The 56,736-nt window shown below is 72.1% G+C and carries 53 protein-coding genes, 1 tRNA gene and 1 pseudogene; 46 read left to right on the forward strand and 9 right to left on the reverse strand.

From position 1 onward, the window contains the following. Positions 1–978, forward strand: a 978-nt coding sequence (locus tag ABZ641_RS00270) for a DUF6745 domain-containing protein (protein WP_359978038.1), incomplete at its 5' end; no start/stop codon positions are given. 195 nt (positions 979–1,173) lie between these two features. Continuing rightward, complete coding sequence (locus tag ABZ641_RS00275) at positions 1,174–2,034, forward strand: fumarylacetoacetate hydrolase family protein (RefSeq protein ID WP_344625883.1); 861 nt, start codon at positions 1,174–1,176, stop codon at positions 2,032–2,034. Between the two features lie 89 nt (positions 2,035–2,123). Here the strand turns inward: ABZ641_RS00275 and ABZ641_RS00280 are convergent, their stop codons facing one another. Beyond that, entirely contained in the window at positions 2,124–2,921 is a 798-nt protein-coding gene (locus tag ABZ641_RS00280) for a TetR/AcrR family transcriptional regulator (protein WP_359978040.1), read from the reverse strand. 267 nt (positions 2,922–3,188) lie between these two features. Here ABZ641_RS00280 and ABZ641_RS00285 point away from each other — a divergent pair, with 267 nt between their 5' ends. From ABZ641_RS00285 to ABZ641_RS00295, 3 genes are all read left to right on the forward strand, one after another. Beyond that, positions 3,189–4,901 carry a DUF885 domain-containing protein gene (locus ABZ641_RS00285; RefSeq protein ID WP_359978042.1) on the forward strand — a complete coding sequence of 571 codons (1,713 nt, stop codon included), beginning with the start codon at positions 3,189–3,191 and terminating at the stop codon, positions 4,899–4,901. Positions 4,902–5,139: 238 nt separating this feature from the next. Further along, complete coding sequence (locus tag ABZ641_RS00290) at positions 5,140–6,654, forward strand: MFS transporter (protein ID WP_344625886.1); 1,515 nt, start codon at positions 5,140–5,142, stop codon at positions 6,652–6,654. 167 nt (positions 6,655–6,821) lie between these two features. Further along, the gene (locus ABZ641_RS00295) at positions 6,822–7,634 is read left to right on the forward strand and encodes a serine protease (RefSeq protein ID WP_359978044.1); all 813 of its coding nucleotides are present in this window, start codon (positions 6,822–6,824) and stop codon (positions 7,632–7,634) included. Here ABZ641_RS00295 and ABZ641_RS00300 read toward each other — a convergent pair. Beyond that, positions 7,604–8,197 carry an ATP-binding protein gene (locus ABZ641_RS00300; protein WP_359978045.1) on the reverse strand — a complete coding sequence of 198 codons (594 nt, stop codon included), beginning with the start codon at positions 8,195–8,197 and terminating at the stop codon, positions 7,604–7,606. The genes ABZ641_RS00295 and ABZ641_RS00300 overlap by 31 nt on opposite strands. 128 nt (positions 8,198–8,325) lie before the next feature. Between ABZ641_RS00300 and ABZ641_RS00305 the strand changes: the two genes are divergently transcribed. Together ABZ641_RS00305 and ABZ641_RS00310 are read left to right on the forward strand one after the other, a co-directional pair. Further along, positions 8,326–9,111 (forward strand): GntR family transcriptional regulator, encoded by a 786-nt coding sequence (locus tag ABZ641_RS00305; protein WP_344625889.1) that lies wholly within the window; start codon positions 8,326–8,328, stop codon positions 9,109–9,111. A gap of 109 nt (positions 9,112–9,220) precedes the next feature. Next, positions 9,221–10,390 carry a low temperature requirement protein A gene (locus ABZ641_RS00310; protein ID WP_359978047.1) on the forward strand — a complete coding sequence of 390 codons (1,170 nt, stop codon included), beginning with the start codon at positions 9,221–9,223 and terminating at the stop codon, positions 10,388–10,390. Between the two features lie 34 nt (positions 10,391–10,424). Here ABZ641_RS00310 and ABZ641_RS00315 read toward each other — a convergent pair whose 3' ends face one another. Then, on the reverse strand, positions 10,425–10,976 hold the full coding sequence (locus ABZ641_RS00315) for an SRPBCC family protein (RefSeq protein WP_344625891.1): 552 nt from the start codon (positions 10,974–10,976) through the stop codon (positions 10,425–10,427). A 591-nt stretch (positions 10,977–11,567) separates the two neighbouring features. Between ABZ641_RS00315 and ABZ641_RS00320 the strand changes: the two genes are divergently transcribed. After that, entirely contained in the window at positions 11,568–13,061 is a 1,494-nt protein-coding gene (locus ABZ641_RS00320) for a hypothetical protein (RefSeq protein ID WP_359978049.1), read from the forward strand. A gap of 606 nt (positions 13,062–13,667) precedes the next feature. On the opposite strand, the gene ABZ641_RS00325 is transcribed toward ABZ641_RS00320, so the two are convergent. Then, complete coding sequence (locus tag ABZ641_RS00325; RefSeq protein ID WP_359978051.1) at positions 13,668–14,426, reverse strand: GntR family transcriptional regulator; 759 nt, start codon at positions 14,424–14,426, stop codon at positions 13,668–13,670. Positions 14,427–14,621: 195 nt separating this feature from the next. Between ABZ641_RS00325 and ABZ641_RS00330 the strand changes: the two genes are divergently transcribed. The 6 genes and pseudogenes from ABZ641_RS00330 to ABZ641_RS00355 all read left to right on the forward strand — a co-directional run bounded on the left by ABZ641_RS00330 (position 14,622) and on the right by ABZ641_RS00355 (position 18,224). Beyond that, positions 14,622–14,831, forward strand: coding sequence for a hypothetical protein (locus ABZ641_RS00330; RefSeq protein WP_359978053.1), 210 nt, complete (start codon positions 14,622–14,624; stop codon positions 14,829–14,831). 80 nt (positions 14,832–14,911) lie between these two features. Next, entirely contained in the window at positions 14,912–15,229 is a 318-nt protein-coding gene (locus ABZ641_RS00335) for a hypothetical protein (RefSeq protein WP_359978055.1), read from the forward strand. Beyond that, positions 15,226–15,411 carry a hypothetical protein gene (locus tag ABZ641_RS00340; protein ID WP_359978057.1) on the forward strand — a complete coding sequence of 62 codons (186 nt, stop codon included), beginning with the start codon at positions 15,226–15,228 and terminating at the stop codon, positions 15,409–15,411. The genes ABZ641_RS00335 and ABZ641_RS00340 overlap by 4 nt, the downstream gene beginning before the upstream one ends. Before the next feature lie 35 nt (positions 15,412–15,446). Beyond that, a pseudogene (locus ABZ641_RS00345) lies at positions 15,447–16,819 on the forward strand (replication initiator). After that, on the forward strand, positions 16,804–17,022 hold the full coding sequence (locus tag ABZ641_RS00350) for an excisionase family DNA-binding protein (protein WP_359978059.1): 219 nt from the start codon (positions 16,804–16,806) through the stop codon (positions 17,020–17,022). Before ABZ641_RS00345 ends, ABZ641_RS00350 begins: the two are co-directional and overlap by 16 nt. After that, on the forward strand, positions 17,022–18,224 hold the full coding sequence (locus ABZ641_RS00355; protein ID WP_359978061.1) for a site-specific integrase: 1,203 nt from the start codon (positions 17,022–17,024) through the stop codon (positions 18,222–18,224). Before ABZ641_RS00350 ends, ABZ641_RS00355 begins: the two co-directional genes overlap by 1 nt. Before the next feature lie 93 nt (positions 18,225–18,317). Here the strand turns inward: ABZ641_RS00355 and ABZ641_RS00360 are convergent. Then, a tRNA-Arg gene (locus ABZ641_RS00360) sits at positions 18,318–18,389 on the reverse strand. A 153-nt stretch (positions 18,390–18,542) separates the two neighbouring features. Between ABZ641_RS00360 and ABZ641_RS00365 the strand changes: the two genes are divergently transcribed. The 26 genes from ABZ641_RS00365 (at position 18,543) to ABZ641_RS00490 (ending at position 46,548) form a co-directional block, all read left to right on the forward strand. After that, on the forward strand, positions 18,543–19,028 hold the full coding sequence (locus tag ABZ641_RS00365; RefSeq protein ID WP_359978063.1) for a response regulator: 486 nt from the start codon (positions 18,543–18,545) through the stop codon (positions 19,026–19,028). 82 nt (positions 19,029–19,110) lie between these two features. After that, on the forward strand, positions 19,111–20,772 hold the full coding sequence (argS, locus tag ABZ641_RS00370; RefSeq protein ID WP_344625893.1) for an arginine--tRNA ligase: 1,662 nt from the start codon (positions 19,111–19,113) through the stop codon (positions 20,770–20,772). Between the two features lie 89 nt (positions 20,773–20,861). Continuing rightward, complete coding sequence (lysA, locus tag ABZ641_RS00375; RefSeq protein ID WP_344625894.1) at positions 20,862–22,256, forward strand: diaminopimelate decarboxylase; 1,395 nt, start codon at positions 20,862–20,864, stop codon at positions 22,254–22,256. Between the two features lie 129 nt (positions 22,257–22,385). Further along, positions 22,386–23,678, forward strand: coding sequence for a homoserine dehydrogenase (locus tag ABZ641_RS00380; RefSeq protein ID WP_344625895.1), 1,293 nt, complete (start codon positions 22,386–22,388; stop codon positions 23,676–23,678). 5 nt (positions 23,679–23,683) lie between these two features. Then, positions 23,684–24,784, forward strand: a complete 1,101-nt coding sequence (gene thrC / locus ABZ641_RS00385; protein ID WP_344625896.1) for a threonine synthase — start codon at positions 23,684–23,686, stop codon at positions 24,782–24,784. A 332-nt stretch (positions 24,785–25,116) separates the two neighbouring features. Then, the gene (gene thrB / locus ABZ641_RS00390) at positions 25,117–26,034 is read left to right on the forward strand and encodes a homoserine kinase (protein WP_344625897.1); all 918 of its coding nucleotides are present in this window, start codon (positions 25,117–25,119) and stop codon (positions 26,032–26,034) included. 560 nt (positions 26,035–26,594) lie between these two features. Then, on the forward strand, positions 26,595–28,682 hold the full coding sequence (gene rho / locus ABZ641_RS00395; protein WP_359978066.1) for a transcription termination factor Rho: 2,088 nt from the start codon (positions 26,595–26,597) through the stop codon (positions 28,680–28,682). 171 nt (positions 28,683–28,853) lie between these two features. Next, positions 28,854–29,987, forward strand: coding sequence for an LCP family protein (locus ABZ641_RS00400; protein ID WP_344625899.1), 1,134 nt, complete (start codon positions 28,854–28,856; stop codon positions 29,985–29,987). Between the two features lie 121 nt (positions 29,988–30,108). Beyond that, positions 30,109–30,333 (forward strand): 50S ribosomal protein L31, encoded by a 225-nt coding sequence (gene rpmE / locus ABZ641_RS00405; protein ID WP_030268015.1) that lies wholly within the window; start codon positions 30,109–30,111, stop codon positions 30,331–30,333. Positions 30,334–30,479: 146 nt separating this feature from the next. After that, entirely contained in the window at positions 30,480–31,556 is a 1,077-nt protein-coding gene (gene prfA, locus ABZ641_RS00410) for a peptide chain release factor 1 (protein ID WP_344625900.1), read from the forward strand. Positions 31,557–31,596: 40 nt separating this feature from the next. Beyond that, positions 31,597–32,463, forward strand: a complete 867-nt coding sequence (gene prmC, locus ABZ641_RS00415; RefSeq protein ID WP_344625901.1) for a peptide chain release factor N(5)-glutamine methyltransferase — start codon at positions 31,597–31,599, stop codon at positions 32,461–32,463. Positions 32,464–32,504: 41 nt separating this feature from the next. Then, on the forward strand, positions 32,505–33,152 hold the full coding sequence (locus ABZ641_RS00420; RefSeq protein WP_344625902.1) for an L-threonylcarbamoyladenylate synthase: 648 nt from the start codon (positions 32,505–32,507) through the stop codon (positions 33,150–33,152). A gap of 95 nt (positions 33,153–33,247) precedes the next feature. Beyond that, positions 33,248–33,838 (forward strand): protein-tyrosine-phosphatase, encoded by a 591-nt coding sequence (locus ABZ641_RS00425; RefSeq protein WP_359978088.1) that lies wholly within the window; start codon positions 33,248–33,250, stop codon positions 33,836–33,838. Between the two features lie 272 nt (positions 33,839–34,110). Beyond that, positions 34,111–35,406 carry a serine hydroxymethyltransferase gene (locus tag ABZ641_RS00430; RefSeq protein ID WP_359978069.1) on the forward strand — a complete coding sequence of 432 codons (1,296 nt, stop codon included), beginning with the start codon at positions 34,111–34,113 and terminating at the stop codon, positions 35,404–35,406. A 205-nt stretch (positions 35,407–35,611) separates the two neighbouring features. Next, positions 35,612–36,964, forward strand: coding sequence for an MraY family glycosyltransferase (locus ABZ641_RS00435; RefSeq protein ID WP_359978070.1), 1,353 nt, complete (start codon positions 35,612–35,614; stop codon positions 36,962–36,964). A 361-nt stretch (positions 36,965–37,325) separates the two neighbouring features. Beyond that, positions 37,326–37,757 carry a hypothetical protein gene (locus ABZ641_RS00440; RefSeq protein ID WP_359978072.1) on the forward strand — a complete coding sequence of 144 codons (432 nt, stop codon included), beginning with the start codon at positions 37,326–37,328 and terminating at the stop codon, positions 37,755–37,757. 264 nt (positions 37,758–38,021) lie between these two features. Then, positions 38,022–38,849 (forward strand): F0F1 ATP synthase subunit A, encoded by an 828-nt coding sequence (gene atpB / locus ABZ641_RS00445; RefSeq protein ID WP_344625906.1) that lies wholly within the window; start codon positions 38,022–38,024, stop codon positions 38,847–38,849. An 84-nt stretch (positions 38,850–38,933) separates the two neighbouring features. After that, a complete protein-coding gene (gene atpE, locus ABZ641_RS00450) occupies positions 38,934–39,167 on the forward strand; it encodes an ATP synthase F0 subunit C (RefSeq protein ID WP_030268024.1) in 234 nt (77 codons plus the stop codon). Between the two features lie 37 nt (positions 39,168–39,204). Continuing rightward, positions 39,205–39,759: a F0F1 ATP synthase subunit B gene (locus ABZ641_RS00455; RefSeq protein WP_344625907.1), complete on the forward strand. Its 555-nt coding sequence runs from the start codon at positions 39,205–39,207 to the stop codon at positions 39,757–39,759. Further along, positions 39,756–40,571 carry a F0F1 ATP synthase subunit delta gene (locus ABZ641_RS00460; protein WP_344625908.1) on the forward strand — a complete coding sequence of 272 codons (816 nt, stop codon included), beginning with the start codon at positions 39,756–39,758 and terminating at the stop codon, positions 40,569–40,571. The genes ABZ641_RS00455 and ABZ641_RS00460 overlap by 4 nt, the downstream gene beginning before the upstream one ends. 159 nt (positions 40,572–40,730) lie before the next feature. Then, positions 40,731–42,305: a F0F1 ATP synthase subunit alpha gene (gene atpA / locus ABZ641_RS00465; RefSeq protein ID WP_344625909.1), complete on the forward strand. Its 1,575-nt coding sequence runs from the start codon at positions 40,731–40,733 to the stop codon at positions 42,303–42,305. 33 nt (positions 42,306–42,338) lie between these two features. Continuing rightward, positions 42,339–43,253: a F0F1 ATP synthase subunit gamma gene (locus tag ABZ641_RS00470; protein WP_344625910.1), complete on the forward strand. Its 915-nt coding sequence runs from the start codon at positions 42,339–42,341 to the stop codon at positions 43,251–43,253. A gap of 2 nt (positions 43,254–43,255) precedes the next feature. Further along, positions 43,256–44,701, forward strand: a complete 1,446-nt coding sequence (gene atpD / locus ABZ641_RS00475) for a F0F1 ATP synthase subunit beta (RefSeq protein ID WP_344625911.1) — start codon at positions 43,256–43,258, stop codon at positions 44,699–44,701. 188 nt (positions 44,702–44,889) lie between these two features. Then, complete coding sequence (locus ABZ641_RS00480) at positions 44,890–45,273, forward strand: F0F1 ATP synthase subunit epsilon (RefSeq protein ID WP_263103635.1); 384 nt, start codon at positions 44,890–44,892, stop codon at positions 45,271–45,273. 142 nt (positions 45,274–45,415) lie between these two features. After that, positions 45,416–45,916, forward strand: a complete 501-nt coding sequence (locus ABZ641_RS00485; protein WP_344625912.1) for a DUF2550 domain-containing protein — start codon at positions 45,416–45,418, stop codon at positions 45,914–45,916. Between the two features lie 59 nt (positions 45,917–45,975). Beyond that, on the forward strand, positions 45,976–46,548 hold the full coding sequence (locus tag ABZ641_RS00490; protein WP_344625913.1) for a cob(I)yrinic acid a,c-diamide adenosyltransferase: 573 nt from the start codon (positions 45,976–45,978) through the stop codon (positions 46,546–46,548). Positions 46,549–46,567: 19 nt separating this feature from the next. Here the strand turns inward: ABZ641_RS00490 and ABZ641_RS00495 are convergent, their stop codons facing one another. After that, complete coding sequence (locus tag ABZ641_RS00495; RefSeq protein WP_359978076.1) at positions 46,568–47,122, reverse strand: hypothetical protein; 555 nt, start codon at positions 47,120–47,122, stop codon at positions 46,568–46,570. A gap of 132 nt (positions 47,123–47,254) precedes the next feature. Here ABZ641_RS00495 and ABZ641_RS00500 point away from each other — a divergent pair, with 132 nt between their 5' ends. Continuing rightward, positions 47,255–48,472 carry a histidine kinase gene (locus tag ABZ641_RS00500; RefSeq protein WP_359978078.1) on the forward strand — a complete coding sequence of 406 codons (1,218 nt, stop codon included), beginning with the start codon at positions 47,255–47,257 and terminating at the stop codon, positions 48,470–48,472. Continuing rightward, positions 48,469–49,170 carry a response regulator transcription factor gene (locus ABZ641_RS00505; RefSeq protein WP_344625916.1) on the forward strand — a complete coding sequence of 234 codons (702 nt, stop codon included), beginning with the start codon at positions 48,469–48,471 and terminating at the stop codon, positions 49,168–49,170. Before ABZ641_RS00500 ends, ABZ641_RS00505 begins: the two co-directional genes overlap by 4 nt. A gap of 7 nt (positions 49,171–49,177) precedes the next feature. Here the strand turns inward: ABZ641_RS00505 and ABZ641_RS00510 are convergent, their stop codons facing one another. Then, positions 49,178–49,492, reverse strand: coding sequence for a hypothetical protein (locus tag ABZ641_RS00510; RefSeq protein WP_344625917.1), 315 nt, complete (start codon positions 49,490–49,492; stop codon positions 49,178–49,180). Positions 49,493–49,684: 192 nt separating this feature from the next. On the opposite strand from ABZ641_RS00510, the gene ABZ641_RS00515 reads away from it, so the two are divergent. From ABZ641_RS00515 to ABZ641_RS00525, 3 genes are all read left to right on the forward strand, one after another. After that, the gene (locus ABZ641_RS00515) at positions 49,685–50,551 is read left to right on the forward strand and encodes a 3-hydroxyacyl-CoA dehydrogenase family protein (protein WP_344625918.1); all 867 of its coding nucleotides are present in this window, start codon (positions 49,685–49,687) and stop codon (positions 50,549–50,551) included. A 328-nt stretch (positions 50,552–50,879) separates the two neighbouring features. Next, positions 50,880–51,251, forward strand: coding sequence for an STAS domain-containing protein (locus tag ABZ641_RS00520; RefSeq protein ID WP_344625919.1), 372 nt, complete (start codon positions 50,880–50,882; stop codon positions 51,249–51,251). A 203-nt stretch (positions 51,252–51,454) separates the two neighbouring features. Continuing rightward, positions 51,455–53,650 carry an ATP-binding protein gene (locus ABZ641_RS00525; RefSeq protein ID WP_359978081.1) on the forward strand — a complete coding sequence of 732 codons (2,196 nt, stop codon included), beginning with the start codon at positions 51,455–51,457 and terminating at the stop codon, positions 53,648–53,650. Between the two features lie 16 nt (positions 53,651–53,666). Here ABZ641_RS00525 and nucS read toward each other — a convergent pair whose 3' ends face one another. Beyond that, entirely contained in the window at positions 53,667–54,326 is a 660-nt protein-coding gene (gene nucS, locus ABZ641_RS00530) for an endonuclease NucS (protein WP_263103625.1), read from the reverse strand. A gap of 565 nt (positions 54,327–54,891) precedes the next feature. Between nucS and ABZ641_RS00535 the strand changes: the two genes are divergently transcribed. Further along, a complete protein-coding gene (locus ABZ641_RS00535) occupies positions 54,892–55,284 on the forward strand; it encodes an SCO5389 family protein (RefSeq protein WP_344625921.1) in 393 nt (130 codons plus the stop codon). Between the two features lie 65 nt (positions 55,285–55,349). Here ABZ641_RS00535 and ABZ641_RS00540 read toward each other — a convergent pair whose 3' ends face one another. After that, on the reverse strand, positions 55,350–56,483 hold the full coding sequence (locus ABZ641_RS00540; RefSeq protein WP_344625930.1) for an LLM class flavin-dependent oxidoreductase: 1,134 nt from the start codon (positions 56,481–56,483) through the stop codon (positions 55,350–55,352). Positions 56,484–56,736 lie beyond the last annotated feature (253 nt).

Raw genomic sequence — 56,736 nt, forward strand, 5'->3', positions numbered from 1 at the left:
CGCGCCGCGTACCGCGCGGCCGGCCTGCCCGAGCCCGCCGAGGTGCGCTGGTACGACTCCCCGCTCGCCGCCGTCCGGGCCGCGCTCGCGCTGCGTGCCGAGGGCGCGGCCAGCGTCCGCGAGGAGGTCCGCACCTATCCCTGGGAGCAGGCCCGCGCCCGGGTGCACACCCGGCTCGGCGCCCCCGGCTGGGCCGAGCTGTGGGCGCTCACCGGCGGCGAACTGTGGACGCAGAACCAGGCCCTGGCCGGTCGGATCCGCGGCGCCGTCCTGGACGGGCTCGCCCCGGAGGCCGGTCCGGACGACGACACCGAGGTCCGCGGCCGGGCGCGGGCCGCCCGCGCGGCCGTCCGGGTCGCGCTGCTCGACGCCGTCCTCGGCCAGCACGACGCGCCCTGGCTGGCCGCCTTCGACGCCGCCGGCGAACTCGACGGGCCGGCGCTCGCCCCGCTCGCCGACGCCGCCCGGCAGACCGGCTGGTGGTGGCCGTACGAGCAGGTCGCGCTGATCGCCGAGCGGCCCACCGAACTGCACCGGGACGAGGCCGGCCGGCTCGACCGCGCCGACGGCCCGGCCCTCGCCTGGGCGGACGGCACCGCCCTGCACGCCTGGCGCGGCATGCCGGTACCGGCGGACTTCCTGGACGGCCTCGGCGGCCTCACCCCGGAGCGGATCCGCGCGGAGGAGAACGCCGAGCTGCGCCGGGTGATGCTGGAGCACTACGGCTACGACCGGTACCTCGCGGAGTCCGGCGCCGAGCCGCTGCACCGCGACGAGACCGGCGTGCTCTGGCGGATCGTCCTGCCGGACGACGAGCCGGTGGTGATGGTCGAGGTGGTCAACTCCACCGCGGAGCCGGACGGCAGCTTCCGCACCTACTGGCTGCGCGTGCCGCCGTCGACCCGCACCGCCCGGGCCGGCGTCGCCTGGACCTTCGGGGTGCCGGAGGAGGAGTACCGGCCGGAGCGCGAGACCTGACCGGTGGGCCGGGCGGTGCTTGTCAACCGTACGGCCGCCCGATTCCGACCCTCCCGCGAATGTGTGAATTGATAGGAATTCGCCGAAGGCCACCCACTGGTTCGCAGGTCAAGGCCCTTGATATACCTCGGATGCATAGGGCGGCGAGGTGTGTGAGCTCCCGTCGACATGCGACGAACCAGGTGGTGACGGCCAGTGAAGCTCCTCCGAGTCGGCCCCGCGGGCGCCGAGCGTCCCGCGGTCCTCGGCCCCGACGGCACCGCGTACGACCTCTCCGGGCGCACCCGCGACATCGACGGCGCCTTCCTCGCCGGCCTCGACCGGGCGGCCACCGCCGCACTGGCCGCTGAGGCGGCCTCCGGCGCGCTGCCCCGGATCGACCTCGACGGCCTGCGGATCGGCGCCCCCGTCGCCCGCCCCGGCAAGGTGGTCGGCATCGGCCTCAACTACCGCGACCACGCGGCCGAGGCCGGCGCCGCGATCCCCGCCGAACCGGTCGTCTTCCTCAAGCCCAGCAACACCGTGGTCGGGCCCAACGACACCGTGCTCATCCCGCGCGGCGCCGAGAAGACCGACTACGAGGCCGAACTCGCCGTGGTGATCGGCCGCACCGCCCGCTACCTGGAGAGCGACGCCGAGGCGGCGGCCGTCGTCGCGGGCTACACCACCGCCAACGACGTCACCGAACGCGCCTTCCAGCACGAGCGCGGCGGCCAGTGGGACAAGGGCAAGTCCGCCGAGACCTTCACCCCGCTCGGGCCCTGGCTGGTCACCGCCGACGAGGTCGGCGACCCGCAGCGGCTCCCGCTCAGGCTCTGGGTCAACGGCGCCCTCCGGCAGGACGGCAGCACCGCCGACATGATCTTCCCGGTGCTGGAGACCGTCCGCTACCTCAGCCGCTTCATGGTGCTGGAGCCCGGCGACGTCGTCGTCACCGGCACCCCGGCCGGCGTCACCCTCGGCCACCCCGGCGCGTCCTTCCTGCGCCCCGGCGACATCGTCGAACTCGAAGTCGGCGACCTCGGCCGCCAACGCCAACTCCTCGGCAGTGCGTAGGAGTTGTTTCCGGGGGCGCTCGGGAGATCGATTCAGGTGCCCCCGCGCGCCCCGGGGCCGGCCGTCCGTACGCCGTTCAAGAGGCGCCCTCAGGCCCTGCCCCGGTCCGGTGCGCCCGGCTGTGCCGGCAGGAGCGCCCGCAGCCGCGCCACCAGCGCGGCCGCGGGCCCGTCCGGAGGCTCCAGCGCCAGCACCCCGGCCAGCATCCGGGCCGCCTGCCGGTCGTGCGCCGCCGCCGCGGCGCTCATCGCGACGAACTCGTCCACCAGCCAGTCCCGCAGCGACTCCTTCGGGATCTGTCGGCCCTCGTCCAGCCAGCTGAGCGCCGACGCCTCCACCACGGAGATCCACGACCGCACCAGCAGGGTCATCCGCGGCCCAGGCGAGCGCACCCCCAGGTGCCGCAGCGTGCGCCTCAGCGCCACCCGCCGCACCTCGTCGACGATCGCCGAGGTCCGCGCCGTCTCCACCACCGAACCGCCGCGCAGCAGCGCGCCGTAGCCCGCCGCGTGCTCGGCCACGAAGTCGAAGTACGCGTCCAGCACGCTCGACAGCTGCTCGGTCGGCGAACCCCCGCCGTGCACCGTGAACCGGCGGCTCAGCTCCTCGGCGGCGCTGCGCAGCGCCGCCTCGTACAACTGCTGCTTGCCGCCGGCGAAGTAGCGGTAGACCAGGGGGCGGGAGGCGCCGGCGGCCTGCGCCACGTCGTCCAGGCCGACCTCCTCGGGCGGCCGCGAGCTGAACAGCTCCAACGCCACCGCGATCAGCTGCTCCCGGCGCTGCTCGACCGACAGCCGGCGGTACGCGGCGCGGCGCGGCCGCTCCTCCGTCGACGCGTCGTCGGGAGCGTCGGGAGCGGCGGGAGAACTCGCTGGTCTGGCTGCCATGGCCGCCAGCCTAGGGCTTCGGCCCGCCGCGGGGGAGCGCCCGCACCGCCCGTTTCCGCACCTCGCCGCACCGGAGCCGCACCGGAGCCGCACCGGGGCCGCGCCGGGGCCGCGGCCGTGCCCCGGCACCCTCGGCGCAGGCCCGCGCACACCCGGTGACCCGTTGCGCCGCGGCGTCCACCCCGGGCGGGCCGGACCCTCCGTCAATCGTGCGAGCCCGTACCGAAAGGGTCTTGAAATCGCCGAATGCTGCGACAGGATGGCCGAATGGTCCAAGAACCGATCACCCCCGCTGTCGACGGCCCCACCCCGCGCCGTATCGCCGACGCCTACGTCCACGCCCTCGCCGACCTCGACCCGCTGACCGCGGTGTACCTCGGCCTCAACCCGGACGACGACCGCATCACCGACCTCTCACCGGCCGGACGCGCGGCGCTCGCCGACCTCGCCCGCTCCACCCTCGCCGAACTCGACGCCGCCGAGGCCGCCGGCACCGCCGACGACGAGGCGGAGCGGCGCTGCGCCCGTCTGCTCCGCGAGCGCCTCACCGCCGAACTCGCCCTGCACGAAGCGGGCGAGGAGTACCGCGCGGTGCGCAACCTCGGCTCGCCGGTGCACGACGTGCGCGAGGTGTTCACCCTCATGCCGACCGGTACCGAGCAGGAGTGGGAGCTGATCGGCCGCCGTCTCGCCCGGGTGCCGGCCGCGCTCGACCAGTACCGCGCCACCCTCGCCGAGGGCGTCGAGCGCGGCCTGCTCTCCGGCCCCCGCCAGGTCACCACGGTGGTCGGCCAGATCGGCGAGTGGCTGGAGGGCGAGGTCCCCGGCGGCTGGTTCGGCGCGTTCGTGCAGGACGCCCCCGAGTCGCTGCGCGAGGGCCTGACCGCCACCGCCGTCGCCGCCTCGGACGCGCTCGCCGCCCTGCGCGACTGGCTGCGCGACGTCTACGGCCCGGCCGCCGCCGACGTCCCGGACACCGTCGGCCGCGAGCGCTACACCCGCTGGGTGCGCTACTGGACGGGCGCCGCCCTCGACCTCGACGAGGCGTACGCCTGGGCCTGGGAGCAGTTCCACGACCTGGACGCGCAGATGCGCGCCGAGGCCGAGAAGGTGCTGCCCGGTGCCACCCCGATGGAGGCGATGCACTGGCTGGAGACCGACGGCCCGGCGATCAAGGGCGAGGAGAACGCCCGCGACTACCTGCAGGGCCTGATGGACGGCGCCATCGCCGACCTCCAGGGCACCCACTTCGACCTCGCCGAGCCGCTGCTGAAGGTCGAGTCACGGCTCGCCCCGGTCGGCAGTGCCGCAGCGCCCTACTACACCCAGCCCTCGCTCGACTTCTCCCGTCCCGGCCGCACCTGGCTGCCCACCCTCGGCCGCGAGTCCTTCCCGGTCTGGGACCTCGTCTCGACCTGGTACCACGAGGGCGTCCCCGGCCACCACCTGCAGCTCGCGCAGTGGACGTACCTCGCCGACCGGCTCTCGACCTACCAGGTCACCCTCGGCAGCGTCAGCGCCAACCTGGAGGGCTGGGCGCTGTACGCGGAGCGCCTGATGGACGAGCTCGGCTACCTCACCGACCCCGGCCACCGGCTCGGCTACCTCAACGCGCAGATGATGCGGGTGCTGCGGGTCATCGTCGACATCGGCATGCACGCCGGCCTGGACTTCCCGGCGGACTCCCCGTTCAAGCCGGGCGAGGCGATGCTGCCCGACGACGCCCGGGAGTTCTTCGGCCGGTACTGCGGCCTGTCCGCCGAGTTCCTGGACAGCGAGCTGGTCCGCTACCTCGGCATGCCCGGCCAGGCCATCGGCTACAAGCTGGGCGAGCGCGCCTGGCTGACCGGTCGCGCCGCCGCCCGGTCCGCCGCCGAGGCCCGCGGCGAGGAGTTCGACCTCAAGGCCTGGCACATGGCCGCGCTGTCGCAGGGCTCGCTCGGCCTCGACGACCTGGTCGCGGAGCTGTCCGCGCTCTGACCGCCGCCGCCGGATCCCCGCGCCCGGGGGTCGCACCGGCCCGGCCCGCCGCCGCGGCGGGCCGGTGCGACCCGTGACCCGGCCGGGGGTCGGCCGGAGGACGGTGAGATGTTTAGGACTTTAGTCCTAATTCAGACATTTACTGACAAAAAACCTTGCCCCTCGCCATCCCGAGAGATTCCCTGGGAGGAGCGCTGCGTGCGCCCTTCCCACCATCCCCTCCGGAAGGCGGCCCACGGTGTCCCTCCAGCACGCACAGGACGAGCAGGCGGTCGACCCCCGTCGCTGGTGGGCCCTGGCAGTCATCGCCATCGCCCAGCTGATGATCGTCCTCGACGCGACGATCGTGAACATCGCCCTGCCCTCCGCCCAGAAGGACCTGGGCATATCCGACGGCAACCGGCAGTGGGTCATCACGGCCTACACCCTGGCCTTCGGCGGCCTGCTGCTCCTCGGCGGCCGGATCGGCGACCTCTTCGGCCGCAAACGCACCTTCCTGATCGGCCTGCTGGGCTTCGCGCTGGCCTCCGCCATCGGCGGATTCGCCACCGAACCCTGGATGCTGTTCGGTGCGCGTGCCCTGCAGGGCGCCTTCGGCGCGCTCCTCGCACCCTCCGCGCTGTCGCTGCTCTCCACGACCTTCACCGACGCGAAGGAACGCGCCACCGCCTTCGGCGTCTTCGGCGCACTCGCCGGCGGCGGCGCCGCGATCGGCCTGATCATGGGCGGCCTGCTCACCGAGTACCTGAACTGGCGCTGGTGCCTGTTCGTCAACATCCCGATCGCCATCGGCGCCGCCCTCGCCGCGTACGCCCTGCTGAAGCGCGACCACGTCGCCAAGGGCCACCGCGTCAGGCTGGACCTGCCCGGCGCCTTCCTCGGCTGCGGCGGCCTGCTGCTGATCGTGTTCGGCACCTCCGAGGCCGTCTCCCGCGGCTGGGTCGACTGGCTGGTGCTGACCTCGCTGTGCGTCGGTGTCGCGCTGCTCTTCGTTTTCGTCCTCTTCGAGCGCCGCACCGACCACCCGCTGCTGCCGCTGCACATCGTCTCCGACCGCAACCGCGGCGGCGGCGCCATCGCCGTCGGCCTCGCCGTGATCGGCATGTTCGGCCTGTTCCTCTTCCTCACCTACTACATGCAGGTGGTCAAGGGCTTCTCGCCGGTCATGGCGGGCGTCTCCTTCCTGCCGATGACCGCGGCCATCGTCATCAGCGCCACCGGCATCGCGGCCAACCTGATGACCCGGGTGCCCTCGCGGGCGCTCGTCGTCCCCGGCCTGCTGCTCGGCGCGGGCGGCATGGCCTGGCTGACCCAGATGAAGGTCGACAGCCCCTACGCGACCATGGTGCTGCCCGCCGAACTGCTGCTCGGCTTCGGCATGGGCCTGGTCTTCATGCCCTCGCTGAGCCTGGCCACCCTCGGCGTCGCGCCGAACGAGACCGGCGCCGCCTCGGCCATCATCAACAGCGCCCAGCAGGTCGGCGGTTCGATCGGCGTGGCGCTGCTCAACACCATCGCGGCCAGCGCCACCGCGACCTGGCTGGCCACCCGCAACGCGGCCGATCCGCTCGTCCTCAAACAGGGCCAGGTGCACGGCTACGCGATCGCCACCACCGTCGCCATGGGCATCCTGCTGGTCGCCGCGGTCATCGCCTTCCTGATGATCGACCACAAACCGGCGCCCGGCGAGGCCGGGAGCACCGCGGCCGAACCGGCCCAGGCCACCGCCCGCCCCGCCGCCGAACCGCGCTGAACCGCACCTCCCCGGCCCGGCGACACGCCGCCCCGGCCCTGGACTCCTCCGGGGCCGGGGCGGGATCGTGTACGGATCTCTCACCGCTTTCCCACCTTCGGATCACCCGCTTCACAGCCCGGCGGCCCAGAGTGGAGCCGACACCCCCGGCCAGGAGGAGTTCGCCGATGAGCAGCCCCCGCACGTCCCGCCCCCGGCTCCGGTCGCTGCTCGCCACCCCGGCGGCGGCCCTCGCCACGGCGGGACTGCTCGCCGCCGCCCACGTCCTCGGCAGCTCGCCCGCCACCGCCTCGCCCGCCGCCACCGCCGTCCTCGACGCCGCCCCCGTCCTCGGCACCACCGCCACCGCCCCCGCCGACCCGTCGGCCGCCCGGGTCGGCGCCCTGTTCAGCGGCACCGTCGGGCCGGGCCACCACTTCTGCTCCGCCAGCGTGCTGCAGAGCCCGACCCGCGACCTCGTCCTCACCGCGGCCCACTGCGTCGGCAGCACCGACGGCCTGAGCTTCGTCCCCGCGTACCGCGACGGCAGCACCCCGTACGGCAGCTGGAAGGTCACCGCGATCTACGCCCCCGACGCCTGGACGCAGGACCGCGACGAGGACGCCGACTACGCGATCCTCCGGGTCGCCCCGGCCTCCGACGGCCACCGGATCGAGGACGTCGTCGGCGGCAACGCCCTCGGGCTGGACGACACCTTCACCTCGCAGGTCCGCCTCTACGGCTACCCGGCCCGCACCGAGGCCCCGCTGCTGTGCACCGACACCACCACCCGGCAGTCCACCACCCAGCGCCGCATCGACTGCCCCGGCTACCCCGGCGGCACCAGCGGCGGGCCCTGGATCAGCACCCGCACCGGCGAGGTCGTCGGCGTCATCGGCGGCTACCAGGAGGGCGGCGACACCGACGACACCTCCTACAGCTCGTACTTCGACCACACCATGACCACCCTCTACCGCCAGGCCGTCACCGCGGCACCCTGACGCGGCGGCCGCGGCGTGCCGCACAGCCGGCAGCGCTGCGGCGGGACGGACGGCGGCTCCGCCTCCGGTGCGGGGGCGTCGTCCGCCGGCCTGGCGGGGGCCGCAGGGCCGGCGGGGTCGGCGGGGCCGGCGGTCCGCTCCGGCGGGCCCCCGCCCCGGGCGGGTGCCAGTTCGGCCCAGACGGTGCGCCGCCCGTCGGCCGCCTCGCCGACCGACCCCCAGCGCGCCGCCAGCGCGTCGACGATCCGCAGCCCCCGGCCGAAGTCGCCCGCGTCGACCGGCGGCCGGTGCGGGAGCGGGTGCGGCGGACCGTGCGGCGCGGGGCCGTCCGCCGTGCCGCCGTCGGTGACCGACACCCGGACCGTCCCGTGCCGGCGCCGGACCTCCACCCACAGCACGCCGCCCGCGCCGGACCGGCTGTGCACGACCGCGTTGGTCACCAGCTCGGACACGACCAGCGCCGCGTCCTCGGCCCCGGCCGACGGGCCGAGCGCCTCGCGGACCATCCGCCGCGCCGCGCGCACGGACTCGGGCACACCGGGGAACCGGGCGATCCACATCATGCTGCTGCACCCCTCCGACGGACACTCCGCAACCGGCCGACCACGCATCGTCAACCTCGAATGCGAGCTTGAAAGCTCGCGTACGGCGTTGTCAAGCTGATCCGAGGATCCGTGAGACGGGGGTTGACGTGGGCGAGTTGGGGCGACCGGCCTATCTGCGACTGGCCGACCTGCTGCGCTCGCGGATCCTCTCCGGCGAGCACCAGCCGGGTGGGCGGATGCCCAGCATCGCCGACCTCTGCCGCCAGCACGGACTCTCCGAACAGCCCGTCCGGCAGGCGCTCCGGGTGCTCAACGCCGAGGGCCTGACCGAGGGCCGCCCCGGCTCCGGCACCTACGTCCGCCGCCGTCCGGCGCCCGCCCGGATCCCCCGCGGGCGCTACGACGCGGCCGGCAGCCCCTTCGCCGGGGCGTCCCGCGACCCCGGACCCGGCGGCGTCCCGCACTGGACGCACGACTCCCAGAAGACCTGGGCCACCGGCGCACTCGCCCTGCGGCTGCGGATCGCCGAGGGCGACCCGATCATGCAGACCCAGTACGTCTTCCTCGCCGCCGACCGGCCCGCGCAGCTCTCCACCAGCTGGGAGCCGCTCGCACTGACCGGCGGCACCGCGGCCGCCCGGCCCGAGTACGGACCGCTGGCCGGGCTCGGTGTGGTCGAGCGGATGGCCCGGATCGGACTGACCGTCACCCGGGTCACCGAGGACGTCACCGCCCGCCCGGTGCTGGAGGCCGAGTCCGGCCCGCTGGACGTGGCGCTGGGCTCCACCGTGCTCTCGATCGAGCGCACCCACTGGGCCGGAAGCCTGCCCGTGGAGACCGCCGACATCGTCCTCGCGGCCGAGCGCAGCCGGCTGGTCTACGAGATCGGCGTGCCCGCCGAGATCACCCCGGAGAGTGACGTCCTCCGCTGATCCGGGGCATTCCCGCCTGCCTCACGCGCGCCGGGGGCGCGTTCCGGCTCGCGTGCGCCGGTTGCCCCGTACACTCCCGGCACCGGGACAACGGGAGGTGCCGCACACCGTGACCGCCGCCGACAGCGCGCCGGCCGCAGCCGAGCCCGAGGAGCGCCGGGCGGACTGGTTCGAGCTCTTCTTCGACCTGGTCTTCGTGGTGACCGTGGCGATCCTGGCCCGCGGCCTGCACGGCGACCCGGGCGGCGCCGAGTTCGGCAGGTTCCTGGTGCTCTTCTTCCCGGCCTGGTGGGCCTGGGTCAACCTGATGGCCACCGTCAACATCTCCGGCCGGGACATCGACCGCGCGCTCAGCCAGCCCATGCTGATCGCCGCCATGCCCGGCCTCGGCGTGATGGCCGCCGCCGCCCCCGAGGGCCTCGGCGGACACGCCTGGCTCTACGCCCTCGGCGCCGCCTGGGTGCGGGTGGTCTGCTTCCTGGTCTGGCTGCGTCCCGCCCTGCGCCGGGAGACCGCACTGCCGCTCTGGCGCCCGGTGACCTACTGCCTCGTCCCGGCCGCGTTGTGGACGGTCTCCGCCCTGCTCCCGGACGGCTGGCGGTTCGCCCTCTGGGGGATCGCCATCGCCCTGGAGATCGCCCTGCTCGCGATCCGCAGCGAGTACGGCACCGCGCTGTACGCCCAGCTGTCGATCGAGCACCTGGTCGAGCGGATCACCCTGTTCGTGGTGATCGTCCTCGGCGAGAGCGTCTTCACCGTCGTCGCGACCTTCGCCGACCACCTCACCGCCGCCTCCGGCGCCGCCGCCCTCGCCGCCTTCCTGCTGGTCGCCGAGCTCGCGGCGGTCTTCTTCGTCTGGGGCACGACCGTCGCGGCCCGCGGCCTCGGCCGCGCCCAGGCCGACCGGGCGCACCGGATCATCCGCGACACCGTGATGTACCTGCCGTACTTCCTGGTCGCCGCGATCACCCTGCTCGCCGCCGCCCTCGGCACCGCCGTCGCGGAACCCACCCACCACCTGCCGTCCGGCGCCGACTGGGCGCTCTGCGGCGGCGTGCTCGGCTTCTACACCACCAACGCGGCGATCGCCCTGCGCTACGGCGAGCCGACCCGGTCCATCCTCGGCTGGTACGTCCCCTGCCTCGTCCTCACGGCCGTCCTGCTCGTCCCCGGCGTCCTGCTGCTCCCCGCCTGGGCCGCCGTCCTCTGCGGCGCCGCCGAGGTCCTCGCCCTCACCCTCCTCGTCAAGCACCGCACCCACCGCACCCGCCCGGCCTGACCGCGCGCCGCGGCCCGCACCCGCAGGTGCCGCGTCAGCCGCCGGGCCGGTCGGCCTCCGGGCCGCGCTCGGCGAGCGCCTTGATCCCGGCGAGGGTGGCCCCGATGCCGGTGCGGAGTTCGTCGAGCCGGCGGGCGACCAGTTCCTCCTCCCGCTCCGGCATGCGCTCGATCCACGGGCTGACCCCGGAGCGGCCGGGCCCGATCCGCACGGACTGCCGGACGAGGGTGCCGTCCGCCTGCGGCGACAGCTCGAAGCGCCAGGTGGCCATCCGGTCCGCGAGGTCGTCCGCGGGGTCGCCGAACCGGCCGTCCGCGTCCAGGACGGCCCAGCCGAAGACCCGCTCGGCGTCGAACTCGACGATCTGCGAGACCGTCCGCCATTCGCCCGCCACGGGGTGCCGGTTGAAGCCCGCGAAGCGCGCACCCACCGCGGGTGCGACGGCGCCGCCGAGCCATTCGACCCGGTGCAGTTCGGGGCTGAGCCGGGCGGGCAGCCCGATGTCGGTCACCAGCTCCCAGACCCGCGGGGGCGCCGCCCCGACCAGGATCCCGCCCTGCGCCGTGGGCCCGTCCGCGTACCGCATGCCGTCTCCTCCGCCGTGCGAACCAGAGTGCGCGGCCCAGTCTCCCCGAGCGGCTGACGGACACTCAGCCCGGGGGCCGCCGTCCGGCGCGAAGCCCGCGGACACGACGAAGGCCCGGGTCCAGTGGACCCGGGCCTTCGTGACACCTGTGGTGAAGTGCCCCCGGTAGGATTCGAACCTACGCACCCGCCTCCGGAGGGCGGGAGGTGCTCACCCTGCGTGACCTGCGCAGATGCGGTACTGGTTGAGACCGACATATTGGTCCGCCGGTGACTCCTGCTGACCGTGGCGTACCGGTGGATCTGGCGCGGTCGTGGCACGGTCCGTACTTCGCTTCACCAGCGCCCTACTGCATCGCTGCTGATCGCCTGGGGGCAGAGTCGGCCTACCAGCCCGATCAGGATCGATGTGCTGTCCGCCAGATCCCATTATCCGGTGCGGCAGCCACTGGACAGGGGGGCCAGTGAAGCGCGACAGGCTAACTAACCCAAGATACTGACGCCGAGTCAGGCGCTCTGGCATGCTGCTGCCACGGTCAAGCTCGCCCGCCTGCGAGCTAGTCCGCACGCCACACGGAGCGAGGATACCCCTGTGACTGATTCGCCGAGCTTCACTGAACTCTATTTCGGGATGGCAGATAGCAAGAATGAGGCCCGAGATAATCCAGAGGCCTTCATTAAGAGCTTTATCGATCCCCAGGGTATCGTTCAGGATCTTCGCAATCGAAGGAAGTATTTGGTTCTCGGCCCCAAAGGTGCTGGAAAATCAGCAGTCGCCTGGTATATGGATTTGAGCAAGTCTGAAACCGAGCTGGTCAGCACCCGGGACATCAGTGAGCTTCCTATCGCGGATGTGGAGCGAATCAAGACGGGGGACAGTGCGGGGGTTGGAAGAAGCGTCACGGCCTGGAAGCTGATCATTCTCTGCGCTTTGCTGGACCTGGTCCTTAGTGATCAGTCGAGCCCGCTTCACCAGATTTCTGAGGTGCGGCGAGTGGAGAAGGAGTTGAGGAGGGAAGGGTTTATGGACCCGACCCCAATCAAGGCAGTCCTCGCAACCACCAAGAACACGTACAAAGTCCCCATCCCCCAGGTCGGGGAAATTTTTTCGCGCGAAAAGACCAGTACGGTCCATCTCTCGAATATCGTCCCATTTATCGAGAAGTGGATTCGCGAGAATCGCTCCGGGAATAGGCATACGCTAATCCTGGATGGAATCGATTCGATCTATCTCAATGATCCACAATACTTCACTTCTATCTCGGCTATGGTGCAAGCGGTCTATTCGATCAATCAAGGCCTGCGCGCTGCCGAATCGAGTGCTCACGTGGTCCTCCTGGCTCGAAATGACATTTTTTCCCGCCTTGCCTTGGCGGACGCGGGAAAGATGCGCGAGGACTTTGGTGCGGACCTGGACTGGCGAATCCTCTCAGGTCAGCCGCGCCAGGCGCCCTTGTTCACCTTGCTGAACAAGAAGGCCGGGTCGCTAATCGAAAGCCCTCCTGCCGACATTATTGAGAAGTACTTTCCGAAAGATGTTCAGCATGGAGGGCGGGGTGGAGGTGCTCCGCAGTGGACGCCGATTCACCAGTATCTTCTGAATCTGACGCGCCACACTCCCCGTGACTTGCTGAGGCTATTCGAGCACATCCGCAGAGTAGCCGAGGCGGGGACTCTTCCTATGGCTAGGGATGGGAAGGTCACCCAAGAGATCATCAGGGAGGGGGTGCTGCAGTACGCTTCCAAGTACTTTGTTAACGCCATTCAAAATGAGCTTGTTGGCCGCGACGGTGAGGATAACGACCTCATTCGCGAAAGTATGGCCACGCTTCGTCACCTCCCTAAGAGTTCTTTCACGCTCGATGAGTTTTCGTCGGAGTGTTTTGGCGGTGTAGACTCGGAGAGCAAGAAGAAGTCCGAAAAGGCGCTCACGTGGCTATTTTTTGCCGGAGCTCTTGGGAATCTTCGAGGGGGAGCAGAGACGTACATGCAGTTCTATCATCGGCGCGATGATACCGATGTCTACCTGAAGAGCAAGCTGGTGCTCCACAATGCCCTCGTGCACGCCTGGAACATTCCTCGATAGAGAACGATTGCGTTTGTAAGCGTGGCGATCCGGGGCTTCCCGCTTGCTTTCTTTGGGGTGGTGGAGTGGTTTTGGCCGGTGTCCTGTCCGGGCTGGGGTCGAGCATGATCGGGGGGCCGTAAGCTGTTGCGACTCGGTCAGGGCTCTTTGGGCCTGACCGCAATGTGGCCGAGTGGCCCCCCGTTCTTGCTCGACATGGGTCCCAGTCCGGGCAGGTGGGTAAAACCGCGGAGCCGCCCGCCCCGGCCCCGACGGGCCTGGTTCTGAGCCCTGCCTTCTGCGCCGTCCTCCGCCCGTGTGGGGGTGGAAGTTTGGACCTGTCCGTCTCTGCCCCGGCCTTAGCTCTTCGCCCCTTGTGGGCGCGCCGGCGACCGGCCGGCGCCGCCGCGCTTTGGCGCGGCACCCCGAACATTGTGAGGCTACGTCTAGTAGTTCAGGAGGCCGGGAATCTCGCCGGTGATCTCCGATCCCGCCGTGATGTGCCTTCCCCGTGGGCTTCGCCCGCCCTGCCCGCCGAGCGGAGCGAGGCGCCTTGATGAAGTAGCGAAACTCGTAACAACCCATCACTCCTCCCCGCTGACTGCCCGTCGGGGCTGGGGTGGGTGGCTACGCGTCGAAGTCGTACTCCAGCACGTATGAGGCCGCGTCGAGAGTCATCTCGTTGACCTCGACCGCTTGGCCCTCCTCGGCGAATGCCGTGCGGCAGACCAGGATTACCGGGGTGCCGGCGCCAAGTCCGAGCCTCGCGGTCTCGTCTGCGGTGGGCATCCGGGAGCGGATCTCCTCGCGGAAGTGCACGGGCTTCGCGCCGATCTCGGCCAGCCGGGCGTACGTCCCACCAGGGCCGGTGTCCTCCTCGGTGATGCGCGTCCCAGCGACCAGCTGCGCGGGCAGGTAAGAGGTCGAGAGCAGGACCGGCTTGCCGTCCAGCACGAAGCGACGGCTGCGGACGCAGGTAGCCTCGCCGGGCTCCACGCCGAGCACCGGGGCGACGTGCTCAGGCGCACCTTCCTCGGTGACGGCGACCTGGTCGACGACCAGCGTGCGGTTCTCGATGTCGGCCGACCAGATCGAGCGGCCCGATCCCCACTGCTCCTGGGCCAGGCGCTGGATGCCCCGTCGGCGGAGGGGCTTGAAATCCCGGACGAAGACACCGGCGCCCTTCCGGGCCTCGGCAATGCCCTCGCTCTGCAGAACGCCGAGTGCCTGGCGGGCCGTCATGCGGGCCACGCCATAGGTCTCCATCAGGTCGTTCTCGCCCGGCAGTCGATCGCCGGGCCGGTACTCGCCGGACTCGATCGCCGCCTTGAGCACATTGGCGATCCGCTGGTACTTGGGCTGCTTCTCGCTGTTGCCGCTGGCCATCGGCCCTCCTCCCTCTTCTCTAGACATCCTAGGGCTGACGTCTGCCCGCAGCGAGCTCCGACAAGCCGTTGGCATCTCTAGAGATGCTTGGTTCTCTAGAGATGTAGCACCAGCCGCCAAGCGCTCGGTGGGGGCGGTGTCCAAGCCGCCATGCACGTCACCGCCCCCTTCCTTCACTCGAACAGGGAGAGCGAGATGTTCAAGAAGTTCCGGGAGAACCGGGAGCACGACAGCGCGCTGATCCGGGAGTGGGTCAACACCCCGGGCTCCGGGCCGTACGAGACCCAGACCGCGGACGAGAGCCGACAGTCGCGGCCGGCGTCCGGCGAGATGAAGTCGCTGCTGTGGCGTGTGGCGATCGCGTCCGAGGAGCGCTCGGACCGCAAGAACGCGAAGAAGAACTGATCGTCAGTCCTTTGCCCCGGGGCGGTGTCCAAGCCGCCAAGCACGTCACCGCCCCGGGCTCCCTCGAAGGGGGTTCCATCATGCCCGCAACGCTCCTCTCCCCGCTGCCCTCCACCATCTCCGACTCGTGCCCGTCCTGCCTCGGCACGCTGCGGGTGGTCGACCTCGACGGCGCGTTGTCCGGCACCATCGGCCTGCCGGTGCCGTGCGACTGCGTGAGTCACCTGTACGGCCTGGGCGGTGCCTGCCCGTGCCACGTCCGGGTGTGGGACGAGAACGACGGCCACACCGGCTGGGTGCCGATCCCGCTCGCCGAGGCCACCGACGACAGCCCGTTCTTCCGCCCCTGCACCGCCCACGGCGCCCGACGGGCCGGAGTGCTGGCGGTGGCCGCATGAGCGCCCCGACCGTCGCCGCCGAGACCACGGTCGTCCTGGTGCTGGCCGAACCGCCGGCCACCGAGACGGGCCGCTGCCCGGAGTGCTTCGGCTGGGGCTTCACCTGGCTCCGCCAGCAGGACGCCGAGCCGGTCCCCGGGCCCGACTGCCACCCCTGCCACGGCACGGGGACCGCGTGGTGACCCACCGGCCCACCGCCGAGGCGGACCGGCTCGCGATCGCGGACCTGGCCCGCCTCGCCGCCCGGGGCGACCTGCCCAAGCTCCAGGACCAGATCCGCCGGACCGGCGGCTGCGCGAACCCGATTCACCTGACCGGCTTCCGCACCCTCACCCACGCCCCGACCGGCGCCGTGTGGCACCGGTACTCGACCCAGCACGAGCCCGGCCACCGGCTGAAGGTCGCGTGCGGGAACCGGCGGGCCTCCCGCTGCCCGTCCTGCGCCCGCACCTACTCCGCCGACACCTTCCACCTGATCCGAGCCGGCCTCGCCGGGGACCAGGACAAGGGCGTGCCAGTCGCGGTCCGTCAGCACCCTCGGGTGTTCGCCACCCTCACCGCGCCGTCCTTCGGCCCGGTCCACAACCGGCCCGAGCGGGGCGTCTGCCGCTGCGGCACCGTCCACCCCGACGGCTCGCCCGCCCTCGGTACCCCGCTCGATGCGGACCGGTACGACTACGTGCACGCGGTGCTGTGGAACAACCACGCCCCGGACCTGTGGCGGCGCTTCACGATCTACCTGTTCCGGGTCATGGCGAAGATGGCCGGGCTGTACCAGTACGAGTTCAAGGAGCAGGCGAAGCTGTCGTTCGGGAAGGTCGCCGAGTTCCAGCACCGCGGCGCCGTCCACTTTCACGCCGTGATCCGCATCGACGGCCCAAGGGACCCGGCACACCCCCGCCCGACTGGGCGACCGTGGCCCTGCTGGACGCCGCGATCCGCGCCGCCGCCGCCCGCGCCGCCGTGCCCGTGGCGGCCGCCGGAGATCTCCCGGCTCGCATCCTGCGCTGGGGCGAGCAGGTGGACGTCTGTCCGATCGGCGCCTTCGGCTCCGGCGAGATCTCCGAACAGGCCGTCGCCTCCTACGTCGCCAAGTCCGCCGAGACGACCGAGACTGTCGACCGGCGCATCCTGGAGCGCCACGAACTCGACCGGCACCAACTGCCCGCCCACACCCGGCGCCTGATCGAGACCTGCTGGGACCTGGACGGCCTGTACCCGGACCGGCTGCTGGCGCACTGGTCGCACATGCTCGGCTTCCGCGGCCACTTCTCCAGCAAGTCCCCGACCTACTCGACCACCCTCGGCGCGCTCCGCCAGGTCCGCGCCGACTACCGCGCCGCCGAAGCCCACCGGGGCCTGCGCGAGCGGCTCCTCGCCGCCGGCCTGCCCGACCTCGACGACCTGGCCGACGCCGAAACCCTCGTCCTCGCGAACTGGAGCTTTGCCGGAGCAGGCAACTCGCCCGGCGAATCGATGCTCGCCGCCGCCATCGCCCGCGAGCTGCATGCACGCCGCACCACCGACCGCCAGGAACTCATGACCCAACTCGCCAATGAGGAGGACAACAGCACATGGACCGCCTGCTGACCGTGGAGGAGGTTGCCAAGCTGCTCGGCACCTGGGAGACCAGCAAGGAGCGCTTCCCGCGCCGCCTGATCGCCGAACGCCGGATCGCCTTCGTGAAGGTCGGACGCCACGTCCGCATCAAGGAGAGCGTCCTCGCCGACTACATCGCGGCCAACACCGTCCGGGCCGTCGCCCGGCCGCGCCGCCTGCGGGTGGTGGCCTGATGGCGAACACGAAGGGCAACCGTCGGCGCTTCGGCTCGGTCCGCCAGCTCCCCTCCGGCCGTTGGCAGGCCCGCTACCGGCACCCGGTGACCGGCCAGCTCCGCTCGGCCGAGCAGACCTACCCGACCAAGACGGACGCCGAGCTGGCCCTGACGCTGCTCGAAGCCGACATGGCGCGGGGCCAGCTCAAAGACCCGGACGCGGGGCAGGTGAACTTCGGCGACTACGCGGACACCTGGCTCCGGGAGCGGGGTCTCGCTGATCGGACGCTGGAGAGGTACGAGGGCGTCCTCCGCCTCTACATCAAGCCGACCTTCGGGGCCGGGACGGTCGCAGCCATCACGACGGCCGGTGTCCGGTCGTGGCGCTCCGCGATGCTCGAAGCCGAGGTGGGCGCCGCGACCGTCGCCAAGTCGTACCGGGTGCTGCGGGCCATCCTGAACACGGCCGCGGACGAGGACGGCCTGATCGAGCGGAACCCGTGCCGGATCAAGGGCGCAGACAAGGAGGTCTCCGCCGAGCGTCCCGTGCTCACCATCGCGGAGGTCTACGCGATCGCCGACTCGATCGAGCCGCGCTACCGGGCACTCGTGCTGATGGCGGCCTTCTCCACGCTCCGCTTCGGGGAGTTCGCCGCACTCCGTCGGCGGGACGTGGACCTGGACAAGGGCATCGTCCGGGTCCGGCGGGCTCAGGCCGAACTCCAGACCGGCCAGCTCAAGGTCAAGCGGCCCAAGAGCGACGCGGGCGTGCGGCCGGTGGCCTTCCCCTCCTCGATCGTCGCCGAGCTGGCGGAGCACCTGCGCTGGTTCGGCGAGGACGGGGCTGCGGGGCGGGTCTTCGTCGGCCCTCGGGGCGGCCTGCTGCGGAGGAGCAATTTCCACAGCGTGTGGACAACTGCGCTGGCCGACTCCGAGGTGGACTGGAGCCGGGCCCTCGGCGAGACCGAGGCGGACAGCATCCGCTTCCACGATCTCCGCCACACCGGCAACAACCTGGCCGCCGATACCGGGGCCAGTACCCGGGAGCTGATGCACCGCATGGGGCACTCGACCATGGACGCCGCCCTGCGCTACCAGCACATGCGGGGCGAGCGGGACCTCCTGATCGCCCGCGGGAGGGACTCCGCGATCAAGAAGGCCCGGGGGAGGGGCCGCCGGCGGGTTCCTGAGTCGAGGGAGCCGGACGCATCTGGCACGTGAGTGGCACGGGCGGATTCCTGCCCTGGAAACGACGAAGGCCCGGCCTGGCGGTGTGATCCGCTGGGCTGGGCCTTTGCTGCACTTGCTGTGAAGTGCCCCCGGTAGGATTCGAACCTACGCACCCGCCTCCGGAGGGCGGTGCTCTATCCCCTGAGCTACGGGGGCCTTTCGGCCGTCGCTTGCTGCGACGTGGAGAACACTACCAGGCCCGACGGGTGATCCGTGCACGGGTTTCGCGGGGCGGCGCGGCCGCGGCCCGGAGGGCGGAAGTGGGGAAAGGCCGGACGCGGGGGTGGGCGCGCGGCTACCCTCGGTGATGTGCCGGGAACGTCCGGGCGGGTCCTCGTGGTGGACGACAGCGAGGTGATCCGCCAGCTGATCAGAGTGAACCTCGAGCTCGAGGGCTTCGAGGTGGTCACCGCTGCCGACGGCGCCGAGTGCCTGGAGGTCGTCCGCCGGGTGCGCCCCGACGTGGTCACGCTGGACGTGGTGATGCCGCGGCTCGACGGCCTGAAGACCGCCGCCCGGCTGCGCGCCTCCGCCGAGACCCGGGCGCTGCCCATCGCGATCGTCAGCGCCTGCACGCCGGCCGATCTCGACCGCGGGGAGTCGGTGGGCGTGGACGGCTACCTCGCGAAGCCCTTCGACCCGGCGGACCTGGTCGCCCTGGTGCGCCGGCTGCTGCGGCAGGACCCGGCGGCGGGGGACGGCGGGGGCGGCCCGTCCGGATACGCCTTCGGCGGCGGCGGCGAGCGCCCGGAGCCCTCCGTCGCATTCCGCTCTCGGCGAACAGATCGCCCTTGACGGTCCCGCTCCCTGGTGCAACGCGTCTCAACGGGTAAACCGGGTGGCGGACGGACACCCCGTCTCGCCTACGCTTGGCGTCGTGACACCCGCAGAGCTTTCCCAGGCAGTCCAGGCCGCAGTGAGCGCCGCCGTCGAGGCGGGCGAGCTGGCCGTCGCCGTGCCCGAGCACGTGACGGTCGAGCGGCCCAAGAACAGGGACCACGGTGACTACGCCACCAACGTGGCCCTCCAGCTCGCGAAGCCGGCAGGCATGCCGCCGCGCGCCGTCGCGGACCTGCTGGCCGCCCGCCTGCGAGAGACCACCGGCGTCGCGAAGGTCGACATCGCCGGTCCGGGCTTCCTGAACATCACCCTCGACGCCGCCACCCAGGGCCTGCTGGCCCGCACGGTGGTCGAGGCCGGCCAGGCGTACGGCCGGAACGAGGCCCTCAAGGGCCTGACGATCAACCTGGAGTTCGTGTCGGCCAACCCGACCGGCCCGATCCACATCGGCGGCGTCCGCTGGGCGGCCGTCGGCGACTCGCTGGCCCGCGTGCTGCGCGCCACCGGTGCCGACGTCACCACCGAGTACTACCTCAACGACGCCGGCGTGCAGATCACCAAGTTCGCGCGGTCGCTGCAGGCCGTCGCCAACGGCAAGCCCGTCCCCGAGGACGGCTACGTCGGCGAGTACATCGCCGACATCGCCAAGGCGATCACCGACGGCGTGCCGGGCGTGCTCGACCTGCCCGAGGACGAGCAGCTCCGGGTCTTCCGGGCCGAGGGCCTCACGCTGATGGTCGCCGAGATCAAGCGGTCGATGGAAGAGTTCGGGGTGCACTTCGACACCTGGTTCTCGGAGAAGTCGCTGCACGACTCGGGCGCCGTCGAGCAGGCCATCGACCGGCTGCGCGAGCAGGGCCACGTCTTCGACCGGGACGGCGCCATCTGGCTGCGCACCACGGACTTCGGCGACGACAAGGACCGCGTCCTGATCAAGGCCGACGGCGAGACCACCTACTTCGCCGCCGACGCCGCCTACTACCTGAGCAAGCGGGACCGCGGTTCCGAGGTCTCCGTCTACATGCTCGGCGCCGACCACCACGGCTACGTCAACCGGCTCAAGGCCATCGCGGCCTGCGCCGGCGACGACATGGACCGCAACATCGAGGTCCGCATCGGCCAGTTCGTGAAGATGCTGCGCGACGGCCAGGAGGTCCGCCTCTCCAAGCGCGCCGGCAACATCATCACCATCGACGACGTCGTCGACTGGATCGGCGTGGACGCGGCGCGGTACATGCTGGCGCGTTCCTCCACCGACTCCACCATCACCATCGACATCGACCTGGTCACCAGCCAGTCGAACGAGAACCCGGTCTTCTACGTGCAGTACGCGCACACCCGGATGTGCGGCGTCGCGCGCAAGGCCGCCGAGCTCGGCGTCGACAAGGGTGCGGCCGAGGACTTCAAGCCGGAGCTGCTCTCCACCCAGTGGGAGAACGACATGCTCGGCGCGCTGGGCGAGTTCCCGCGCGTCATCGCCACGGCCGGCGAGCTGCGCGAGCCCCACCGGGTCGCGCGCTACCTGGAGGACCTCGCGGGCAAATACCACCGCCTGTACGAGAACTGCATGTTCCTGCCGAAGGGCGACGAGGAGCTCACGGACACGCACCGTGCGCGCCTCTGGCTGGTCGAGGCGACGCGAACGGTGCTCGCCAACGGCCTGACGCTGCTCGGCGTCTCCGCCCCCGAGCGGATGTAAGCACGACCCCCATGCGCACGACGGGGGCGGCGGACGGTCGAAGGAGACCGTGCGCCGCCCCTCGCCATAAGCCAAGGAAGTAGCCACAGATGAGCCGCTCCGCCCACCCCGCAGGCCCCCGCCACGGCGACGTGCTGCCCGAGGGCCACTACCTCGCCCCGCCGAGCGACCTGAACGCGCTCGACCCGAAGGTGTGGTCGAAGACCGTCACCCGCGACGGGAACGGCGTGGTGACCGTCGGCGGCCTCGACGTGAAGGCGCTGGCGGCCGAGTTCGGCACCCCCGCCTACCTGATGGACGAGGCGGACTTCCGGGCCCGGGCCCGCGCCTGGCGGGACGCGTTCGGCACGGACGCGGACGTCTACTACGCCGGCAAGGCGTTCCTCTCCAAGGCGGTCGTCCGCTGGCTGCACGAGGAGGGCCTCAACCTCGACGTGTGCAGCGGCGGCGAACTGGCCGTGGCGCTGGCCGCCGGCATGCCGGGGGAGCGCCTGGCGCTGCACGGCAACAACAAGTCGGTGCACGAGCTGGAGCAGGCGGTGAAGGCCGGGGTCGGCCACGTCGTCGTCGACTCCTACGAGGAGATCGAGCGGCTGGCGGCGGTCGCCGAGCGGCAGGGCGTCCGCCAGAAGGTGCTGATCCGGATCACGGTCGGCGTCGAGGCGCACACCCACGAGTTCATCGCCACCGCGCACGAGGACCAGAAGTTCGGGCTGTCGCTGAACGGCGGCGCCGCGGCCGAGGCCGTCCGCCGGGTGCTCGCCCACCCGGCGGCCCTGGAGCTGCGCGGCATCCACTCGCACATCGGCTCGCAGATCTTCGACACCGCGGGCTTCGAGGTGGCGGCCCGCCGGGTGGTCGGCCTGCTGGCGCAGATCCGCGACGAGCACGGCATCGAGCTGCCGGAGATCGACCTCGGCGGCGGCCTCGGCATCGCGTACACCAGCGAGGACGACCCGCGGGAGCCCGCCGAGATCGCCGCCTCGCTGGCGGAGATCGTCCGCCGCGAGTGCTCCGCCGCCGACCTGGCCGCACCGCGGCTCTCGGTGGAGCCGGGCCGCGCGATCGTCGGCCCGACCGCCTTCACCCTGTACGAGGTCGGCACGGTGAAGCCGCTGGACGGCCTGCGCACCTACGTCAGCGTGGACGGCGGCATGTCGGACAACATCCGCACCGCGCTGTACGACGCCGAGTACTCCGTCGCCCTGGTCTCCCGCACCAGCGACGCCGAGCCGATGCTGGTCCGCGTGGTGGGCAAGCACTGCGAGTCCGGCGACATCGTGGTCCGCGACGCCTTCCTGCCGGCCGACCTGGCCGCCGGGGACCTGATCGCGGTGCCGGCCACCGGCGCGTACTGCCGGTCGATGGCCAGCAATTACAACCACGCCCTCAAGCCTCCCGTGGTCGCCGTCCAGGACGGTGCGGCCCGGGTGATCGTCAGGCGCGAGACGGAGGAGGATCTCCTGCGTCTGGATATCGGCTGACGAAATCCTTGTCTCAGATCATGGACCGGCCGTAGATCCGTGCGGAAAGTCCCGGAGACTGGTAGAGACCGAATACCGTCGGGCACGGGGAATTGCCCGGCGGAGACCGAGAATGCAGAGCGGAGTCGGATGATGCGTACGCGCCCGCTGAAGGTGGCGTTGCTGGGCTGTGGTGTGGTGGGCTCCGAGGTGGCGCGCATCATGACGACGACGGCCGACGACCTCGCCGCGCGGATCGGCGCTCCGGTCGAACTCGCCGGGATCGCCGTGCGCCGGGCCGGCCGCCCGCGCCCCGGGGTGCCCGAGCACCTGATCACCACCGACGCGGAGGCCCTGGTCAACCGCGGCGACATCGACGTGGTGGTCGAGGTGGTCGGCGGCATCGAGCCGTCCAAACAGCACATCCTCTCGGCGTTCGCCAACGGCGCCTCGGTGGTCTCCGCCAACAAGGCGCTGCTCGCCCAGGACGGCGCCGAACTGCACGAGAAGGCCGCCGCGGCCGGTGTCGACCTGTACTACGAGGCCGCGGTGGCCGGTGCGATCCCGCTGATCCGCCCGCTGCGCGAGTCGCTGGCCGGCGACAAGGTCAACCGGGTGCTGGGCATCGTCAACGGCACCACCAACTTCATCCTCGACAAGATGGACACCACCGGCGCCGGGTACTCCGAGGCGCTGGAGGAGGCCACCGCGCTGGGCTACGCGGAGGCGGACCCGACCGCCGACGTCGAGGGCTTCGACGCCGCCGCCAAGGCCGCGATCCTGGCCGGCATCGCCTTCCACACCCGGGTGACCGCCGCCGAGGTCTACCGCGAGGGCATCACCGAGGTGACCGCCGCGGACATCGCCTCGGCGAAGCAGATGGGTTGCGTGGTCAAGCTGCTGGCGATCTGCGAGCGTGCCGCGGACGGCGAGTCGGTGACCGCCCGGGTCCACCCCGCGATGATCCCGCTGACGCACCCGCTGGCCTCCGTCCGCGAGGCGTACAACGCGGTGTTCGTGGAGTCCGAGGCGGCCGGCCGGCTGATGTTCTACGGCCCGGGTGCCGGCGGCTCGCCGACCGCCTCCGCCGTCCTCGGCGACCTGGTCGCCGTCTGCCGCAACAAGCTGGCCGGCGCCACCGGTCCGGGCGACTCGGTGTACACCAAGCTGCCGGCCAAGCCGATGGACGAGGTCGTCACCCGCTACCACGTCAGCCTGGACGTCGACGACCGCGCGGGCGTGCTCGCCCAGGTCGCGTCCGTCTTCGCCGAGCACGGGGTCTCCATCGACACCGTGCGCCAGCAGGGCCGCGACGGCGACGCCTCGCTCGTCGTGGTCACCCACCGCGCCACCGACGCCGCGCTGTCGGCGACGGTCGACAAGCTCCGCGCGCTGGACAGCGTGCGCGACGTGGCCAGCATCATGCGGGTCGAAGGGGAGTAATCGACATGAACGCCATCGCCGAGAGCAGAGTGAGCGGCGCCCGCACCCACCAGTGGCGCGGCCTGATCGAGGAGTACCGCGACCGGCTGCCGGTCACCGCGGCCACGCCCGTGGTGACCCTGCTGGAGGGCGGCACGCCCCTCGTCCCCGCCCGGGTGCTCTCCGAGCGCACCGGCTGCGAGGTGTACCTCAAGGTCGAGGGCGCCAACCCCACCGGGTCCTTCAAGGACCGCGGCATGACGATGGCCATCTCCAAGGCGAAGGAGGACGGCGCCCAGGCCGTCATCTGCGCCTCCACCGGCAACACCTCGGCCTCCGCCGCCGCCTACGCGGTGCGGGCCGGGATGGTGCCGGCGGTGCTCGTGCCGCAGGGCAAGATCGCCCTCGGCAAGATGGGCCAGGCCATCATCCACGGCGCCCAGATCCTGCAGGTGGACGGCAACTTCGACGACTGCCTCACGCTCGCCCGCGAGCTGTCCGAGAAGTACCCGGTGGCGCTGGTGAATTCGGTGAACCCGGTGCGCATCGAGGGCCAGAAGACCGCCGCCTTCGAGATCGTCGACATGCTCGGCGACGCCCCGGACATCCACGTCCTGCCGGTCGGCAACGCGGGCAACATCACCGCGTACTGGAAGGGGTACCGGGAGTACGCCGCGGACGGCCTGGCCACCCGCACCCCGCGCATGTGGGGCTTCCAGGCGGCGGGTTCGGCCCCGATCGTCGACGGCGCCCCCGTCCGCTCGCCGCAGACCATCGCCACCGCGATCCGGATCGGCAACCCGGCCTCGTGGGAGTACGCGATCGCCGCGCGCGACGACTCCGGCGGCCTCATCGACAAGGTGACCGACCGTCAGATCCTGTCCGCCTACCGGCTCTTGGCCTCCAAGGAGGGCGTCTTCGTGGAGCCCTCCTCGGCCTCCGGCGTGGCCGGCCTGCTGGCCAAGGCCGAGGCCGGCCTGGTCGACCCCGGCCAGCGGATCGTCTGCACCGTCACCGGCAACGGCCTCAAGGACCCGGACTGGGCGGTGGCCGGCGCCCCGCAGCGCCCGGAGATCGTCCCGGTCGACGCCGAGGCCGCCGCGCTCCGCCTCGGACTGCTCGACTGACGGCGGTTCAGCCGCACCGCGTGCCCCGGGCCGACCCTTTCGGGGGTCGGCCCGCGGCCGTCCCGCGATGACACGTACGTGTTGATTCCGCGCCGATTTCCCGACCCATTTCCGCATCGAATCCGGCCACAAACGGCAACACGGCAGATCGGTGCCGAGCAGGGTGTACCGCTGTGGAACCTGTCTTCGATAGGCTGGTTCCGTCGGGACGCGCATCGGTGCGCACATTCCCGCACCCGCCGGGTGTCCCTGCAATGCGGGTCCCCCGCCGCCGTACCACCGCTGGCCCCACCCCCGTCGGGCAGCCCTCACTCCCCAGGAGAGTCCACCGCATGGCCGGTCCTGCGTTCCGTGCCGCCGCCGTCCGGGTCCGGGTCCCCGCGACCAGCGCCAACCTCGGCCCCGGCTTCGACGCCTTCGGACTCGCCCTGGGTCTCTACGATGACCTGGTCGTCCGCGTCGCCGACTCCGGCCTCTCGGTCGACATCGCCGGCGAGGGCAGCGACAGCCTGCCGCGCGACGAGCGCCACCTGGTCGTCCGCGCCATGCGGGCCGCCTTCGACCGCCTCGGCGGCCAGCCCCGCGGCCTGGAGGTGGTCTGCGCCAACCGCATACCGCACGGCCGCGGCCTCGGCTCGTCCTCCGCCGCCATCTGCGCCGGCATCGTCGCCGCCCGCGCCGTCACCATCGGCGGCGCGCACGCGCTCGACGACGACGCGCTGCTCGCCCTCGCCTCCGAGCTGGAGGGCCACCCCGACAACGTGGCCGCCTGCCTGCGCGGCAACTTCACCGTCGCCTGGACGGCCGAGGACGGCGCCCGCACCATCGTGCTCGACCCGTCCGACCAGGTCGTCCCGGTGGTCTTCGTGCCCGCCACCGAGGTGCTCACCGAGACCGCCCGCGGCCTGCTGCCCAAGACCGTCCCGCTGGCCGACGCCGCCGTCAACGCCGGCCGTGCCGCGCTGCTGGTCGAGGCCCTCACCCGCCGTCCCGAGCTGCTGCTCACCGCCACCGAGGACCGCCTCCACCAGGACTACCGCGCCTCGGCGATGCCCGACAGCGCCGCCCTGGTGGCCGCCCTGCGCGCGCACGGCGTCCCGGCCGTGATCTCCGGAGCGGGCCCGACCGTGCTGGCACTCACCGACGAGGCCTCGGCGGAGAAGGTGCTCGGCCTCGCCGGGCCCGGGTTCGCCGCCCACCGGCTGGAGTTGGACCGTGCCGGTGCGTGCGTGCTGCCGCTCGACGTCTGAGCCGACACCGAACGCGGCCACACCCGCGGGAACGGAAACGATTGACAACAACAGGGCTGGGGAATGTGTCAGGGGGTCGGTAGTGTTAACCTCATTGCTGCACCAGACATCCTCCGGGGTTCGGTGCGCCGCGTCCCGATCCCGCCCCTTCAGGTTGGCACCGTCCGCACCTGCAGGGTCCGGAAGGACGGGACCACGATTTTCCGGGAGCCCACCACAGCGCGTACGCAGCCTGCCTGCGCGACTGAGGCGCATCCCGAAGCCGTGACGGCACCTGACTCCCACCCGCGGCCTCCGCACTGAGGCACGGGCGGGCGGAGCCCGAGGTACCGCCACGCGACGGGGGCCCGGGAACCAAACAGGCAGCGAGGCCGGCACGAGAACCGGCCCACCGCGCCACTTCGCACCACAGTGCACCGCACTTTCGCAGCGTCCACCCGATCGGCTGGTCCTTTCGGGGGGACGACCGCCTCGGACCAGCGTGATTCGGCGTTGGTCAGGACAGCACAACCGGTCGCCGAGCCAGACAGGCCGACGTCCGCTCCAGGGAAGGACCCTTAGTGAGCGACACCACCGATCTGATGGGCGCGCGCCCGGACGCAGATGCGTCGGACGCAGCCGCCGCCCCCGCGGCCCCGGCCAGGCGCCGTCGCAGCGCCGCCGCAGGCCTCGACGGCCTGGTCCTCGCCGAGCTGCAGAAGCTCGCCACGGGCCTCGGTATCAGCGGTACCGGACGGATGCGCAAGAGCCAGCTCATCGAGGCCATCAAGGAGAAGAGCGGCGGCGACCCGCTGCTCGCCGGCGGCGCCGCGCCCGCTCCGGCCGCCAAGCGCACCACCGCCAAGGCCGCTGCCGCCGCCCCCGCCGAGGAGGCGCCCGCCGCCCCGGCCGCCGAGGAGAAGCCGGCCCGCCGCACCCGTGCCACCGCCGCCGCTGCCGCCGCCCCCGCGGAGCAGCCGCAGGCCCAGATCGAGATCCCCGTCCAGGCCGCCGCCGAGGCCGCGCCGGCCCGTACCGAGCGCACCCGCCGCCGTGCCACCTCGGCCGCCGGCGCCCCGGCCGCCGAGGCCGCCGCCGAGCAGGCCGGCACCGTGGTCGCCGAGGCCAAGGCCGAGACCCGCACCGCCGAGCAGCGCCCCGCCGAGGGCGAGACCCGCACCGAGCGCCGCGACCGCCGTGACCGGCGCGACCGCCGCGAGGGCGGCGAGCGCACCGAGGCCGCCGCCGAGGGCCAGGACGCCGAGGGCCGCGAGTCCCGCCGCGACCGCCGCAACCGCCGCGACCGCGACCGGGCCGAGCGCCAGCCCGGCCAGGGCCAGCAGCAGGCCGGCACCCAGCAGGACAGCCAGGCCGGCCGCCAGGGCCAGCCCGCCGGGCAGCAGGCCGGCGGCTACGACGACGACGAGTTCGGCGACGGCCGCCGGGGTCGTCGCGGCCGCTACCGCGACCGCCGTGGCCGCGGCCGCCGCGAGGGCTTCGAGGGCGGCACCCCCGAGCCGCAGATCGGCGAGGACGACGTCCTCATCCCGGTCGCGGGCATCCTCGACATCCTCGACAACTACGCGTTCGTCCGTACCTCCGGCTACCTGCCGGGGCAGAACGACGTCTACGTCTCGCTCGCCCAGGTGCGCAAGCACGGCCTGCGCAAGGGCGACGCCATCACCGGTGCGGTGCGCCAGCCCCGCGACGGCGAGCGCCGCGAGAAGTTCAACGCGATGGTCCGCCTCGACTCGGTCAACGGCATGGACCCGGACGGTGCCCGCAACCGCCCCGAGTTCGGCAAGCTGACCCCGCTGTACCCGCAGGAGCGGCTGCGCCTGGAGACCGACCCGGGTGTGCTGACGACCCGGATCATCGACCTCGTGTCGCCGATCGGCAAGGGCCAGCGCGGTCTGATCGTCGCCCCGCCGAAGACCGGCAAGACGATGATCATGCAGGCGATCGCCAACGCGATCACCCACAACAACCCCGAGTGCCACCTGATGGTCGTCCTCGTCGACGAGCGTCCGGAAGAGGTCACCGACATGCAGCGGTCGGTGAAGGGCGAGGTCATCTCCTCGACCTTCGACCGTCCGGCCGAGGACCACACCACCGTCGCCGAGCTCGCCATCGAGCGGGCCAAGCGCCTGGTGGAGCTGGGCCACGACGTGGTGATCCTGCTCGACTCGATCACCCGCCTCGGCCGCGCCTACAACCTGGCGGCGCCGGCCTCCGGCCGCATCCTGTCCGGTGGTGTCGACTCGACCGCGCTCTACCCGCCGAAGAAGTTCTTCGGTGCCGCGCGCAACATCGAGAACGGCGGCTCGCTGACCATCCTCGCCACCGCCCTGGTGGAGACCGGCTCCCGCGCCGACGAGGTGGTCTTCGAGGAGTTCAAGGGCACCGGCAACATGGAGCTCAAGCTCGACCGCAAGCTCTCCGACAAGCGGATCTTCCCCGCGGTGGACGTCGACGCGTCCTCCACCCGCAAGGAGGAGATCCTGCTCGGCAACGAGGAGCTGGCGATCGTCTGGAAGCTCCGCCGGGTGCTGCACGCGCTCGACTCGCAGCAGGCCATCGAGCTGCTCCTGGACAAGATGAAGCAGACCAAGAGCAACGCCGAGTTCCTGATGCAGATCGCCAAGACCACCCCCGGTTCCGGCGACTGACCCGGCTCGTTCCGCAGGGCGAGGCCCCGCACCGCACCCGCGGTGGGGGCCTCGCCCTTTGCGTGCACCCGGCGCCGTCGTGCCCCGGGGCGGCCCTCCCGTCTCCGCCGATCGGCGGAGACGGGATTCCCTTATGCTCGAAAAACCCCGTTCGAGCAGAAAGGGGAGGGGATGTCCGATCAGCGAGAGCCCCGGAGCAGACGCCGCAAGGTGCTGCGCATCGCGGTGTTCACCGCGATCGGGCTGCTGCTGGTGGGTGCGGGTGCGGCCGGCTACGCGTACTGGAAGCTCAACGGCAACATCCGCAGCGTCGACATCGACACCCAGCTCGGCCCCGGCCGTCCGCCCGCCTCGGTGGGCGGCGCCTTCAACATCCTGCTGCTCGGCTCGGACTCCCGGGCGGGCGCCAACCACTCGCTGGCCGGCGGAGCGGTCGGCGACACCGCACGCTCGGACACCGCGATGGTCGTCCACGTCAACCGCGAGCACACCACCGCCTCGGTGATCAGCATCCCGCGCGACACCCTGGTCGCCCGGCCGGCCTGCACCGCCCCGGACGGCACCAGCACCCCGGCCCTACGCAGCGCGATGTTCAACTCCGCGTACGAGGTCGGCGGACCGGCCTGCGCGGTGAAGACCACCGAGCAGCTGACCGGGATGCGGATGGACCACTTCGTCGAGGTGGACTTCGCCGGGTTCGCGGGCCTGATCGACGCCATCGGCGGGGTGGACGTCACCACCACGGTCGACATCTCCGACCAGGACAGCGGACTGCACCTGGCGGCCGGCAACCACCACCTCAGCGGCACCCAGGCGCTGGCCTTCGTCCGCACCCGGCACGGCGTCGGCAACGGCAGCGACCTCGGCCGGATCGAGCTGCAGCAGCAGATGGTGAAGTCGATCATGAAGCAGATCGGCGCGCTCGGGCTCACCTCCAACCCGGCGCACCTGTGGTCGATCGCCGACAAGCTCACCAAGTCGATGACCACCGACTCCGAGCTCGCCTCGGTCAGCGCCCTGGTCGGCCTCGCCAACACCCTCAAGGGCATCGGCCCGGACCAGATGACCATGGTGACGCTGCCGGTGGTGTCCGCCCCCAGCGACCCGAACCGGGTCGTGCCGCGCACCCCCCAGGCCGGCCAGCTGTGGGCCGCCCTGCAGGCAGACGGGGCCGTCCCGCAGTCGGTGGTGAGCATCCAGCCGTCCAACCCCGCCGACAGCACCCCCAGCCCCTCCACGGGCACCGCCACCCGCACCCCGGGCGGCGCGACCCGCAGTCCGGTCGGTGCGGCGGGCCGGGAATAGTCCGGGCCGCCTCCCGGTTTGGGAAGAGGCGGCCGGTGCTGGCACACTGGTCCGTCGGTCCCGGTTCACGCGCGGCTGCCTGCCGCCGACCCGGTGCCCTCCCGAAACCTAGGAGAGACCCTTGAAGGCCAACGTTCACCCCGAGTACGTCGTGACCAAGGTGACCTGCACCTGCGGTAACGAGTTCACCACCCGCTCGACCGAGACCAGCGGCGAGATCCGCGCCGAGGTCTGCTCGGCGTGCCACCCGTTCTACACCGGCAAGCAGAAGATCATGGACACCGGTGGCCGCGTGGCCCGCTTCGAGGCCCGCTTCGGCAAGAAGCTCAGCGGCGGCAAGGCCTAGCGCTTCCACGGCGCCGGTCTCGGCGTCCCCGCGCATCCGCGGGGGCGTCGGGCCGGCGCCGTTCGCATCTCCCCGGTCCGCGCCGCCGCTCGGCGGCCGGACCACCCCTCTCGCCCCACCGGTACCCACGGAAGTAGGCCCACCCCATGTTCGAGGCAGTCGAAGAGCTCCTCGTCGAGCACGCCGACCTCGAGACGAGGCTGGCCGATCCGTCCGTCCACGCCGACCAGGCGAACGCCCGCAAGCTGGCCAAGCGCTACGCGGAGCTGACCCCGATCACCCGTACCTACCGCGCCTGGAAGCAGACCGGCGAGGACATCGAGGCGGCCCGCGAGCTCGCCGCCGAGGACCCGGAGTTCCTCGCCGAGGCGAAGGCCGCCGAGGCCCGCCGCGAGGAGCTGACCGAGGAGCTGCGGCTGCTGCTCGTCCCACGCGACCCCAATGACGACAAGGACGTCATCCTGGAGGTCAAGGCGGGCGAGGGCGGCGAGGAGTCGGCGCTCTTCGCCGGCGACCTGCTCCGGATGTACCTGCGCTTCGCGGAGCGGGTCGGCTGGAAGACCGAGATCATCGACTCCAACGAGTCCGACCTCGGCGGCTACAAGGACGTCTCCGTCGCCGTGAAGACCAAGGGCGGCGCCGAGCCCGGCCAGGGCGTCTGGGCCCGGCTGAAGTACGAGGGCGGCGTGCACCGCGTGCAGCGCGTCCCGGCCACCGAGTCGCAGGGCCGCATCCACACCTCCGCCGCCGGCGTGCTCGTCACCCCGGAGGCCGAGGAGGTCGAGGTCGAGATCCACGCGAACGACCTGCGGATCGACGTCTACCGCTCGTCCGGCCCCGGCGGCCAGTCCGTCAACACCACCGACTCGGCCGTCCGGATCACCCACCTGCCGACCGGTATCGTTGCCTCCTGCCAGAACGAGAAGAGCCAGCTGCAGAACAAGGAGCAGGCGATGCGCATCCTGCGCTCGCGCCTGCTGGCGGCGGCCCAGGAGGAGGCCGAGCGGGAGGCCTCCGACGCCCGCCGCAGCCAGGTCCGCACCGTCGACCGCTCCGAGCGCATCCGGACGTACAACTTCCCGGAGAACCGCATCTCCGACCACCGCACCGGCTTCAAGTCCTACAACCTGGACCAGGTGCTGGACGGCGACCTGAACGCGGTGATCCAGTCCTGCGTGGACGCCGACGCGGCAGCCAAGCTGGCCGCCGCCCAGGAGAACTGAGAACCGGGCCGGGCGCCCGAGAAGTCAGAGGTGTGGTCGGATGAACCTGCTGCTCGCCGAGGTGGCGCAGGCCACCCAGCGGTTGGCCGCGGCCGGTGTGCCGTCGCCGCGCTTCGACGCGGAGGAGCTCGCCGCGCACGTCCACGGCGTCAAGCGCAGCCAGCTGCACACCGTGCCCGACGGCGACTTCGACGCCCGGTACTGGGAGGCGGTCTCCCGCCGCGAGGCCCGTGAACCGCTGCAGCACATCACCGGGCACGCCTTCTTCCGCTACCTGGAGCTGGAGGTCGGCCCGGGCGTCTTCGTGCCCCGGCCGGAGACCGAGACGGTCGTCGAGTGGGCCATAGACGCCGTCCGCGACATGGACGTCGCCGAGCCGCTCGTCGTCGACCTCTGCACCGGCTCGGGCGCCATCGCCCTCGCCCTCGCCCAGGAACTGCCCCGCTCCACCGTGCACGCCTTCGAGCTGGACGAGGGCGCGCTCGCCTACACCCGGCGCAACGTCGCGACCAGCCCCGACCGGGCCCGGGTCCACCTGCACGAGGGCGACGCCACCCGTGCCTTCGAGGACGACCGCTCCTGGGACGGCCGCTTCGACCTGGTCATCAGCAACCCGCCGTACATCCCGCTCACCGAGTGGGAGTACGTCGCGCCCGAGGCCCGTGACCACGACCCGCAGATGTCGCTGTTCTCCGGCGAGGACGGCCTCGACACCATCCGCGGCATCGAACGGGTCGCCGCCCGGCTGCTGCGCCCCGGCGGCGCGGTGGTCATCGAGCACGCCGACACCCAGGGCGGCCAGGTGCCCTGGATCTTCAACGAGGAGGGCGGGTGGACGGACGCCGCCGACCACCGCGACCTCAACGGCCGGCCGCGCTTCACCACCGCCCGCCGCGCCGCCCTGTGACTTCGTGACTTCGCCGTGAACTTCGGAAGGGGACCGCACCGATGAGCCGCCGCTACGACTGTGCCGATACCGGGGACCGCGCCACCGGGCTGCGCGAGGCCGCTTCGGCGATCCGCCGCGGCGAGCTCGTCGTGCTGCCGACGGACACCCTGTACGGCGTGGGCGCCGACGCGTTCTCGCCGGAGGCGGTGGGCGCCCTGCTCGACGCCAAGGGCCGTGGCCGCAACATGCCCTCCCCGGTGCTCGTCGGCTCGCCGACCACCCTGCACGGCCTGGTCACCGACTTCTCCGAGCAGGCCTGGGAGCTCGTCGACGCCTTCTGGCCGGGCGGACTGACCCTGGTCGCCCGCCACCAGCCCTCGCTGCGCTGGGACCTCGGCGACACCCGCGGCACCGTCGCCGTCCGGATGCCGCTGCACCCCGTCGCCCTGGAGCTGCTCAACACCACCGGCCCGCTCGCCGTCTCCAGCGCCAACAAGACGGGCGGACCCTCGCCCGCGACCTGCGACGAGGCCCAGGGCCAGCTCGGCGACGCCATCTCGGTCTACCTGGACGGCGGCCGCGCGGACCACGCCACGGCCTCCACCATCGTCGACGTCACCGGCAAGACCCCCGTCGTGCTGCGGGCGGGCGCGATCAGCGTCGAGCAGCTGAGGGAGGTCGTCCCGGACCTGGAGGCCGGCAGTTGACCGCTGCGTCCCTGTACGCCGCGGGCCCCGGCCCGGCCAGGTTCGCGGCCGCCCCGTACCGGGCGGCCGCGCCGCGATCGGTCGACACCTTCCGTATCCTCTTCGTCTGCACCGGGAACGTGTGCCGCTCGCCGATCGCCGAGCGGCTCACCCGCCACGAGCTGGCCGCCCGGCTCGGCGCCGTCTCGCACCGCTTCGTGGTCGAGAGCGCCGGGACGTGGGGCCACGAGGGCGCCCCGATGGAGGCGCACGCCGCCACCGTGCTCGGCGAGTACGGCGTGGACAGCGCGGGCTTCGCCGGCCGCGAGCTGCTGGACGAGCACGTCATCGACGCCGACCTGGTGCTCACGGCCACGCTCGACCACCGCGCCCAGGTGATATCCATGGGCCACGCGGCCGGCCTGCGCACCTTCACCCTCAAGGAGTTCACCCGCCTGGTGCGGCGGATCGACCCCGTGACCCTGCCCGAGCCCCGCGGCGGCGACCAGCTGCCGGAACGGGCCCGCGCCCTGGTGCGGGCGGCCGCGGCGCTCCGCGGCTGGCTGCTGGCGGCCTCGCCCGAGTCCGACGAGGTCGACGACCCGTACGGCGCGCCGATCGGCATGTTCCGCAACTGCGGCGAGGAGATATTCGACGCCCTCGACCCGGTCGTCACCGCCCTGACGGGAGTGCGCGGGCAGGCCTGAGCGACGGCGCCCGGCAGGCCCTCCGGGCGCCCCCACCCGCCCCGGGGTGCCGCCCGCCCGCACGGCGCGGGGGATTGCGGGGGATCGGGTGGAGAAACCGTGCACGCCGTGTGCCCGGAGCGTGCGCGGGCGTCGACACCGGCCGACGGGCCGTCCGCGGCGGCGGGCGCCGCACCCGCCCCGACGGCGCAACGCGGCCGCGCACGGGCGGCCCCGGGGGCGGCCCCGACCTACGCTGGAGGGACCCGCCCGCCGCTTCCGGGAGCTGCGCCATGTCCGTCACCCCCACCGTGCACGGCCCGACCGAGACCGACGCTCCCGCCACCGGGGCGCGCTGGGAGCCCGCGGAGGCGCTCCGCCGCGCCGACCCGCTGCTGGCCGACCTGCTCGCCGCGGAGGCCGAGCGACGGGCGGAGAGCCTGCAACTGCTGGCCGGCGAGAACATCACCAGCCCGGCCGTGCTGGCCGCGCTCGGCGGTCCGCTGATCGACAAGTACGCCGAGGGCTACCCGGGCCGGCGCCACCACACCGGCTGCGCGCTGGCCGACACCGCCGAACTGCTGGCGGTCGACCGGGCCCGCCAGCTGTTCGCCGCCCCGCACGCCAACGTCCAGCCCCGGTCGGCGACTTCGGCGATGCTCGCGGCGTACGCGGCGCTGCTGCGGCCGGGCGACACGGTGCTCGCGATGTCGCTGGAGCACGGCGGCCACCTCAGCTGCGGATCCCGCGCCAACTTCTCCGGCCGCTGGTTCGACTTCGTCGGCTACGGCGTCCGCGAGGACAACGGCCTGATCGACCCGGAACAGGTCCGCGAGCTCGCCCACCGGCACCGCCCGAAGGCGATCATCGCCGGCGGCATCTCCTACCCCCGGCACGTCGACTGGGCCGCCTTCCGCGCCGTGGCCGACGAGGTCGACGCCTACCTGATCGCCTCCGCCGCCCAGACCACCGGGCTGGTCGCGGCGGGCCTGGCGCCCTCCCCGGTGCCGTACGCGGACGTCACCGTCGCCGCCACCCACAAGCTGCTCCGCGGCCCCCGCGGCGGCCTGCTGCTGTCCACCGTGGAGCTCGCCGACCGGGTCGACCGCGCGGTCTTCCCGTTCACCCAGGGCGGCGCCGCGATGAACGAGGTGGCCGGCAAGGCCGTGGCCCTCGCCGAGGCCGCCGGCGAGGACTTCGCCGCGTACGCCCGCCGGGCCGTGGACGGCGCCCGGGCCCTCGCGGGCGCGCTCGCCGAGCAGGGCGTGCGGCCGATGACCGGCGGCACCGACACCCACCTGGTCACCGCCGACGTCAGCCCGCTCGGCCTGAGCGGCGTCGACGCCGAGCGGCGCTGCGCCGCGGCCGGGCTGATGCTCGGCAAGTGCGCGCTGCCCTTCGACCCCGCGCCCGCCGCCGAGGCCTCCGGGATCCGGCTGGGCACCGGCGCGGCCGCCGCCCAGGGCATGGGGCCGGCCGAGCTCGCCGAGGTCGGCACCCTGATCGGGGAGCTGTTGCGCGGCGGCCCGCAGGCCCGGATCTCCGCGCGTGTGCGCGAACTCGCACGGGCGTTCTCCGGCCGCCGCTGAGGCGGCCGCAGCGGGCCGTGGAGGCCGTGCGGAGGGGCCGTCCGGGGCTCCCGGGCGGCCTCCGCGGCGTCCGGGGAGAACCGCGGTGCGCGTCCTGCTCGTCCGACTCAATAAGGTGTGACCGTGGCGACGCACCTCGAACCCCGAACCATCCCGGGAGTACGCTCCGTACTCATCCGTCGGACCGTGATGCAGGAGGCCAGTGGTGCGTGAGTATCTGCTGGTGCTCTTCGTCACCGCCGCGGTGACGTACCTGCTGGTCAGCCCGGTGCGGAAGTTCGCGATCGCCGCCGGTGCGATGCCGGCCGTCCGCGCGCGCGACGTGCACCGCGAGCCCACCCCGCGGCTCGGCGGCATCGCGATGTTCGGCGGGCTCTGCGCCGGCCTGCTGGTCGCCTCCCAACTGACCAACATCGGACGGCTGTTCATCCAGAGCGCGGACGTCCGGGCGCTGCTCTCCGGCGCGGGGATCATGTTCGTCCTCGGGGTGCTGGACGACAAGTGGGGCGTGGACGCCCTGGTGAAGCTGGGCGGTCAGATGATCGCCGCCGGCGTGATGGTCTGGCAGGGCGTGACGGTCATCTCGCTCCCGGTGCCCGGCGTCGGCACGGTCGCCGTCACCCCGACCCAGGGCATGATCATCTCCGTCACGCTGGTCGTCGTGATGGTCAACGCGGTGAACTTCATCGACGGCCTGGACGGCCTCGCGGCCGGCATGGTCTGCATCGCCGCGATGGCGTTCTTCCTGTACTCGTACCGCCTGTGGATCGGCTACGGGGTGAACGACGCCGCCCCCGCCGCGCTGTTCAGCGCCGTCCTCATCGGCATGTGCCTGGGCTTCCTGCCGCACAACCTGCACCCCGCCCGGATCTTCATGGGCGACTCCGGCTCGATGATGCTCGGCCTGATGCTGGCCGTCGCCGCCATCTCGATCACCGGCCGCGTCGACTTCGACTACATCACCTCCCGCACCGGTTCGCAGACCGCCACCGTCCACGCCCTGGTGCCGATCTACATCCCGCTGCTGCTGCCGCTGACCGTCATCGCGCTGCCGCTGGCCGACCTGCTGCTCGCCGTCGTCCGCCGCACCTGGGCCGGCAAGTCGCCGTTCGCCGCCGACAAGCAGCACCTGCACCACCGTCTGCTGCAGGTCGGCCACTCGCACAGCCGCGCGGTGCTGATCATGTACTTCTGGGCGGCGCTGATCGCCTTCGGCACCGTCGCCTTCTCGGTCGCCAACACCGGCCGCACCGTGGTGCTGGCCTTCGCCGGGCTCTGCCTGGTCGGCCTGGTCGTGCTGCTGATGCCGCGCTTCCGCCCGCACGCGCCGCGGGCCGTGCAGGCCGTCGTGCCGCCCCGCTACCGCAAGGCCCGGGCCGAGGCGTCGGCCACCGGCGCGGAGGCCGCCGCGGAGGCACTCGGCGGCGCGGCGGACGAGGCCGCGGCACCCGCCGGGGCGCCCGCGATGGCCGAGCTCTCCGCCAAGGACAAGGCACTGCTGAGCCGGATCGGCAGCGGGGCCACGGCGGTCGGGCAGCGGAGCCGCGCGAAGGGCTGAGCGCGCGCCCCGGAGGTGGCCGGGGCGCCCCCCGAGGGCGCCCGCGACACGCCCGCCGATGCGTCTGACCGGCCGTCAACAGCCCTCACCCGTACGGCGGCACCCTTGGGCCATCGGTGTGACAGGTACCACACGTTCATGGTAAAGCTCTCATCAAATAGTTTGTGATACCGTTCACGAGTACCGAGAACACGCCGAAAGACCTGACGGGCGGAGCGCTCTCCACCCCCGGTCGGTCTCCTCGACTGGCTCGCCGTCGAGCGGCCGGCCTGCGGCTGTGGTTCCCGGTGCGGCGTCCCCCCGCCGCGCGCACACCCATATGCCAGTCCCCCGTTGCCGACATGCCGCCGGAGCTGCCGACATGCCGTCCCACGACGCCCGGATCATCCGAGGCGCCGCAATCCCCACTGCGGTCGCCGGCCTGGTCGCCGCCGTCATTGCGACCCTCGTCGTGGGGACCAAGGGGCTGATCGGCGCTCTCGCCGCCGTCCTCCTTGTGATGGCGTTCTTCAGCTTCGGCCAGGTCGCGCTCGACCGGCTCACCAGGAACAACCCGCAGATCCTCATGGCAGCCGCGCTGCTCGTCTACACGACGCAGATCCTGCTGGTCGCGGTCGTCCTGGCGGTGTTCAAGAACACCACCCTCTTCGACACCAAGGTGTTCGGCTTCACGTTGCTGGGCTGTGCCCTGATCTGGACGGGTTTCCAGGTGCGCGGCGCGATGAAGGCCAAGATCTACTACGTGGAGCCCGAACCCCGCGACGACAAGCCGAAATCCGGGCGTCAACCGTGACGGGGGCGGGCTGTCCCCCTCGCACGGGGGGCGGTGTTTATGCCCTCCTGACGGGCTGCTATCGTCCGTCCCGACGGCGGAGTACGGGATGCGGCCAGATCGCTCCGATGATCGGACGGATCGCCCCCCGACTCCATGAAGTCTTCGAAGATCCCGCGGCAGGGATACGCGCCGCGCAGGGTCCGCGAGAAATCCAACAAGTTCCAGTGCCGCTCCGTGGCCGAGGGCCGCGCCGACACACCGAGGTTGCCGTAACCATGCGTCATGACGAAGGAGTCTGTGGTGGGTGCTGACGTCCAGCTCGCCTCTGAGGCCGGGTGCCACCTGTTCTCCGGTTGCGGCTTCCCGGCTCCGGGCCTGAACGAGTTCGACTTCAAGCCGATCTTCTCCATCGGCAGCGTCGACTTCACCAAGCCCATGCTTCTGTCCATCATCTGCGCCCTGCTGGTGGTGGCGTTCTTCTGGGCCTCCTTCGCCAAGCCGAAGCTGGTCCCCGGGAAGCTCCAGCTGGTCGGTGAGATCGGGTACGACTTCGTCAAGCGAAGCATCGTGCTGGAGACGATCGGCAAAAAGGGCGAGAAGTACGTCCCGATGCTGGTCTCGATGTTCTTCTTCGTGTGGGTGATGAACATCATGTCCATCATCCCGTTCGCCCAGTTCCCGGTGATGTCGAGGATCGCCTACCCGGTGGGCCTCGCGGCGGTCGTGTGGGTCACCTACATGACGCTGACCTTCAAGAAGCACGGCTTCGTCGGCGGTCTGAAGAACCTCTGCTGGCCCTCGGGCATCCCCGGCTGGGTCATGTTCATCCTGGTCCCGATCGAGTTCATCTCGAACATCTTCGTGCGGCCCTTCACGCTGGCGGTCCGAGCCTTCGCGAACATGTTCGCCGGCCACCTGCTGATCGTCGTGTTCTCGGTCGCCTCCTGGTACCTGCTCAGCCCGAGCATCGGCGCGCTCTACGGCACCACCTCGTTCATCGTGGCCGTCGGTCTGACCGCGTTCGAGCTGCTGGTGCAGTTCCTGCAGGCCTACATCTTCGTGATGCTGGCCAGCAGCTACATCGCCGGTGCCCTCGAAGAGGCGCACTGAGCCGCGCAGCCCCCTGGCTGCCCACCCAGAAACGTCCGGTGGCCAACCACCACCGGTTCACATCCCCGCAAAGGACAAGCTGAAATGGCACAGCTCGCTGAGGTCGTCGGTTCCATCGCTTCCGTCGGTTACGGTCTCGCTGCGATCGGCCCCGGCATCGGTGTCGGTCTGATCTTCGGTAACGGCGTCCAGGCCATGGCCCGCCAGCCCGAGGCCGCCGGTCTCATCCGTTCCAACATGTTCATCGGCTTCGCGCTGACCGAGGCGCTGGCGCTCATCGGCATCGTCATGCCGTTCGTCTACGGCACCGGTAAGTAATTCCCCTGCCGCAGACCCATTCGAGGAAGGTCCAGATATGAGCATCGCGGCTCACATCGCGGCCGAGGAGCAGATGAACCCGCTCCTCCCCGCATGGCCCGAGATCATCATCGGCCTGCTCTGCTTCTTCATCGTCTTCGGCTTCCTCGGCAAGAAGCTCCTTCCCAGCATCGAGAAGGTGCTGTCGGAGCGTCGGGATGCCATCGAGGGCGGCATGGAGCGCGCGGAGGCCGCTCAGGCAGAGGCCCAGGTCCTGCTGGAGCAGTACCGTGCCGAGCTCGCCGAGGCGCGTCACGAGGCCGCTCGGATCACCGAGCACGCCCGTGAGCAGGGCGCTGCCCTGGTCGCCGAGATGCGCGAGGAGGGCCAGCGTCAGCGCGAGTCCATCGTCGCCGCCGGCCACGCCCAGATCGAGGCTGACAAGAAGCAGGCTACTGCCGCCCTGCGCCAGGACGTGGGCTCGCTGGCCTCCCAGCTGGCGTCCCGCATCGTGGGTGAGTCCCTCGAGGACCACGCCCGGCAGAGCGGTGTGATCGACCGCTTCCTCGACGAGCTCGAGGCCAAGGCCGCCGCCTCGGCGGGTGCCAAGTGATCGGCGCCAGCCGCGAGGCCCTGGCCGCCGGCCGGGAGAACCTCGAGAGCCTGACCGACAACACCTCGGTGGACGCGGCCAAGCTCGCCGAGGAGCTCACCGCCGTCACGGCCCTGCTGGACCGCGAGGTCTCGCTGCGCCGCGTGCTGACCGACCCCTCGCGGTCGGGCCAGGACAAGGCCGGGTTCGTCGGCACGCTGCTGACGGGCCAGGTCTCCGGTGAGACGGTCGACCTGGTCTCCGGCCTCGTCCGGTCCCGCTGGTCCGGCGCGCGCGACCTGGTCGACGCGGTGGAGGAGCTCTCCGCGTACGCCGAGGTCATCGCCGCCGACAAGGCCGGTGCCCTGGACGACGTCGAGGACGAGCTGTTCCGGTTCGGCCGGGTCGTCGCGGGCTCGCACGAGCTGCGCGCCGCGCTGACCGAGCCCAAGGCCGACGCCGCCGCCAAGGCGGCCCTGGTCAAGAAGCTGCTCGGCGGCCGCGCCAACGCGGGCACCGTCCGCCTGGTCGTCTCCCTGGTCACCGCCCCGCGTGGCCGTAGCCTGGAACAGGGCCTCGAGTCCTACTCCAAGCTCGCTGCCGCCCGTCGCGGCCGCGTGGTGGCCCTGGTCACCAGCGCCGTGCCGCTGTCGGACCGGCAGAAGGAGCGGCTCGCCGCCGCCCTGGCCGGCCTGTACGGCAAGCAGATCCACCTGAACATCGACGTCGACCCCGAGGTCGTCGGCGGCGTGAAGGTGCAGATCGGCGACGAGGTCATCGACGGCACGGTGGTGAGCCGCCTCGAAGGCGCTCGCCAGGGCCTCGAAGGCTGACCGAAGAAGAGCATCATCCGACCCTCGGTCGGGCGTCGGTTCACACCGAGTGAACCGGCAAAACGTACGGCCGGTTCACCCCGACCCGGCCGAGAGTCGAGCACTTGCGGCCCTCAATGGCGGGCCGAGGATCGCAAACTAGGAGAGCAGGGAAGCCTGATGGCGGAGCTTACGATCCGTCCGGAGGAGATCCGGGACGCGCTGGCCGACTTTGTCCAGTCGTACCAGCCGGACGCCGCCTCGCGTGAAGAGGTCGGCACGGTCACCGAGGCCATGGACGGTATCGCCAAGGTCGAGGGTCTCCCCTCGGTCATGGCCAACGAGCTGCTGAAGTTCGAGGACGGCACCCTCGGCCTCGCGCTGAACCTCGACACCCGCGAGATCGGTGTCGTCATCCTCGGTGAGTTCTCGGGCATCGAGGAGGGCCAGACGGTGCAGCGCACCGGCGAGGTCCTCTCCGTCCCGGTCGGCGAGGGCTACCTCGGCCGCGTCGTGGACCCGCTGGGCAACCCGATCGACGGCCTGGGCGAGATCGCCTCCACCGGCCGCCGCGCCCTGGAGCTGCAGGCCCCCGGCGTCATGGTCCGCAAGTCGGTCCACGAGCCGATGCAGACCGGCATCAAGGCCATCGACGCGATGACCCCGATCGGCCGCGGCCAGCGCCAGCTGATCATCGGCGACCGCCAGACCGGCAAGACCGCGGTCGCGATCGACACGATCATCAACCAGCGCGACAACTGGCGCTCCGGCGACCCGAAGAAGCAGGTCCGCTGCATCTACGTCGCCGTGGGCCAGAAGGGCTCCACCATCGCGTCCGTTCGCGGCGCCCTGGAGGAGGCCGGCGCGCTGGAGTACACCACCATCGTGGCCGCTCCCGCCTCCGACCCGGCGGGCTTCAAGTACCTCGCCCCGTACACCGGCTCCGCCATCGGCCAGGAGTGGATGTACGACGGCAAGCACGTCCTGATCATCTTCGACGACCTGTCGAAGCAGGCCGAGGCCTACCGCTCCGTCTCCCTGCTGCTGCGCCGTCCGCCGGGCCGCGAGGCCTACCCGGGTGACGTCTTCTACCTGCACTCCCGCCTGCTGGAGCGCTGCGCGAAGCTCTCCGACGAGCTGGGCGCCGGCTCGATGACCGGTCTGCCGATCATCGAGACCAAGGCCAACGACGTCTCGGCGTACATCCCGACCAACGTCATCTCCATCACCGACGGCCAGTGCTTCCTGGAGTCCGACCTGTTCAACGCCGGCATCCGCCCGGCCGTGAACGTCGGCATCTCGGTCTCCCGCGTCGGTGGCTCCGCCCAGATCAAGGCCATGAAGTCGGTCGCCGGCCGCCTGCGCCTGGACCTGGCCCAGTACCGCGAGCTGGAGGCGTTCGCCGCCTTCGGTTCCGACCTGGACCCGGCCTCCAAGGCCCAGCTGGAGCGCGGTGCGCGCATGGTCGAGCTGCTGAAGCAGGGCCAGTACCAGCCGTTCCCGGTCGAGGAGCAGGTCGTCTCCATCTGGGCCGGCACCACCGGCAAGCTGGACGACGTCCCGGTCGCCGAGATCCGCCGCTTCGAGCGCGAGTTCCTCGACCACCTGCGCCTCGAGCACAAGGGCATCCTCGCCGGCATCGTCGAGACCCAGAAGCTCGAGGACGGCACCGTCGACGCGCTGACCAGCGCGATCGAGGGCTTCAAGCAGGGCTACACCACGGCTGACGGCAAGCTCCTGTCCGAGCAGGCCTGAGTCCGGTAACGAGGGAAAGGACGTAACGACCCAATGGGAGCACAGCTTCGGGTCTACAAGCGCCGGATCCGCTCTGTCACCGCGACGAAGAAGATCACCAAGGCGATGGAGATGATCTCCGCGTCGCGCATCGTCAAGGCGCAGCGCGCGGTGGCCGCCTCCACTCCGTACGCCGATGAGCTCACCCGGGCGGTGACGGCGGTGGCCACCCGGTCCAACGCCAAGCACCCGCTCACCACCGAGAACCCGCAGGCCACCAAGGCCGCCGTCCTGCTGATCACGGCGGACCGCGGCCTGGCCGGCGGCTACTCGACCAACGCCATCAAGCAGGCCGTCGCGCTCAGCGCGAAGCTCCGCGACGAGGGCAAGGACGTGGTGACCTACATCATCGGTCGCAAGGGCGTCTCGTACTACAACTTCCGTAACCTCGAGGTTGCGGGGTCGTGGACGGGCTTCTCCGACAAGCCGACCTACGGCGACGCCAAGACCGTGGCGAGCGACCTCATCGAGGCGTTCATCGCGGAGACCGGCGGCGTGGACGAGCTCCACCTGGTCTCGACGAAGTTCGAGTCGATGCTGACGCAGACGGCGGTCGACGCCCGACTGCTGCCGCTGAAGCTGGACGAGGTCGAGCTCAGCGACGAGTCCAAGGCCAAGAACGAGATCTTCCCGCTGTACGACTTCGAGCCGTCGGCGGAGGGCGTTCTGGACGCGCTGCTGCCGCGGTACGTCGAGAGCCGGATCTACAACGCGCTGCTGCAGTCGGCCGCCTCCGAGCACGCCGCCCGCCGGCGCGCGATGAAGAGCGCGACCGACAACGCCGGCGAGCTCATCAAGTCGCTCACGCGGCTTGCCAACTCGGCCCGACAGGCCGAGATCACCCAGGAAATCAGCGAGATCGTCGGCGGCGCCAACGCCCTCGCCGACGCTAGCCGCGGGAGCGAATGAGTATGACCACCACTGTTGAGCCGACCACGGCGACGGGCCGCGTCGCGCGGGTCATCGGCCCGGTCGTCGACGTGGAGTTCCCCGTCGACGCGATTCCGGACATGTTCAACGCCCTGCACGTCGAGGTGGAGAACCCCGACGGCACGGGCAAGAAGACCCTGACCCTCGAGGTCGCCCAGCACCTCGGCGACGGCCTGGTCCGCGGCATCTCGATGCAGCCGACCGACGGTCTGGTCCGCGGTGCGGAGGTGTCCGACACCGGTGCGGCCATCTCCGTGCCGGTCGGCCAGATCACCAAGGGCAAGGTGTTCAACGCCCTCGGTGAGGTGCTGAACACCGACAAGGCGGAGTTCGAGGCTGCGGTCACGACCCGCTGGCCGATCCACCGCAAGGCTCCGGACTTCAAGGACCTCGAGTCGAAGACCGAGATGTTCGAGACCGGCATCAAGGTCATCGACCTGCTCACCCCGTACGTCACGGGTGGCAAGATCGGTCTGTTCGGTGGTGCCGGTGTCGGCAAGACCGTTCTGATCCAGGAGATGATCTACCGCGTCGCCGAGAACTTCGGTGGTGTGTCGGTGTTCGCCGGTGTCGGCGAGCGCACCCGTGAGGGCAACGACCTGATCCACGAGATGGTGGACTCGGGCGTTCTGGACAAGACCGCGCTGGTCTTCGGCCAGATGGACGAGCCGCCGGGCACCCGCCTGCGCGTCGCGCTGTCCGCCCTGACCATGGCGGAGTACTTCCGCGACGTCGAGAAGCAGGACGTGCTCCTCTTCATCGACAACATCTTCCGGTTCACCCAGGCCGGTTCCGAGGTGTCGACCCTGCTCGGCCGCATGCCCTCCGCGGTGGGCTACCAGCCGAACCTGGCCGACGAGATGGGCCTCCTGCAGGAGCGCATCACCTCGACCCGCGGTCACTCGATCACCTCGATGCAGGCGATTTACGTCCCCGCGGACGACCTGACCGACCCGGCGCCGGCGACCACCTTCGCCCACCTGGACGCGACCACCGTTCTGTCGCGCCCGATCTCGGAGAAGGGCATCTACCCGGCGGTCGACCCGCTGGACTCGACGTCCCGCATCCTGGACCCGCGCTACATCGCGCAGGACCACTACGACACGGCCATCCGCGTCAAGGGCATCCTGCAGAAGTACAAGGACCTCCAGGACATCATCGCGATCCTCGGTATCGACGAGCTGAGCGAGGAGGACAAGATCACCGTCCACCGCGCCCGCCGCATCGAGCGCTTCCTCTCGCAGAACACCTACGTGGCGAAGCAGTTCACCGGCGTCGACGGCTCGACCGTGCCGCTGTCGGAGACCATCGAGGCCTTCAACGCGATCGCGGACGGCAAGTACGACTCCGTCCCGGAGCAGGCCTTCTTCATGTGCGGTGGCATCGAGGACCTCGAGAAGAACGCTGCCGAGCTGGCGAAGAAGTAATCAGGCCGACGTGATGGCCGAGTGACTGTGAGGGGTGGTCCCCGTCTCCCGGGGGCCACCCCTCACGGCACACAGCGGCTGTGATCCCGGTCATCTCCGTGTCCCTGGTTTCATGACAGGGGTGCGGGCCCGTTATTCTTACCGAAACCATCGAGTAATCGACGGTTTCAAGAGCCTAGGAGCCCACGTTGGCTGAGCTGCACGTCGAGCTGGTCGCAGCCGACCGCAAGGTGTGGTCCGGTGCGGCCACCATCGTCGTCGCCCGTACGGCCTCCGGTGACACCGGCATCATGCCCGGTCACACCCCGGTGCTGAGCGTGCTGGAGAGCGGTCCGGTCACCATCCGCACCACCGACGGCGGGACGGTCCTCGCCGCGGTGCACGGTGGTTTCATCTCCTTCGCCGACAACAAGCTCTCCATCCTCGCCGAGGTGGCCGAGCTGGCGGACGAGATCGACATCGCCCGCGCCCAGCGCGCGCTGGAGAACGCCCAGTCGGAGCTCGACGCGCACGCCGAGCGCCGTGCGGAGGTCCGCCTGGTGGCGGCGCGCGGTCTCAAGGCCCACGCCTGAGCACCCGACCCTGACAGCGGGGTCGACCGACGGTCCCGGGGACGCGGAAGCGTGACCCCGGGACTGTCGTATCAGTTGGTAGGACAGGGCGGCCGGTGACACGGCCGTCACGGGGAACGCAGGAGCGAGGAGGTCGGTGAGCATGGTCCTCGCCCTTGTGGTGTGCGCGGCGATCGTCGCCTTCGCCGTGATCGGACTGACGGTGTTCGCGGTACGCCGCCGAGTCATCCAGCGAGTAGGCGGGACGTTCGACTGCAGTCTCCGGCTCAAAATGCCTGCGGACGCCTCGACGCAGCCCGACCTCGACGAGAACGGCCAACCCACCCCGGCCCCGGTCCACGTGACCGACGGCAAGGGGTGGGTTTTCGGTATCGGGCGGTACAGCGGCGACTCCATCGAGTGGTTCCGGGTCTTCTCGTACGCCCCGCGCCCGCGGCGCGTCCTGCCGCGCACCGAGATCGAGGTCCTCGGCCGGCGCTATCCCGAGGGCCAGGAGGAACTGGCCCTGCTCTCCGGTTCGGTGGTGCTGCGGTGCCTGCACGACGGCGCCCCGCTGGAGCTCGCCATGAGCGAGGACGCGCTCACCGGCTTCCTCGCCTGGCTGGAGGCGGCCCCGCCCGGACAGAGGGTCAACGTCGCCTGACCGTGTGGGCTGGTTAACACCGCCTAACACGCGCCCCGCGTCGGCGCTAGGCTGCGGCCATGGTGAACCTGACGCGCATCTACACCCGCACCGGTGACGACGGCACGACCGCCCTCGGCGACATGAGCCGCACCACCAAGACCGACCCGCGGCTGATCGCGTACGCCGACACCAACGAGGCCAACGCCGCGATCGGCGTGGCCCTGGCGGTCGGCGCGCTGCCGGCCGACGTGTCCGCGGTGCTGACGCGGATCCAGAACGACCTCTTCGACGTCGGCGCCGACCTCGCCACCCCGGTGGTGGAGAACCCCGAGTACCCGCCGCTGCGGGTCGAGCAGGGCTACATCGACCGGCTGGAAGCCGACTGCGACCACTACCTCGGCGGGCTGGAGAAGCTCCGCAGCTTCATCCTGCCGGCCGGCACCCCGGGCGCGGCCCACCTGCACCTGGCCTGCACCGTGGTGCGGCGGGCCGAGCGGTCGACCTGGGCGGCGATCGAGACGCACGGCGACACCGTCAACCCGCTCACCGCCAAGTACCTCAACCGGCTGTCGGACCTGCTCTTCATCCTGGCCCGCACGGCCAACAAGGAGATCGGCGACGTCCTCTGGGTGCCGGGCGAGAACCGGTAGCGCACGGCGGCACCGGCGCTCACGGCCGGCGGTCGGCCGCAGCCCCGGGCCCGCGCTTGGGGAAGACGGTGTAGCTGCCGGCGATCACCAGGTTGATGCCGACCACCAGGGCCATCCGCGGGTACCAGGAGTCCAGGCCACGGGTGCGGGCGTCGTCGCCGACCAGCCACTGCACGGCGGCCACCAGCGCGACGGTCAGCACGGAGGCCGCCAGGGTGCGGGCGAACATCCGCCACTCGTGGGCGGCCTTCGCCGCGCCGTACTTCGGCGGCCCGGCCGGGCGCGGTGCGCCGGCGAGCCGGTGCGCGGCGTGGCCGTCGGCCCACCGCACCAGGTGGTGGCCGTAGGCGACCGAGAAGCCGACGTAACTCGCGGCGAGCCCGTGCGTCCAGTCCGCGACGGCGCCGCCGCGCAGGTCCGCGACGGTCGCCGCGAGGATCACCAGGTCCACCACCGGCAGCAGCATCAGCAGGACGGCGCCCGTCCGGCGCAGCCGCAACCCGTACCGGACCGCGAGCGCGGCGGCCAGCACCACCCAGAAGCCGATCTCACCGGCGACGATCAGGGAAACCATGCGGACCAGCCTGTCGCGCACGCGGCGCCCGCGCGTCGTCGCCGGGGGTGATCCCGCCTCTGCCCTTCGATGTACGGCAGGTTCCTTCCACAGGTGGGTCCGGGTGCCTGCGGCGGATGGTGGGATGGTGCCGTGACCCTCACTCCGCGCCGGCACGACGCGCTCATCGCCCTGGCCGGCCTGCTCGGCGGCCTGGTGCTGATCGCGTTCGGCGCCTACGACCGCACCGACAGCGTGCCGCGCTGGGCGGCGGCGCTGCCGCTGTTCGCGATGGCCGGGCTGGAGCTGTTCCGGCGCACCCGGCCGGTCTGGACGGCCACGCTCGGCGGCCTCGTCCTCGCGGCCGGCCTCGTCGCCGGCTCGGTGCTGGCGACGCTGGTGATGTACACCGACCTGCTGTACGCGGCGGTGCTCTACGGCCCGCCGCGGATGGCGAAGGTACTGCACCTGACCGGCGGCGCCACCACCCTGGTGCTGTCCGGGCTCACCGCGCTGTACGCCGAGGTGCCGAACGCGCTGCTGGTGGCCGGGTTCTGCGGGCTGATCTTCCTCGCCCCGGTGTGGACGGCCGACCTGCTCCGACGGCACCAGGACCGGGCCGAGGCGGAGCGGCTGCGCGCCGAGCAGACCGCCCTGCTCGCCGAGATGGACCGCCGGGCCGCGGTCTCCGCCGAGCGCGCCCGGATGGCCCGCGAGCTGCACGACGTGATCGCCAACCACCTGTCGGCGATCGCCATCCACGCCACGGGCGCGCAGTCCGTCGCCCGCCGCCAGGACCGCCCGGCGGACGACCCGGTGGTCGCCGCCCTGGCCGTCGTCCGGGAGAACAGCGTCCAGGGGCTGGCCGAGATGCGCCGCATGATCGGCCTGCTGCGGCGGGGCACCCCCGCGGGCCCGCTCGCGGTGGGCGAGAGCGGCGAGGAGTCGTACGCCGCACCGCGGCTCGCCGCCCTGGACGCACTGCTGGACCGGGCCAGGGCGGCCGGGCTGGAGGCGGGCCTCGCCTTCGAGGCGGCGTCGTCCGGGGAGCCGGGCGAGCTGCCGGCGCCGCTGGAGCTGGCCGCGTACCGGATCGTCCAGGAGTCGCTGACCAACGCGGTCAAGCACGCCGCCCCCGGCACCGTCCGGCTGCGGGTGGAGTACCGGCCCGCCGACGTGGTGGTCGCCGTGGACAGCCCCTACCGTGAGGACGCCGGCCCCGGCCGTGTGCTGCACGGCGCCGGGGCGGGGCTGGTCGGGATGGGGGAGCGCGCCGAGCTGCTGGGCGGCGACTTCGAGGCGGGGCCGCAGGACGGCCGGTGGCGGGTGCGGGCGGTGCTGCCGCGCGAGACGAAGGGGGCGGACGGATGACCGTCAGGGTGCTGGTCGCGGAGGACCAGGCCGCGGTGCGGGCCGCGCTGGTGATGATCCTGCGGTCGGAGCCGGGGATCGAGGTGGTCGGCGAGGCCGCGGACGGCGAGGAGGCCGTGCGGCTGGCACTGGAGCTGCGCCCCGACGTGGTGCTGATGGACATTCAGATGCCCCGGCTGGACGGCGTGGAGGCGACCCGGCAGGTCGTCGCGGCGGACGCCGCGCAGGTGCTGGTGCTGACCACCTTCGACCTCGACGACTACGTCTACGGCGCGCTGCGGGCGGGTGCGTCGGGCTTCCTGCTCAAGGACGTCGACGCGGACGGCCTGGTCGAGGGCATCCGCACGGTCGCCCGCGGCGACGGCATGCTGGCGCCCTCGGTGACCCGCCGGTTGATCTCGGCCTTCGCACGGCCCGGCCGCCAGGGTGCGGCGGAGGCCCGGGCCGCCGTCGCCGAGCTGACCGGCCGCGAGCGCGAGGTGCTGGCCTGCCTCGGCGCCGGGCTGTCCAACGCCCAGATCGCCGAGCGGCTGGGCACGGCCGAGGGCACCACCAAGACGCACGTCAGCCGGATCCTGGCCAAGCTGGCCCTGCGCAGCCGGGTGCAGGCCGCCGTGCTGGCCCAGGAGCTGGGGATCCTGCCCGTCGACGGTCCCCGGGAGGGCGCCGGGCCCGGCGGTGGCCCAGGGGTGCGGTGACGGTCCGTCAGCGCCGGTCGAGGGCCTGCCGGGCCTTCGCGGAGTCGTCCGGCCACACCATGAGCCGCGGGCCCGCGCTGGTCTCCACCAGGGTGTGCCGCACCCCCTCGGCGGTGAGCAGCGCGGACATCCGCAGGGCGTCGTCCGGGTCGGTCGGCGAGGCGACGCTCACCAGCAGCCCGTACTCGTCCGGGTTGCCGGCGCGCGGCCGCCTGGCCACCAGGGAGCGCCCGCGGCCGTACGTCCAGCGCAGCAGCAGCACCAGCACCCCGGTCAGCCCCAGGCCGATCAGGAGGGCCAGCAAAGGGTGCACCGCGGTCATCGCGCCAAACCCCTCCGCCGTCGGGTACAGATCACACTCCACATTCTCACCGTTCGGCGCCCGGGGGCATTAGAGTCACGGGCCGTGAGCGGCGCGGCTCCGGGGGAGGGACCCCGCCCTGACCGTGCCACGCCCAGCGCCTCCCGGCCCCGACCGGCGACCGGCGCCCACCAGCACTCGGGAGACCCTGCCATGAGCAACGCACCCACCCAGCGGATCGCCGTGATCGGCGCGGGTCTGATGGGCGCAGGCATCGCCCAGGTCTCGGCGCAGGCCGGGCACCCGGTGGTGCTGCGGGACGTCACCGAGGCCGCACTGCAGCGCGGCCTCGACGGCATCCGGGCCTCGTACGAGAAGTTCGTGGGCAAGGGCCGGATGACCGCGGAGGAGGCGGAGGCGGCGCTCGGCCGGATCACCACCACCACCGACCTGGGGGCGGCCGGCGAGGCCGACATCGTCGTCGAGGCGGTCTTCGAGCGGCTGGACGTCAAGGAGGGCGTGTTCCGCGAGCTCGACAAGATCGCCAAGGACGGCGCCGTCCTCGCCACCAACACCTCGGCCATCCCGATCACCCGGATCGCCGCCGCGACCTCCCGTCCGGAGAGCGTCGTCGGCGTCCACTTCTTCTCGCCGGTGCCGCTGATGCGCCTGGTCGAGCTGGTCCGCGGCTACAAGACCAGCGACGGGACGCTGGCCGCGGCCCGCGCCTACGCCGAGGGCGTCGGCAAGGAGGTCGTGGTCGTCAACCGCGACGTCGCCGGTTTCATCACCACCCGCCTGATCACCGCCCTGGTCGTCGAGGCCGCCCGGCTGTACGAGTCCGGCGTGGCCTCCGCCGAGGACATCGACACCGCCTGCCGGCTCGGATTCGGCCACCCGATGGGCCCGCTGCAGACGGCGGACCTGACGGGCGTCGACATCCTGGTGAACGCGGCCCGCAACATCTACGCCGAGACCCAGGACGAGAAGTTCGCCGCTCCGGAGGTCATGGCCCGCATGGTCACCGCCGGCGATCTCGGCCGCAAGAGCGGCCGCGGTTTCTACCCGTACGAGGGCTGATGCGCGGGCCGGGTCGCCGCGGCGGGGTGCGTGACGCCCCCCGTGTGACCCGGCCCTCACAACGGCGCACCCGCGCGGGTGAGTTTGCTCACGATGCTGCCGCAGACGGGTGATTTGGGCGGTAATCGAGCGTAGGTATGGGGAGTTCCTGCGTATATTCCCTCGGACGGGTGAAGTTGCCTCGCACTCCGCCGAAGGGGAGAAACCTGCGGAGTTGGTTGACCGTCAGACGAGGGGGAGACCGGCGCGGCCCCCGGTGCGCGGCGTCACGTACGCCCGGCCGGCCCGGGCCCCGGAACAACCCGAACGACGAGCGGAGGAGGAGAGCGTGCGCATCACCGGCGACCACAACGGCCTGGCCATCGAGGGCCGGCTCGACGTGCGCAGCGCCGCCGACGCCCGTGCCGTCCTGCACGCCGCCGTCGACGGCGGCCAGGGCGACCTCGTGCTCGACCTCGGCCGGCTGGAGTTCTGGGACGCCACCGGTCTCGGCGTCATCATGGGCACCCACCGGCGGGCCGGCCGGATCGGCCGCCGCCTCGTCCTGCGGCACGTCCCCGCCCAGCTCCAGCGTCTGCTGGTCGCCACCCGGCTGCACCGCATCCTCGCCGTCGAGGGCACCGTCCCCGACGCCTACGGCACCTCGATGCCCGCCCTCGGGAGCCTCCCCACCGGGCCGCTGATCCTGCCGACCGCCTGATCCCTGCGCCCCGCCCCGAAAGCCCCGGCACCCCCTGTAGGACCACCCGAAACGTTACTTGGGGGTACCGGTCTGTGCTGCGCGCGGCGAGTGTGGAAAAGTCTGCGCTCACAAGCACGGCCGCACGGGTTCGGACCCGGCGCGCGGCCGGTCCGACGCCGTCCGGCAGCAGCCCGGCGGCCGACCATGGGCGGAGCACGAACGTGGGACAGCCGACCGGTGATTTCGGGCAGGAAGGCGTACGCCCCCGCACCGGCGAGGTCGTCTCCGGAGACCTGCTGCTGGCGATCGGCGGACCGGACGGCTCCGAGGCCCGCCCCTGCCCGGACGGCTGGCGCCCGGAGCCCCGCCGCATCCGCGACCGCCGCCAGGACCGGCCCGAACTCGGCCCCAGCCCCGCCGTCGGGCCGCTCGCCATGGGCAGCGCCGCCGCCGACCTGCCGCTGCTGGACCGCGAGGACGACATCGCCCGGCTCCTGGCGGCACTCTCCGAGGGCCGCTCCGTCCGCCTCGTCGGCCAGGCCGGCTCCGGACGCAGCACCCTGCTCGCCGCCGTCGCCGACGCCGCGGCCGGGATCGCCCCGGACGGCGTCGTCCGGCTCAGCGGCCACCACCGCACCGGCGCCGACCTGCTGCAGGACCTCTTCGCCGCGACCCACCACGCCCCCGGCTACCGGCCCGACCGCCGCGCCCTGGCCTCCCTGCTCTCCCAGGTCGGCGCCGTCGTCGTGATCGACGACCTGGACGTCGACGACGAGGAACTCGCCGAACTCCTCGACGCCGCCCCGGACTGCGCCTTCCTCGTCACCGTGCCGCCCGGCAGCCCGGTGCTCACGCCCGGCCTCCGGCTGGAGGACCACCCCGTCGCCGGCCTCGCCAAGTCCGCCTGCCTGGCGCTGGCCGGCCGCCTGGCGGGCCGTCAGCTCGACGAGACCGAGCGGGCCTGGGCGGTCGACCTGTGGTTCGAGTCCGAGGGCCTGCCGCTGCGCTTCGTCCAGGCGGCCGCCCTGCTCCGCCAGCGCGACATCTCCGTGGACACCCTGGTCGCCGCGCAGGAGGACCGCAACAACGTCTTCGGCCTGGTCAAGGAGATCAGCGAACCGGACGACCCGGCCGTCCTCGAGGGCGAACTGCGCCGCACCGTCCCGCTGCCGACCGTCGCGGAGAGCGCGGCGCCCGCCGTCCGGCTCGCCGAGGGGCTCAGTGAGTCCGCGCAGGCCGTGCTGCGGCTCTCGCTGGCGTTCGGCGGCGAGTGCCCGACCGCACCGCACCTGCCGGCCCTGATCGACGTCGGCCTCGGCGAGAGCGCACTGCGCGAACTCGTCGACGCCGGCCTCGCGGTGTCCGTCGGCGGCCACCACCGGCTCACCACCGGCGTCCAGGAACTCCTCGCGGGCCGCTTCGACCCGGGCACGGTCGCGTACGGCGCCGCCGAGCACTTCTCCTGGTGGGTCGGGCACGGCTCGGTCACCACCGAGCAGATCGCCGCCGAGGCGGAGGTCCTCGTCGGGGCCCTGCTCGCCGACCGGGCCGCCGACCGCCCGGAGGCCGTGCTGCGGCTCGCCCGCGCCGCCGCCCCGGCACTGGCCCTGTCGCTGCGCTGGGGGGCCTGGGAGCGCGTCCTCAAGCTCGGCCTGGAAGCGGCCCGGGTGCTGCGCGCCACCGCCGAGGAGGCCTGGTTCCACCACGAGCTCGGGGTGCTCGCCCTGTGCGTGCACTCGGACCAGCGGGCGCTCGCCGAACTGGAGTCCGCGGTCGCGCTGCGGGCCGCCTTCGGTGACCCCAACTCCGGTGCCGCCGGGCGGCGGATGCTGGACCTGCTGAAGTCCGAGGCCCGGCAGCTGCCCGCGGGCGAGGAGCCGTCGACCGGTGGCCGACGACCCGTCATCAGAGCCATCGCGAAGGCCCCTTGGCGGCTCGCCGCGGCGAAGAAGGGGTCGGACGTCAAGCGGGCCGCGATCGCCGGAGCGGCGGCCGTGCTGGCGCTGGGCGTCCTGGGCGCCGCGATCGGGCTCAACACCGGCGGCGAGGACTCCGCGGGCAACGGCCGCACCCTGCCCGGCACCTCGGTGGACGACACCACCACCGGGGACGACCTGCCCGCGGCCACCACCTCCGGCTCCCCGACCGCCGCACCGAGCGACAGCCCGTCCGAGAGCCCCTCGGCGTCGGCCTCGGCCTCGGACTCCGAGTCGCCGTCCGCCTCGGCGAGCACCACCGGCACCCGCAAGCCGACCGCGACCAAGACCACCGCACCCGCCCCGGGCCAGACCAGCAAGAGCCCGAGCACGGGCACCAGTACGACCGCGTCGCCGTCGCCGACCACCAGCGCCTCGCCGACCGCGACCGCCCCGACGAGCCCGACGCCCACCGACACCGGTTCGGCGTCGGCGGGCTAGGGGCGGGTCGGGCGGCCTAGAACAGCTTCAGCTTGTCGTCGTCGATGCCGCGCAGCTCGTCGTAGTCGAGCACTACGCAGCCGATGCCGCGGTCGGTGGCGAGGACGCGGGCCTGCGGCTTGATCTCCTGGGCGGCGAAGACGCCCTTCACCGGGGCCAGCAGCGGGTCCCGGTTGAGGAGTTCGAGGTAGCGGGTGAGCTGCTCGACGCCGTCGATCTCACCGCGGCGCTTGATCTCCACCGCCACGGTGGCGCCGTCGGCGTCCCGGCAGAGGATGTCCACCGGGCCGATCGCGGTCGGGTACTCGCGGCGGATCAGCGACCAACCGGCACCGAGGACCTCCATGCGGTCGGCGAGCAGCTCCTGCAGGTGTGCCTCGACGCCGTCCTTCACCAGGCCGGGGTCGACGCCCAGGTCGTGCGAGGAGTCGTGCAGCACGTCCTCGAGCGTGATGATCAGTTTTTCGCCGGCCTTGTTGACCACCGTCCAGGTGCCGTCCGCCTCCTTGAGCGTGCAGGGCGGCGACATCCAGTTGAGGGGCTTGTAGGCGCGGTCGTCGGCGTGGATGCTGACGCTCCCGTCGGCCTTCACCAGGATGAGGCGGGTGGCGGACGGGAGATGGGCGGAGAGCCGTCCGGCATAGTCGACGGAGCAGCGGGCAATTACGAGACGCACGGTCGACCACGCTAGCCCACCGGGGCCAGTTGATGCGATTCCGCGACGACGGGGTGAAGAATTCGCGCATCCGGCGAACCATGGTGTCCGCGCGGTCACAGGCCGTGCACGCGGCCTCCGCCCGGCGTTGCCCGGCGGGTGCCGTTCCACGGGGATGGAGACTCGCGATGAACGCTGCGACACGATCCGGCCAATCTCGCCGTTGCGGCACCGATTCCGATGGTATTCGACGCATTCGCTCGTCGCGCTGAGCGATCGCCTGTCACCCTGGTGTGAGCGTCCGTCGTCCTGTGCGACCGCACGCTGGCGCGCCGGCGCACGCCCGTGCGGCGGTGGTGCGCCCGGGCGCCACCCGCCCACCGTCACCACCGCTCCCGCGGCTCCCTCGCCGGGCCTCCCGGGCGCGGTCTGATCATCCGTCATCCCGACCGGCCGTCAGGTCGGCGGGTATGGCGGCCGGTTCGCGCGCACGGACCGGGCAGGGCCGCACCACCGAGAACGACCGCACCAGCCGCAAGACCACCCCGGCGGGCCGCGCCGCGGTGGACCGCGAGAGGAGAACCCAATGTCGCTCGACGTCTCACCGGCCCTGCTCGAGAAGGCCGAGAGAGGCGAGGTCGACGAGAGGGAGTTCGTCGACTGCGTCCGTACCTCCCTCCCGTACGCCTGGGAGCTGATCAGCTCGCTGGTCGCCCAGACCAAGGTCGACGGCACCGACTTCGCCGACAACCACGTCCCGCCGCCCAGCGAGCAGGCCCGCGGCCAGCTGCTGCGCGCGATGGCCAGCGACGCGATCCGGGGCGCCCTCCAGCGGCACTTCGGCGTGCGGTTGGCGTTCCAGAACTGCCACCGGGTGGCGGTCTTCGCCCCGTCCGAGGCGAACGAGGAGCGCTACGCGCGCTTCACGTCCGTCCGGGCCCAGCTGCTCAACCAGTCGCCCGAGCTGCGCGACTGCTGACACCGGCCGACGGGGCCGGCCGGGACCACACCGGCCGGCCCCGTCGGCTGTCCGGGCACCCGGCGTCAGCCCAGCTCGGGGAGGACCTCCGAGCCGAGCCGCTCGATGTTGTGCAACGTCGCCTCGCGGTCGCCGGAACCCTCCGCGAGCAGCGCGAAACGGCGGATCCCGGTGTGCTCGGCGGTCGCCAGCAGCCGGTCCGCGCACTGCCGCGGCGTACCCACCGCGTGCAGGTCGCACAGCAGCTCGGTGTACGCGCGCGGGTCGCGCATCCGGCGCTCCCGCCCGTCGACCGTGCGGTGCGCGCCGAGCCCGTACTCGAACCAGCCCGGCATCGACCGCAGCAGGTCGGCCCGGGCCGCCGCCGTCCGGTCCGCGACCTGCACCACGCCCGCCGCGACGTGCTCCCGCTCGACGCGGGCGAGCTGCTCCTCACCGCGCCCGCAGGCCCGCCAGGCCTCCCGGTAGGCGGCGAGCATCTGCTGCTTGTCCTCGTCGCCGGAGTGCATGCCGAGCAGCATCGGCAGACCTCTCTCGGCAGCCGTGCGCACCCCGTTGGGGGAGGTGCAAGCCATCACCACCGGCGGGCCGGACTGCGCCCGCCCGCCCGGCTCCTGGCGCTGCCGGGGGAAGTTCCGCAGCGGGTCGGCCTCCGCCTCGGGGCCGCCGAGGCCGAGCCAGTCCGCGAGGCCGCCCGGGCGGAGCGGCTCGGAGGCCCGCGGCACCACCGCCACCTCCGGGAAGGAGAACTGCGGCCCGTCCGCGCCCACCCGGGTGCCGTGCAGCCAGCGCAGCAGCAGGTCCAGCCGCTCCGGGAAGCCCGACTCGTAGGCGTCCACGCCGGTGCCGAAGACGTCCAGGTCGATCCACGGGCCGCCGCGGCCCACCCCGAGCGTGAACCGGCCACCGGAGACCAGGTGCAGCAGCGCCGCCCGCTCGCCGAGCGCCACCGGGTGCGCGGTGGACAGCACGCTCACCGCGGTGCCGACGCCGATCCGGCGGGTCCGGCCGAGCAGCAGCCCGGCCAGGGTCGCGGCGTCCGGGCAGACGCCGTACGGCACGAAGTGGTGCTCCGCCAGCCAGACCGCGTCCAGGCCGGCCCGTTCGGCGGCGACCGCCGCGTCCACCGTGCGGGCCAGCACCTCGCCGTGGCCCTGCCCGGGGAACTGCGCGGAGAGCAGGAACGCGCCGACCGCGATCCGGTCGGTGGCCGCGGGGCGGGGCAGCAGCGCCGTCGCCGGGGCCGTGCCACCCCCCGGGCCGGGCTGCTGGTCGGTCTCGGGCCGCCGGCTGGTCTTGGTCATCGGGTGCCTCCTCGGGGGTGCGCAGGGACTGCGAACCCCGCTGTCTCACCACGTGAGTAGCCGATGTCATGTGCCAAAGGCACGCCGTTTCACCAATTTCCCAGGAGAACGGGTGGATCTCACCCAAAACACCTGAGATCGCGCGGAT

It is taken from the genome of Kitasatospora sp. NPDC007106 (assembly GCF_040634455.1).
In the GTDB taxonomy this organism is placed as follows: domain Bacteria; phylum Actinomycetota; class Actinomycetes; order Streptomycetales; family Streptomycetaceae; genus Kitasatospora; species Kitasatospora arboriphila.

Coding starts and splice junctions, on each gene's coding strand:
- atpA (WP_344625909.1), top strand. CDS start 40,731: ATGGCGGAGCTTACGATCCGTCCGGAGGAGATCCGGGACGCGCTGGCC.
- prfA (WP_344625900.1), top strand. CDS start 30,480: ATGTTCGAGGCAGTCGAAGAGCTCCTCGTCGAGCACGCCGACCTCGAG.
- ABZ641_RS00350 (WP_359978059.1), top strand. CDS start 16,804: ATGGACCGCCTGCTGACCGTGGAGGAGGTTGCCAAGCTGCTCGGCACC.
- ABZ641_RS00325 (WP_359978051.1), bottom strand. CDS start 14,426: ATGGCCAGCGGCAACAGCGAGAAGCAGCCCAAGTACCAGCGGATCGCC.
- ABZ641_RS00285 (WP_359978042.1), top strand. CDS start 3,189: ATGGTCCAAGAACCGATCACCCCCGCTGTCGACGGCCCCACCCCGCGC.
- ABZ641_RS00430 (WP_359978069.1), top strand. CDS start 34,111: ATGTCCGTCACCCCCACCGTGCACGGCCCGACCGAGACCGACGCTCCC.
- atpE (WP_030268024.1), top strand. CDS start 38,934: ATGGCACAGCTCGCTGAGGTCGTCGGTTCCATCGCTTCCGTCGGTTAC.
- ABZ641_RS00485 (WP_344625912.1), top strand. CDS start 45,416: ATGGTCCTCGCCCTTGTGGTGTGCGCGGCGATCGTCGCCTTCGCCGTG.
- ABZ641_RS00490 (WP_344625913.1), top strand. CDS start 45,976: ATGGTGAACCTGACGCGCATCTACACCCGCACCGGTGACGACGGCACG.
- ABZ641_RS00295 (WP_359978044.1), top strand. CDS start 6,822: ATGAGCAGCCCCCGCACGTCCCGCCCCCGGCTCCGGTCGCTGCTCGCC.
- ABZ641_RS00470 (WP_344625910.1), top strand. CDS start 42,339: ATGGGAGCACAGCTTCGGGTCTACAAGCGCCGGATCCGCTCTGTCACC.
- thrC (WP_344625896.1), top strand. CDS start 23,684: ATGAACGCCATCGCCGAGAGCAGAGTGAGCGGCGCCCGCACCCACCAG.
- ABZ641_RS00315 (WP_344625891.1), bottom strand. CDS start 10,976: ATGCGGTACGCGGACGGGCCCACGGCGCAGGGCGGGATCCTGGTCGGG.
- ABZ641_RS00355 (WP_359978061.1), top strand. CDS start 17,022: ATGGCGAACACGAAGGGCAACCGTCGGCGCTTCGGCTCGGTCCGCCAG.
- lysA (WP_344625894.1), top strand. CDS start 20,862: ATGAGCCGCTCCGCCCACCCCGCAGGCCCCCGCCACGGCGACGTGCTG.
- ABZ641_RS00400 (WP_344625899.1), top strand. CDS start 28,854: ATGTCCGATCAGCGAGAGCCCCGGAGCAGACGCCGCAAGGTGCTGCGC.
- ABZ641_RS00515 (WP_344625918.1), top strand. CDS start 49,685: ATGAGCAACGCACCCACCCAGCGGATCGCCGTGATCGGCGCGGGTCTG.
- ABZ641_RS00505 (WP_344625916.1), top strand. CDS start 48,469: ATGACCGTCAGGGTGCTGGTCGCGGAGGACCAGGCCGCGGTGCGGGCC.
- ABZ641_RS00335 (WP_359978055.1), top strand. CDS start 14,912: ATGCCCGCAACGCTCCTCTCCCCGCTGCCCTCCACCATCTCCGACTCG.
- ABZ641_RS00300 (WP_359978045.1), bottom strand. CDS start 8,197: ATGATGTGGATCGCCCGGTTCCCCGGTGTGCCCGAGTCCGTGCGCGCG.
- ABZ641_RS00495 (WP_359978076.1), bottom strand. CDS start 47,122: ATGGTTTCCCTGATCGTCGCCGGTGAGATCGGCTTCTGGGTGGTGCTG.
- atpD (WP_344625911.1), top strand. CDS start 43,256: ATGACCACCACTGTTGAGCCGACCACGGCGACGGGCCGCGTCGCGCGG.
- ABZ641_RS00535 (WP_344625921.1), top strand. CDS start 54,892: ATGTCGCTCGACGTCTCACCGGCCCTGCTCGAGAAGGCCGAGAGAGGC.
- ABZ641_RS00340 (WP_359978057.1), top strand. CDS start 15,226: ATGAGCGCCCCGACCGTCGCCGCCGAGACCACGGTCGTCCTGGTGCTG.
- thrB (WP_344625897.1), top strand. CDS start 25,117: ATGGCCGGTCCTGCGTTCCGTGCCGCCGCCGTCCGGGTCCGGGTCCCC.
- atpB (WP_344625906.1), top strand. CDS start 38,022: ATGACGAAGGAGTCTGTGGTGGGTGCTGACGTCCAGCTCGCCTCTGAG.
- ABZ641_RS00420 (WP_344625902.1), top strand. CDS start 32,505: ATGAGCCGCCGCTACGACTGTGCCGATACCGGGGACCGCGCCACCGGG.
- ABZ641_RS00330 (WP_359978053.1), top strand. CDS start 14,622: ATGTTCAAGAAGTTCCGGGAGAACCGGGAGCACGACAGCGCGCTGATC.
- ABZ641_RS00440 (WP_359978072.1), top strand. CDS start 37,326: ATGCCGTCCCACGACGCCCGGATCATCCGAGGCGCCGCAATCCCCACT.
- ABZ641_RS00380 (WP_344625895.1), top strand. CDS start 22,386: ATGATGCGTACGCGCCCGCTGAAGGTGGCGTTGCTGGGCTGTGGTGTG.
- ABZ641_RS00510 (WP_344625917.1), bottom strand. CDS start 49,492: ATGACCGCGGTGCACCCTTTGCTGGCCCTCCTGATCGGCCTGGGGCTG.
- ABZ641_RS00455 (WP_344625907.1), top strand. CDS start 39,205: ATGAGCATCGCGGCTCACATCGCGGCCGAGGAGCAGATGAACCCGCTC.
- ABZ641_RS00280 (WP_359978040.1), bottom strand. CDS start 2,921: ATGGCAGCCAGACCAGCGAGTTCTCCCGCCGCTCCCGACGCTCCCGAC.
- prmC (WP_344625901.1), top strand. CDS start 31,597: ATGAACCTGCTGCTCGCCGAGGTGGCGCAGGCCACCCAGCGGTTGGCC.